General features: G+C 56.8%; 55 protein-coding genes, 3 tRNA genes and 1 pseudogene (2 of these 59 cut by a window edge). 26 read left to right on the top strand and 33 right to left on the bottom strand.

The genetic code is table 11. From position 1 onward, the window contains the following. The 4 genes from clpB to FHR87_RS03840 form a co-directional block, all read left to right on the top strand. Window positions 1–1,956, top strand: partial view of an ATP-dependent chaperone ClpB gene (gene clpB / locus FHR87_RS03855; RefSeq protein ID WP_183165393.1) — the 3' portion only. 609 nt of this gene lie to the left of the window's left edge; 1,956 of the gene's 2,565 nt are visible here — the last part of the coding sequence; its start codon lies beyond the left edge, outside the window; it ends in the stop codon at window positions 1,954–1,956. Window positions 1,957–2,142: 186 nt separating this feature from the next. Then, window positions 2,143–2,218 (top strand) — tRNA-Asn (locus tag FHR87_RS03850). Between the two features lie 10 nt (window positions 2,219–2,228). Then, window positions 2,229–2,305: transfer RNA gene (locus FHR87_RS03845), tRNA-Pro, on the top strand. 9 nt (window positions 2,306–2,314) lie between these two features. Beyond that, window positions 2,315–2,390: transfer RNA gene (locus FHR87_RS03840), tRNA-Lys, on the top strand. 100 nt (window positions 2,391–2,490) lie between these two features. Here the strand turns inward: FHR87_RS03840 and FHR87_RS03835 are convergent. Next, window positions 2,491–4,680: a DUF1631 domain-containing protein gene (locus FHR87_RS03835; RefSeq protein WP_183165392.1), complete on the bottom strand. Its 2,190-nt coding sequence runs from the start codon at window positions 4,678–4,680 to the stop codon at window positions 2,491–2,493. 340 nt (window positions 4,681–5,020) lie between these two features. On the opposite strand from FHR87_RS03835, the gene nadC reads away from it, so the two are divergent. Further along, window positions 5,021–5,869 carry a carboxylating nicotinate-nucleotide diphosphorylase gene (gene nadC, locus FHR87_RS03830; RefSeq protein ID WP_183165391.1) on the top strand — a complete coding sequence of 283 codons (849 nt, stop codon included), beginning with the start codon at window positions 5,021–5,023 and terminating at the stop codon, window positions 5,867–5,869. Window positions 5,870–5,911: 42 nt separating this feature from the next. Here the strand turns inward: nadC and FHR87_RS03825 are convergent, their stop codons facing one another. After that, window positions 5,912–6,265 (bottom strand): hypothetical protein, encoded by a 354-nt coding sequence (locus FHR87_RS03825; protein ID WP_183165390.1) that lies wholly within the window; start codon window positions 6,263–6,265, stop codon window positions 5,912–5,914. A 262-nt stretch (window positions 6,266–6,527) separates the two neighbouring features. Between FHR87_RS03825 and FHR87_RS03820 the strand changes: the two genes are divergently transcribed. From FHR87_RS03820 to ampE, 6 genes are all read left to right on the top strand, one after another. Continuing rightward, the gene (locus tag FHR87_RS03820) at window positions 6,528–7,187 is read left to right on the top strand and encodes an alpha/beta hydrolase (RefSeq protein ID WP_183165389.1); all 660 of its coding nucleotides are present in this window, start codon (window positions 6,528–6,530) and stop codon (window positions 7,185–7,187) included. Between the two features lie 56 nt (window positions 7,188–7,243). Then, window positions 7,244–8,599 (top strand): tryptophan--tRNA ligase, encoded by a 1,356-nt coding sequence (locus tag FHR87_RS03815; RefSeq protein ID WP_183165388.1) that lies wholly within the window; start codon window positions 7,244–7,246, stop codon window positions 8,597–8,599. Window positions 8,600–8,734: 135 nt separating this feature from the next. Beyond that, window positions 8,735–9,865, top strand: coding sequence for a cell division protein ZapE (gene zapE, locus FHR87_RS03810; protein WP_183165437.1), 1,131 nt, complete (start codon window positions 8,735–8,737; stop codon window positions 9,863–9,865). A gap of 40 nt (window positions 9,866–9,905) precedes the next feature. Further along, the gene (gene nfi / locus FHR87_RS03805) at window positions 9,906–10,571 is read left to right on the top strand and encodes a deoxyribonuclease V (protein ID WP_338021218.1); all 666 of its coding nucleotides are present in this window, start codon (window positions 9,906–9,908) and stop codon (window positions 10,569–10,571) included. Between the two features lie 99 nt (window positions 10,572–10,670). Continuing rightward, complete coding sequence (gene ampD / locus FHR87_RS03800; protein WP_183165386.1) at window positions 10,671–11,231, top strand: 1,6-anhydro-N-acetylmuramyl-L-alanine amidase AmpD; 561 nt, start codon at window positions 10,671–10,673, stop codon at window positions 11,229–11,231. Between the two features lie 11 nt (window positions 11,232–11,242). Next, entirely contained in the window at window positions 11,243–12,064 is an 822-nt protein-coding gene (ampE, locus tag FHR87_RS03795; protein WP_183165385.1) for a regulatory signaling modulator protein AmpE, read from the top strand. Window positions 12,065–12,075: 11 nt separating this feature from the next. Here ampE and FHR87_RS03790 read toward each other — a convergent pair whose 3' ends face one another. Beyond that, on the bottom strand, window positions 12,076–12,870 hold the full coding sequence (locus FHR87_RS03790; RefSeq protein WP_183165384.1) for a TatD family hydrolase: 795 nt from the start codon (window positions 12,868–12,870) through the stop codon (window positions 12,076–12,078). Between the two features lie 39 nt (window positions 12,871–12,909). Continuing rightward, window positions 12,910–13,446, bottom strand: a pseudogene (locus tag FHR87_RS03785) (methylated-DNA--[protein]-cysteine S-methyltransferase); the annotation flags it as partial. Between the two features lie 174 nt (window positions 13,447–13,620). Between FHR87_RS03785 and bfr the strand changes: the two are divergent. Beyond that, window positions 13,621–14,088 (top strand): bacterioferritin, encoded by a 468-nt coding sequence (gene bfr / locus FHR87_RS03780; RefSeq protein WP_183165382.1) that lies wholly within the window; start codon window positions 13,621–13,623, stop codon window positions 14,086–14,088. Between the two features lie 79 nt (window positions 14,089–14,167). Here the strand turns inward: bfr and FHR87_RS03775 are convergent, their stop codons facing one another. After that, the gene (locus FHR87_RS03775; protein WP_183165381.1) at window positions 14,168–16,573 is read right to left on the bottom strand and encodes a heavy metal translocating P-type ATPase; all 2,406 of its coding nucleotides are present in this window, start codon (window positions 16,571–16,573) and stop codon (window positions 14,168–14,170) included. A 180-nt stretch (window positions 16,574–16,753) separates the two neighbouring features. On the opposite strand from FHR87_RS03775, the gene FHR87_RS03770 reads away from it, so the two are divergent. Continuing rightward, window positions 16,754–16,945 carry a heavy-metal-associated domain-containing protein gene (locus FHR87_RS03770; protein WP_183165380.1) on the top strand — a complete coding sequence of 64 codons (192 nt, stop codon included), beginning with the start codon at window positions 16,754–16,756 and terminating at the stop codon, window positions 16,943–16,945. Window positions 16,946–16,967: 22 nt separating this feature from the next. Here the strand turns inward: FHR87_RS03770 and FHR87_RS03765 are convergent, their stop codons facing one another. Then, on the bottom strand, window positions 16,968–17,609 hold the full coding sequence (locus FHR87_RS03765; RefSeq protein WP_183165379.1) for a TetR family transcriptional regulator: 642 nt from the start codon (window positions 17,607–17,609) through the stop codon (window positions 16,968–16,970). Between the two features lie 193 nt (window positions 17,610–17,802). On the opposite strand from FHR87_RS03765, the gene FHR87_RS03760 reads away from it, so the two are divergent. After that, window positions 17,803–18,981, top strand: coding sequence for a multidrug effflux MFS transporter (locus FHR87_RS03760; RefSeq protein WP_183165378.1), 1,179 nt, complete (start codon window positions 17,803–17,805; stop codon window positions 18,979–18,981). On the opposite strand, the gene FHR87_RS03755 is transcribed toward FHR87_RS03760, so the two are convergent. The 7 genes from FHR87_RS03755 to FHR87_RS03725 form a co-directional block, all read right to left on the bottom strand. Next, complete coding sequence (locus tag FHR87_RS03755) at window positions 18,959–19,144, bottom strand: hypothetical protein (RefSeq protein WP_183165377.1); 186 nt, start codon at window positions 19,142–19,144, stop codon at window positions 18,959–18,961. The genes FHR87_RS03760 and FHR87_RS03755 overlap by 23 nt on opposite strands. Window positions 19,145–19,228: 84 nt before the next feature. After that, entirely contained in the window at window positions 19,229–20,179 is a 951-nt protein-coding gene (locus FHR87_RS03750; RefSeq protein WP_183165376.1) for an adenosine deaminase, read from the bottom strand. Window positions 20,180–20,560: 381 nt separating this feature from the next. Then, the gene (locus FHR87_RS03745; protein ID WP_183165436.1) at window positions 20,561–21,151 is read right to left on the bottom strand and encodes an IMPACT family protein; all 591 of its coding nucleotides are present in this window, start codon (window positions 21,149–21,151) and stop codon (window positions 20,561–20,563) included. A 171-nt stretch (window positions 21,152–21,322) separates the two neighbouring features. Further along, the gene (locus tag FHR87_RS03740) at window positions 21,323–21,820 is read right to left on the bottom strand and encodes an acyl-CoA thioesterase (protein WP_246335769.1); all 498 of its coding nucleotides are present in this window, start codon (window positions 21,818–21,820) and stop codon (window positions 21,323–21,325) included. 174 nt (window positions 21,821–21,994) lie between these two features. Then, the gene (locus tag FHR87_RS03735) at window positions 21,995–22,585 is read right to left on the bottom strand and encodes a malonic semialdehyde reductase (protein WP_183165375.1); all 591 of its coding nucleotides are present in this window, start codon (window positions 22,583–22,585) and stop codon (window positions 21,995–21,997) included. A 288-nt stretch (window positions 22,586–22,873) separates the two neighbouring features. After that, the gene (locus FHR87_RS03730) at window positions 22,874–26,521 is read right to left on the bottom strand and encodes an AAA family ATPase (protein ID WP_183165374.1); all 3,648 of its coding nucleotides are present in this window, start codon (window positions 26,519–26,521) and stop codon (window positions 22,874–22,876) included. After that, window positions 26,518–27,783 carry an exonuclease SbcCD subunit D C-terminal domain-containing protein gene (locus FHR87_RS03725; RefSeq protein WP_183165373.1) on the bottom strand — a complete coding sequence of 422 codons (1,266 nt, stop codon included), beginning with the start codon at window positions 27,781–27,783 and terminating at the stop codon, window positions 26,518–26,520. The genes FHR87_RS03730 and FHR87_RS03725 overlap by 4 nt, the downstream gene beginning before the upstream one ends. Window positions 27,784–28,040: 257 nt before the next feature. On the opposite strand from FHR87_RS03725, the gene FHR87_RS03720 reads away from it, so the two are divergent. After that, a complete protein-coding gene (locus FHR87_RS03720) occupies window positions 28,041–28,256 on the top strand; it encodes a hypothetical protein (protein WP_183165372.1) in 216 nt (71 codons plus the stop codon). A 136-nt stretch (window positions 28,257–28,392) separates the two neighbouring features. On the opposite strand, the gene FHR87_RS03715 is transcribed toward FHR87_RS03720, so the two are convergent. From FHR87_RS03715 to FHR87_RS03700, 4 genes are read right to left on the bottom strand one after another with little or no spacing between them, the layout of a single operon-like run. After that, entirely contained in the window at window positions 28,393–29,718 is a 1,326-nt protein-coding gene (locus FHR87_RS03715; protein WP_183165371.1) for an ATP-binding protein, read from the bottom strand. Beyond that, the gene (locus FHR87_RS03710; RefSeq protein WP_183165370.1) at window positions 29,715–30,383 is read right to left on the bottom strand and encodes a response regulator transcription factor; all 669 of its coding nucleotides are present in this window, start codon (window positions 30,381–30,383) and stop codon (window positions 29,715–29,717) included. The genes FHR87_RS03715 and FHR87_RS03710 overlap by 4 nt, the downstream gene beginning before the upstream one ends. Beyond that, entirely contained in the window at window positions 30,384–30,692 is a 309-nt protein-coding gene (locus FHR87_RS03705) for a PepSY domain-containing protein (RefSeq protein WP_183165369.1), read from the bottom strand. It lies immediately after the preceding gene. After that, entirely contained in the window at window positions 30,692–31,015 is a 324-nt protein-coding gene (locus FHR87_RS03700; protein WP_183165368.1) for a PepSY domain-containing protein, read from the bottom strand. Before FHR87_RS03700 ends, FHR87_RS03705 begins: the two co-directional genes overlap by 1 nt. A 190-nt stretch (window positions 31,016–31,205) precedes the next feature. Between FHR87_RS03700 and FHR87_RS03695 the strand changes: the two genes are divergently transcribed. The 3 genes from FHR87_RS03695 (at window position 31,206) to FHR87_RS03685 (ending at window position 33,939) form a co-directional block, all read left to right on the top strand. Then, window positions 31,206–32,096, top strand: coding sequence for a pseudouridine synthase (locus FHR87_RS03695; RefSeq protein ID WP_183165367.1), 891 nt, complete (start codon window positions 31,206–31,208; stop codon window positions 32,094–32,096). Window positions 32,097–32,197: 101 nt separating this feature from the next. Next, window positions 32,198–33,103 (top strand): ATP-binding protein, encoded by a 906-nt coding sequence (locus tag FHR87_RS03690; protein WP_183165366.1) that lies wholly within the window; start codon window positions 32,198–32,200, stop codon window positions 33,101–33,103. A gap of 410 nt (window positions 33,104–33,513) precedes the next feature. Further along, window positions 33,514–33,939 (top strand): DUF192 domain-containing protein, encoded by a 426-nt coding sequence (locus FHR87_RS03685; RefSeq protein ID WP_183165365.1) that lies wholly within the window; start codon window positions 33,514–33,516, stop codon window positions 33,937–33,939. Window positions 33,940–33,967: 28 nt separating this feature from the next. On the opposite strand, the gene FHR87_RS03680 is transcribed toward FHR87_RS03685, so the two are convergent. The 3 genes from FHR87_RS03680 to FHR87_RS03670 all read right to left on the bottom strand — a co-directional run bounded on the left by FHR87_RS03680 (window position 33,968) and on the right by FHR87_RS03670 (window position 35,714). After that, a complete protein-coding gene (locus tag FHR87_RS03680) occupies window positions 33,968–34,348 on the bottom strand; it encodes a VOC family protein (RefSeq protein WP_183165364.1) in 381 nt (126 codons plus the stop codon). A gap of 44 nt (window positions 34,349–34,392) precedes the next feature. Next, window positions 34,393–35,220, bottom strand: a complete 828-nt coding sequence (locus FHR87_RS03675; RefSeq protein ID WP_183165363.1) for an HpcH/HpaI aldolase/citrate lyase family protein — start codon at window positions 35,218–35,220, stop codon at window positions 34,393–34,395. Between the two features lie 173 nt (window positions 35,221–35,393). Next, the gene (locus FHR87_RS03670) at window positions 35,394–35,714 is read right to left on the bottom strand and encodes a c-type cytochrome (RefSeq protein WP_183165362.1); all 321 of its coding nucleotides are present in this window, start codon (window positions 35,712–35,714) and stop codon (window positions 35,394–35,396) included. A 249-nt stretch (window positions 35,715–35,963) separates the two neighbouring features. Between FHR87_RS03670 and FHR87_RS03665 the strand changes: the two genes are divergently transcribed. Then, the gene (locus FHR87_RS03665) at window positions 35,964–36,173 is read left to right on the top strand and encodes an immunoglobulin domain-containing protein (RefSeq protein ID WP_183165361.1); all 210 of its coding nucleotides are present in this window, start codon (window positions 35,964–35,966) and stop codon (window positions 36,171–36,173) included. 119 nt (window positions 36,174–36,292) lie between these two features. Further along, window positions 36,293–37,714, top strand: coding sequence for a multidrug transporter subunit MdtD (gene mdtD / locus FHR87_RS03660; RefSeq protein ID WP_183165360.1), 1,422 nt, complete (start codon window positions 36,293–36,295; stop codon window positions 37,712–37,714). A gap of 75 nt (window positions 37,715–37,789) precedes the next feature. Here the strand turns inward: mdtD and ssuB are convergent, their stop codons facing one another. The 10 genes from ssuB to FHR87_RS03610 form a co-directional block, all read right to left on the bottom strand. Next, window positions 37,790–38,662, bottom strand: coding sequence for an aliphatic sulfonates ABC transporter ATP-binding protein (gene ssuB, locus FHR87_RS03655; protein WP_183165434.1), 873 nt, complete (start codon window positions 38,660–38,662; stop codon window positions 37,790–37,792). Further along, entirely contained in the window at window positions 38,662–39,453 is a 792-nt protein-coding gene (ssuC, locus tag FHR87_RS03650) for an aliphatic sulfonate ABC transporter permease SsuC (RefSeq protein WP_183165359.1), read from the bottom strand. The genes ssuB and ssuC overlap by 1 nt, the downstream gene beginning before the upstream one ends. A 64-nt stretch (window positions 39,454–39,517) precedes the next feature. Beyond that, window positions 39,518–40,666, bottom strand: a complete 1,149-nt coding sequence (gene ssuD, locus FHR87_RS03645; protein ID WP_183165358.1) for an FMNH2-dependent alkanesulfonate monooxygenase — start codon at window positions 40,664–40,666, stop codon at window positions 39,518–39,520. A gap of 37 nt (window positions 40,667–40,703) precedes the next feature. Further along, complete coding sequence (locus FHR87_RS03640; protein WP_183165357.1) at window positions 40,704–41,678, bottom strand: sulfonate ABC transporter substrate-binding protein; 975 nt, start codon at window positions 41,676–41,678, stop codon at window positions 40,704–40,706. A 147-nt stretch (window positions 41,679–41,825) separates the two neighbouring features. Beyond that, complete coding sequence (gene ssuE / locus FHR87_RS03635) at window positions 41,826–42,368, bottom strand: NADPH-dependent FMN reductase (protein WP_183165356.1); 543 nt, start codon at window positions 42,366–42,368, stop codon at window positions 41,826–41,828. Window positions 42,369–42,379: 11 nt separating this feature from the next. After that, on the bottom strand, window positions 42,380–43,018 hold the full coding sequence (locus FHR87_RS03630) for a peroxiredoxin (protein WP_183165355.1): 639 nt from the start codon (window positions 43,016–43,018) through the stop codon (window positions 42,380–42,382). A gap of 205 nt (window positions 43,019–43,223) precedes the next feature. After that, window positions 43,224–44,045 carry an alpha/beta fold hydrolase gene (locus tag FHR87_RS03625; RefSeq protein WP_183165354.1) on the bottom strand — a complete coding sequence of 274 codons (822 nt, stop codon included), beginning with the start codon at window positions 44,043–44,045 and terminating at the stop codon, window positions 43,224–43,226. Window positions 44,046–44,111: 66 nt separating this feature from the next. Then, window positions 44,112–45,110, bottom strand: coding sequence for a lysylphosphatidylglycerol synthase domain-containing protein (locus tag FHR87_RS03620; RefSeq protein WP_246335768.1), 999 nt, complete (start codon window positions 45,108–45,110; stop codon window positions 44,112–44,114). Next, entirely contained in the window at window positions 45,107–46,351 is a 1,245-nt protein-coding gene (clsB, locus tag FHR87_RS03615) for a cardiolipin synthase ClsB (protein WP_183165353.1), read from the bottom strand. Before clsB ends, FHR87_RS03620 begins: the two co-directional genes overlap by 4 nt. Then, the gene (locus tag FHR87_RS03610) at window positions 46,348–47,151 is read right to left on the bottom strand and encodes an endonuclease/exonuclease/phosphatase family protein (protein WP_183165352.1); all 804 of its coding nucleotides are present in this window, start codon (window positions 47,149–47,151) and stop codon (window positions 46,348–46,350) included. Before FHR87_RS03610 ends, clsB begins: the two co-directional genes overlap by 4 nt. Before the next feature lie 512 nt (window positions 47,152–47,663). On the opposite strand from FHR87_RS03610, the gene FHR87_RS03605 reads away from it, so the two are divergent. The 3 genes from FHR87_RS03605 (at window position 47,664) to queF (ending at window position 50,281) form a co-directional block, all read left to right on the top strand. Then, complete coding sequence (locus FHR87_RS03605) at window positions 47,664–48,596, top strand: ABC transporter ATP-binding protein (RefSeq protein ID WP_183165351.1); 933 nt, start codon at window positions 47,664–47,666, stop codon at window positions 48,594–48,596. Beyond that, window positions 48,593–49,372: an ABC transporter permease gene (locus FHR87_RS03600; protein WP_183165350.1), complete on the top strand. Its 780-nt coding sequence runs from the start codon at window positions 48,593–48,595 to the stop codon at window positions 49,370–49,372. Before FHR87_RS03605 ends, FHR87_RS03600 begins: the two co-directional genes overlap by 4 nt. A gap of 78 nt (window positions 49,373–49,450) precedes the next feature. Next, window positions 49,451–50,281, top strand: coding sequence for an NADPH-dependent 7-cyano-7-deazaguanine reductase QueF (queF, locus tag FHR87_RS03595; protein ID WP_183165349.1), 831 nt, complete (start codon window positions 49,451–49,453; stop codon window positions 50,279–50,281). 22 nt (window positions 50,282–50,303) lie between these two features. Here the strand turns inward: queF and FHR87_RS03590 are convergent, their stop codons facing one another. After that, entirely contained in the window at window positions 50,304–50,570 is a 267-nt protein-coding gene (locus tag FHR87_RS03590; protein ID WP_183165348.1) for a DUF4404 family protein, read from the bottom strand. Window positions 50,571–50,796: 226 nt separating this feature from the next. Here FHR87_RS03590 and FHR87_RS03585 point away from each other — a divergent pair, with 226 nt between their 5' ends. From FHR87_RS03585 to rssC, 3 genes are all read left to right on the top strand, one after another. Next, the gene (locus tag FHR87_RS03585; RefSeq protein ID WP_183165347.1) at window positions 50,797–51,498 is read left to right on the top strand and encodes an MlaA family lipoprotein; all 702 of its coding nucleotides are present in this window, start codon (window positions 50,797–50,799) and stop codon (window positions 51,496–51,498) included. Between the two features lie 514 nt (window positions 51,499–52,012). Beyond that, the gene (gene rssB, locus FHR87_RS03580; protein ID WP_183165346.1) at window positions 52,013–53,197 is read left to right on the top strand and encodes a two-component system response regulator RssB; all 1,185 of its coding nucleotides are present in this window, start codon (window positions 52,013–52,015) and stop codon (window positions 53,195–53,197) included. Next, on the top strand, window positions 53,194–53,676 hold the full coding sequence (rssC, locus tag FHR87_RS03575) for an anti-sigma factor antagonist RssC (RefSeq protein WP_183165345.1): 483 nt from the start codon (window positions 53,194–53,196) through the stop codon (window positions 53,674–53,676). The genes rssB and rssC overlap by 4 nt, the downstream gene beginning before the upstream one ends. On the opposite strand, the gene tal is transcribed toward rssC, so the two are convergent. Then, window positions 53,677–54,603 (bottom strand): transaldolase, encoded by a 927-nt coding sequence (tal, locus tag FHR87_RS03570; protein WP_183165344.1) that lies wholly within the window; start codon window positions 54,601–54,603, stop codon window positions 53,677–53,679. A 130-nt stretch (window positions 54,604–54,733) separates the two neighbouring features. Continuing rightward, on the bottom strand, window positions 54,734–55,335 hold the 3' portion of the coding sequence (dusA, locus tag FHR87_RS03565; RefSeq protein WP_183165343.1) for a tRNA dihydrouridine(20/20a) synthase DusA. It continues 430 nt past the right edge of the window; the window shows 602 of its 1,032 coding nt (coding positions 431–1,032); its start codon lies off the right edge, out of view; the stop codon is at window positions 54,734–54,736.

Below are 55,335 nucleotides of genomic sequence, written 5' to 3'. Positions count from 1 at the left end.
CTGATCGGGGAACCGGGCGTAGGCAAGACCGCCATCGTCGAGGGGCTGGCTCAGCGTATCGTCAATGGTGAGGTGCCGGACGGGCTCAAGGATAAGCGTTTACTGTCCCTGGACATGGGGGCGCTGATTGCCGGGGCCAAATTCAGGGGCGAATTCGAGGAGCGCCTGAAGGCTGTACTGAGCGATCTGTCCAAGCAGGAAGGGCGCATTATTCTGTTCATCGACGAGCTGCACACCATGGTTGGTGCCGGTAAGGCCGAGGGCGCCATGGATGCCGGCAACATGCTCAAGCCGGCGCTGGCCCGCGGTGAGTTGCACTGCGTGGGTGCGACTACGTTGAACGAGTATCGTCAGTTCATCGAAAAGGATGCTGCACTGGAACGGCGCTTCCAGAAAGTCCTGGTGGATGAGCCGAGCGAAGAGGACACCATTGCTATCCTGCGTGGTTTGAAAGAGCGCTATGAGGTGCATCACAAGGTGACTATCACCGACGGTGCCATCATCGCGGCAGCCAAGCTATCGCACCGCTACATTACTGATCGCCAACTGCCGGACAAGGCGATCGACCTGATCGACGAGGCGGCCAGCCGCATCCGTATGGAGATCGACTCCAAGCCGGAAGAGCTGGATCGTCTGGAGCGACGTCTGATCCAGTTGAAAGTCGAGCGCGAGGCATTAAAGAAAGAAGACGACGAAGCGGCGCTCAAGCGACTGGAAAAACTCAAGGACGATATCAGCCGCCTGGAGCATGAATACGCCGACCTGGAAGAAATCTGGAAATCTGAGAAGGCTGAAGTGCAGGGCTCGGCACAGATCCAGCAGCAAATCGAGCAAGCCAAACTGGATCTGGAAAATGCTCGGCGCAAGGGCGATCTGAACCGAATGGCCGAATTGCAGTACGGGGTGATTCCCGATCTCGAACGCAGTCAGCAGATGGCCGAGCAGCATGGCAAGAGTGAGAACCAGCTATTGCGCAACAAGGTGACCGATGAAGAAATCGCCGAGGTGGTTTCCAAATGGACCGGTATTCCTGTTTCAAAGATGCTCGAAGGCGAGCGCGAAAAACTATTGCGTATGGAGGATGAGCTGCATCAACGCGTAATCGGGCAGCATGAAGCGGTTACAGCGGTAGCCAATGCGGTGCGACGTTCCCGTGCCGGTCTGGCCGATCCGAACCGGCCGAGCGGCTCTTTCCTATTCCTTGGTCCAACCGGGGTGGGCAAGACCGAATTGTGCAAGGCGCTGGCCGAGTTTCTCTTCGATACCGAAGAGGCGATGGTTCGCATCGATATGTCCGAATTCATGGAGAAACACTCCGTGGCTCGCCTGATTGGCGCACCTCCCGGCTATGTCGGTTATGAAGAGGGTGGCTACCTGACCGAAGCCGTACGGCGGCGGCCTTACTCGGTCGTGTTGCTGGACGAGGTGGAGAAGGCACACCCGGATGTCTTCAACGTGTTGCTGCAGGTACTGGAGGATGGTCGCCTGACCGATAGCCAGGGGCGGACCGTGGATTTCCGCAATACAGTTATCGTGATGACCTCCAACCTGGGCTCGTCGCAGATTCAGGAGTTGGTTGGAGATCCCGATGCACAGCGGGCAGCGGTCATGGATGCGGTAAGCGTTCATTTCCGGCCTGAGTTCATCAACCGTATCGATGAAGTGGTAGTGTTCGATCCGTTGGGCAAGGACCAGATTGCCGGCATCGCACAGATCCAGCTGGGTCGCTTGCGCCAGCGTTTGGCAGAGCACGATCTTTCATTGGATCTGTCCGCAGGCGCACTGGATAAGTTGATCGCCATCGGTTACGACCCGGTCTATGGGGCGCGTCCGCTCAAGCGTGCCATCCAGCGCTGGATCGAAAACCCACTGGCCCAGCAGATCCTGGCTGGCAAGTTCGAGCCAGGCAAGACCATCACGGCTCAGATCGAAGGCGACGATATCGTTTTTGCCTGATCGACCAGAGGCTCGACGCTGTGCTTCGGGCCTCGCTTCATTTCAAGGCAGCCTTCATCTGCGCTGCAAAAATAATTAATGATGTTCTTTGATACAGGCTTGACATGATTTTATGGGTCCGTAGAATAGCGCGCCTCTGATGCGGGATTGTAAAACATTGTCGCAACAGGGCTGGAGGTACGACGTTCCGCGATAGCTCAGTCGGTAGAGCAAATGACTGTTAATCATTGGGTCCCTGGTTCGAGTCCAGGTCGCGGAGCCAAACTTCCATACGGGGTATAGCGCAGTCCGGTAGCGCGCCTGCTTTGGGAGCAGGATGTCGGGAGTTCGAATCTCTCTACCCCGACCAGTTTCTCAAGGGTCGTTAGCTCAGTTGGTAGAGCAGTTGGCTTTTAACCAATTGGTCGTAGGTTCGAATCCTACACGACCCACCATTGATTCTTTTCTTCATATCCTTCCTGCATGACTCTCGGTTTTCTTCCAACTGAAGAAAAGAGTAGATAAATACTCAGTGAGTCCAGCCACCCAAGAACATCAATTGTGTTCAAGCGTGTTTTCAAAACGTTGCTTGAGCGACTTCACTGCGCGGTCGAACAGCGGCGAATCGTCCAACTGACGAACGGCTTTGTGATGAAAGTCCAGTGCCAGGCCTGTGCGGGTTTTTTCCAGTACCTTGATTCCGTTACGGTTGACGAATATGTACTTGGCGGCAGGCTTGATAATTGCTGCAAGCTTGCAGCGCAGCCGATGTTCCTGATCCCCGATAAATTCGACCCAGACGCCTGGATGCAGATTATCGATCTCGAGTATCGCTGCATGGCTGTTCGGTAGCTCTATCTCTTGTTTTTGATTGCAGGTGTCTCCTGGCATTGGCAAGAAGATACGCTCGGTCACTTCGAAAAGTGGGAATGGTTCGATGGCGGCTTCTTCCGAATCGAGTAGCTGTAGCGTTTGTTGAAGGGCATGCAATTGCAACTGCTCGAGCTGTGCAAAGAAATCGGTTGTGGCGAAGGCATCGAAGGCAATGCTGGCAAGCCCTTCGCGTAGATCCTTCAGCAATTGCGGAGCAAGTTCCAGCAGTTGCTGACGGGCTTCCGGAGATTTGTTTGGAGCGATGCTCCAGAGCAGGTCATCCATCGTGCGAAGGGCATCTTGCCACTGTATGGATTGACTACCGTATTTCAGGAATGCCAGTAGGAGGACCTTGCTCCATACTTCCTGCAATAGCTGGACAACGACTTCAGGTAGTATTTTGCCGAACAGGCGTTCATTGAGGATTCGTTCTACTTCCTGGCGAGCTATTTCCGCTTTGGCCCGCCCTTCTTCAGTATCACGCATGCGCTGTTCAAGCAAACTGCTGCGGCGACGCTCCTCGGTGGAGAACGCCTGAAGGTCTGTCAGCAGTTCCGTGAATATCGACAGGTCATTGGTAAAATTATCGGCAAGCTTGGCAAGTGCCTGATCGATTTTTTGGTAGACCGCATCGCGCTGAGCGGTTTTGAGATCATTCATACCCAGAGTTGCCGATGCTATTTCATTTATCAGGCGCCTGGTTGGATGGTTGGCGCGATTGAATAAAGTACGGTCCAGCAGGGTAGCTTTGAGCAAGGGAATCTGTAGGCGAGCCAGCAGGTGTCTGCCGAATTCCGATAGGTTGCGGTCTGCTTCCATGGATTCGAACAGCAGGCTGCAGAGAATGACGGTATCTCTTTCATTCCTGCCGAGTTGCCAGGCATTGCCGATCTTTTTGCCAAGCCGGCGGATCAACCTTTCAACACGCTCCTGCAAGCTGATCCGACGAAAAATCCTATGCTGTTGCTGGCGTGTAAGCAGTTGCAGCAGATCACCGGGCGGAATTGGCCGGTGATCTGGCTGGGTTGCCAATAATCGGTCGCTGCGAGAGAGCACCAGCAGAGTCTGAAGCTTTTCGAAAACATCCTCGGTATTTTCGGTGGCACTTCTGTTGCGTATGTAAAAGGCCTGATCAAGCGATGTCTTGTCCTCGGGGTGGGCAGGACGACGTTGCGACTGCAAAGCCTGCAGTTCAGGGAGAAGCCCATTACTGCTCAACAGCTTGTTGGCTTCTCCGTAAAGCTCGTCGATATTCGTCAGGACATGTCTTTCGAACAATTTGAGGATGGTTGGCTTGATCGCCGGATCTATACCTTGCTCTTGGCAGGTGTTCAGGAAATGCTGGATGAGCCAACGTGGGCCGATAGGGTTGCCGGTCCTGTTCTGCGCCTTGCCGAGCAGGATATTCAGGCGCATGTCCAGATGCTGCAGATTCAGCGGCGTGCGCTGCATGAATCGCTCGATCATTGCATCGATGTCGATCTGTTCTTGCTGTCGTTCCTTGTGGGTAAGCGAAGCTAGCTGGGTGGATTCGCTTATCGGCGAGGGGGCGGCTTCATCTTCGAGGCGGTAGAGGTTGCTGAAGGAATCGAAGACTTTTTGCAGGAAGCTTCGCTCGATTCCTCGACGTTTGGTGCGCAAGTCGCGCATAGCCTCGAAACAGGCATTTTGCTCGGTGTTGCAGCCAGCTCGATCGGCCATTTGGAACAGTGCATCGTCGGCTTTATCGAACAACGCTTGAAGCAGGTGGCGCAATTGCCGGGAAGATCTGTCGCGCAGATCGACAAGCGGGACCGGCAGTCTTTCCCGGTGGTTTTTTCCCCCGGATAAGGCTGTTTTCAATGGCACAATCTTTTGCGAGTCGGTGCGCATGTACGGCTCTCTCATTTGTAGTCGGGAAATTTAAGCGACTACAACACTCGAAACTGGATCTTAGCAGCTTGCTCCTGCCTTATATTTATATCGACAGAAAACGGCAATCTTTACTCTGTGCCGTTTGAGCGAAGTACTCGGGGTTTTTCCATCACTGACTGGGTAGCATCGCTACCAAGAAGCGCGGGCGATTCTAGATGCTGGCCGGCTGAGCTTCTTTTTGTCATGGGCAGTCAGAGCATGGAAGAACTGCCACCACCGGCAGGTATACGATCAATGGGTAAACCTGCGCTTAGGCCTCTGAGTCTTTATACTCGACGAAGTTCAAATGGAGTCCATCATGCCCAATCTCGTCCTTGCCGATCTTGTTGCCGATATCGATGCGGGTGTCCGTCGCGCTTTGGCGGAGGATGTCGGTTCTGGGGATATTACGGCTCAGCTTATTCCGGCCGAGCGCTTGGCTCATGCTGCGGTCATTACTCGCGAGGCGGCGGTGATCTGCGGAACGGCCTGGGTGGATATGGTGTTTCGCCAGATAGATCCTCGTGTTGCGGTCCACTGGCAGGTCGCCGATGGCCAGCGCGTCGAACCGGAGCAGGCATTGTTCGTCCTGGAGGGGCCGGCACGGGCTCTGCTCTCGGGCGAACGCACAGCACTCAACTTCCTGCAGACCTTGTCGGGCGTAGCGACGACCTGCCGACACTATGCGGATCTGGTTGAGGGTACCGGCGTGAAGCTGCTCGATACACGCAAGACCTTGCCCGGTTTGCGCATGGCACAGAAGTACGCAGTTACCTGTGGTGGTTGCCATAATCATCGGATCGGTCTGTATGACGCTTTTCTGATCAAGGAAAACCATATCGCTGCCTGCGGCGGGATCGGCGAAGCGATTGCCACCGCACGCCGGACGGCTCCCGGCAAGTCGGTGGAGGTTGAAGTCGAGAATCTGGATGAACTACGCCAGGCGCTGGATGCGGCAGCGGATATTGTCATGCTCGATGAGTTGAGTTTGCCAGACATGCGTACGGCCGTGGAGCTGACGGCTGGCCGGGCGAAGCTGGAGGCATCCGGCGGCGTGAACGAAGCGACGCTGCGGGTAATAGCCGAAACCGGGGTCGACTACATTTCCATCGGTGCCTTGACCAAGCATGTCCGCGCCGTGGATCTATCCATGCGCTTGCGGCAGTAGAAGCGTTGCGGGTGTGAATGTCACATCCCACTGGATTTCGTTTCAGTAGGCGCCGTCGAGCCCGAACTCTTCATAAGGGTCGCAAGCATCTGCATGCTTGGGTACGTAATCCTTGGGCGGCTCTAAGCTCTCCGCAGGTTTCGGCAAAAGTGTGTGATATGGCTGATATGACTGCTTTTCTTCACGTGGGATCATTTGCTGCGGCAGGCTGGCAGGGGCGTTGAAATGGTTGATCAAATCGCTTTGATCGGAATCGAGAATCTCTGCACCCGAGGCGCTATTATCAGCATGAATGCATAGGTTGGAGACTGTACTGCGTCCCTGGCGATAACCGATGACGGCGCCGGCCGCCAATCCGGCAGTCAAGACCAGCAAGATCGTGAATGTCTGTTCCATGTGCTGTTCCTCATATGTACCTGCATATCGTCTAGAGCACACGGGTTGACCTGGACCTGCCCAGGCAAGACCGCTGCCCTGATCGTCGAGAAGCATGACAAGAGCCTGGACGATAGTATTCCAGCGTTCTGTTACATTAAGGTCTCATTTGCGCTTCGCATGCCGTGGCAATTTCCTTGCTCGTTGGCAGGCGCTGTCGTTGCGATATCCATGGTGGTAGCAAAGCCTTTTTTGCCAGCCAAAGGTTTGGCCGCAGCCTCTAATGAACGGCCCGGATCAGGGCCATGGAGTCCTTGCCTTGCTGAAAGAACATCCTGTTTCCCTTGAAGGCCCATGTGGTGTCCTCGAAGGGCTGTATTACAACGATCCGGACGCGACTCGATTGGCACTTATCTGTCATCCGAATCCGGTAAAGGGCGGCACCATGCAGAACAAGGTGGCAGCCACCTTGCAGCGTACTGCTCGCGATGCCGGTTACTCCACCCTGCGCTTCAACTACCGCGGAGTGGGGGGGAGTGCCGGCGAGCATGATATGCGCACTGGTGAGGTGGATGATGCCGAGGCTGCTGTACGCTGGCTGATGGCACAGCATCCGCAGTTACCGCTCAGCATGCTGGGGTTTTCCTTCGGGGGCTTTGTGGCTGCAAGCCTTGCCTCCCGCCTGGAAGCCGAAGGCAAGGCGTTGGAGCATCTGTTCATGGTGGCTCCGGCTGTGATGCGTCTGGGTAACGAGAAAACGCCCGAGCGCTGCTCGCTGACCATCATCCAGCCGGAAAACGATGAGGTCATCGAACCTGAGCAAGTGTATGCGTTTTCCGCTGGGCTATCGCGCCCGCACGAGCTGTTGAAAGTGGCAGAATGCAGCCATTTTTTCCATGGCAAACTGGTGGAACTGAAAGAACTGGTGGCACAGCGCTTGTAGTTATGTGGCCCTCTTGTTCTCCCACTTGTGTCGACCGATAGAAATTTGGAAACACCATGACTACCCGCATTCTCACCGGTATCACCACGACTGGTACGCCGCATCTGGGCAATTACGCTGGCGCCATCCGGCCGGCCATCGTCGCCAGCCGGGCTCCCGATGTCGATTCGTTCTACTTTCTGGCCGATTACCATGCCCTTATCAAATGCGATGACGCCCAGCGTATTCAGCGTTCGCGCCTGGAAATCGCCGCAACCTGGCTGGCGTGTGGACTGGATGCCGAGCGGGTCACCTTTTACCGCCAATCCGATATCCCGGAAATCCCGGAGCTCACCTGGCTGCTGACCTGTGTCGCTGCCAAGGGATTGTTGAACCGGGCGCATGCCTATAAGGCATCGGTGGACAAGAATATCGAGATCGGCGAAGACCCGGATGCGGGTGTCAGCATGGGCTTGTACAGTTATCCGGTGCTTATGGCTGCGGATATCCTGATGTTCAATGCGCACAAGGTGCCGGTCGGGCGAGACCAGATCCAGCATGTGGAAATGGCTCGGGATATCGGCCAGCGCTTCAACTACCTGTTCGGGCAGGGCAAGGAGCTGTTCACCCTGCCCGAAGCGGTGGTCGAGGAAAACGTGGCGACCTTGCCTGGTCTGGATGGGCGCAAGATGTCCAAGAGCTACGACAACACCATTCCGTTGTTCGGTAGCGCCAAACAGCTCAAGGATGCCATTGCTCGGATCGTGACTGACTCACGGCTGCCCGGCGAGCCGAAAAATCCGGACAGCTCCCATCTGTTTACCCTGTATCGCGCCTTTGCCTCGGTCGAACAAGCCACCGCGTTTCGCGATGACTTACTGCAGGGCTTGGCCTGGGGCGAAGCCAAACAGCGTCTGTTCGCCATCCTGGATAGCGAATTGGCACCCGCTCGCGAGCAATACCAGACACTTGTGGCCAAGCCGGGTGAACTGGAAGACATTCTCCAGGCTGGAGCGGCCAAGGCTCGCCGTCTGGCTACGCCGTTTCTCGGCGAGTTGCGCGAAGCGGTAGGACTACGCAGCTTTCGGACCGAGCTCAAAGCCGGTTCGTCCAGGAAAAAAACTGGCAAGGCCGCACGATTTGCCAGCTTCCGCGAGCAGGATGGCAGTTTCCGCTTTCGTTTTTTCACGGCCGAGGGTGAAGAATTGCTATTGTCACGCTCGTTCCAGGATCCGAAAGCGGCAGGTACCGTTACTCGTCGTTTAGTCGATAACGGAGCGGCAAGCCTTGAGCTGCGTCCCGCCGAAGATGGTAGATTCACCCTATGGCTGGATGGCGAATGCATCGCCGACAGCCCTGGTTTCGCCGATGCTCATGCGCTGGATGCTGCCATGCAGCGGTTACGCGAAGCATTGGCGACCCTGGCTGAATGACCGAGTTGCCTGCCGGATGGCTCCCGGACTGGCTATGCACATCTATGGAGTTTAGAGATGAACGACCTGACTGAATTGTCGACGGCCCAAGGCACTGCCAAGATCGCCGACTCGCCTGAGCGTTCTGGCCGAGCCATGACGCCTCTGGAACGCTACCAGGCTGACTTGAAACGTCCTGATTTCTTTCACGATCAGGCTCAAGAAAATGCCGTGCGGCATCTCCAGCGTCTCTATGACGATCTCGTTGCAACCAGCTCCGGTGCAGGTGAGGGGGCTGACAGAAACGGTAGTGGTCTGCTTGCCAGGCTGTTCGGTGGAGCCGTTGCCCGCAAGAAACCGGAGCCGATCAGGGGCCTGTATTTCTGGGGAGGCGTTGGCCGCGGCAAAACCTATCTGGTCGATACCTTCTACGATGCGCTGCCTTTCGAACAGAAGATGCGTACGCACTTCCACCGCTTCATGAAGCGCGTACACGAGGAAATGAAAACCCTCAAAGGTGAAAAGAATCCACTGACCATCATTGCTCGTCGTTTCGCCGACGAGGCCCGGGTGATCTGTTTCGATGAATTCTTCGTTTCCGACATTACCGACGCCATGATTCTGGCAACCTTGATGCAAGAGCTGTTCGACAACGGTGTCAGTCTGGTTGCCACATCCAATATCGTGCCGGATGGTCTGTACAAGGATGGCCTGCAACGCGCCCGTTTCCTGCCGGCAATCGCGCTGATCAAGCAGCACACCGAAGTCGTCAACGTGGACAGCGGTATCGACTATCGCCTGCGCGCTCTGGAACAGGCCGAACTATTCCACTGGCCGTTGGATGCGGCGGCTGAGGAGAGTCTGGAGCAGAGTTTTCGCAGTCTTTTGCCGGAAAACAGCAAGTACCAGCTCAATGAAGCCTTGATGATCGAAAACCGGGCCATTCATGCGCGCAAGGTCTGCAACGATGTTGCCTGGTTCGAGTTTCGCGAGCTTTGCGACGGTCCGCGCAGCCAGAACGACTATATCGAGCTGGGCAAGATTTTTGCCGCGGTGCTGCTCTCCAACGTCGAGCAGATGGGGGTCTCCAAGGACGACATGGCACGCCGTTTCATCAATCTGGTCGACGAATTCTACGACCGTAACGTCAAATTGATCATTTCTGCCGAAGTCGAGCTCAAGGACTTGTACACGGGTGGGCGTCTGGAATTCGAGTTCCAGCGTACCCTGAGCCGCTTGCTGGAGATGCAATCGCATGAATTCTTGGCGCGGCCGCACAAGCCCTGATGGAAGAAATCAACCGCAGGAACCGATGACCGGAGCTTTGGTGCCCTACGATTTTGACGGTTGGGACGGTAGTCCGGCAACAGCCCGTGAAATACAGAAGCAACTGGCTACCCAGGTGCGTCTAGAGGACGATTTTCCCGAGCTGCGCCTGATTGCCGGTGTGGATGTCGGCTTTGAAGAGGGTGGCGACATCACGCGTGCCGCCGCTGTCCTGCTGGACGCCCGGACACTGGAGCTGGTCGCCGAATGTGTTGCCCGGATTCCTACGACAATGCCCTACATTCCTGGCCTGCTCTCTTTTCGCGAATTGCCTGCACTGCTGCAGGCATTTGCTTCGCTGCCGGAAACGCCCGATCTGGTTTTTGTCGATGGGCATGGTATCGCCCATCCGCGCCGATTGGGTGTCGCTGCGCACTTTGGTGTGGTCAGTGGTTTGCCGACCATCGGTGTAGCGAAGAAGATTCTTACCGGTACGCATGCTGAGCTGGGTCTCAGCCGTGGTTCCCGGGCCGATCTTCTGGATCGCCGGGGTGAGATCATCGGCACTGTGCTGCGTAGCAAAGAACGCTGTCTGCCGCTGATCGTCTCGCCTGGACACCGGGTCAGCTTGGTCAGCGCGCCCGATCTGGTACTGGCATACCTGACCCGTTACCGCTTGCCAGAGCCAACGCGGCTGGCCGACAAGTTGGCCTCACGACGAAAATAGATACGATTTGGTGTAGCCAACGCTTGAAGTTAAATGCAGCGTAGCACTGCCTTTTCGCTTTAAGCTTCCAGCCCCAAGCTTTCAGCTCTCTTTTGGATCATGCATCTGAATCCCGATACCGGCTGGGTCGATGGCATTACCCATTGCCCCTCGCCAAATTGCAATGAGCGGCCAGAGGATGAAATATCACTTCTGGTTATTCACAACATCAGCCTGCCACCCGGTTGCTTCGGTACGGGCAAGGTCCAGGCATTTTTCCAGAACCGGCTGCCTGCCGACGAGCATCCATTCTTTCAGGAAATTGCCGGGCTACGGGTTTCAGCACATTTTCTAATCGAGCGCGATGGTACGGTCACCCAGTTCGTTTCCTGTCGGGAGCGTGCCTGGCATGCCGGAGTATCCAGTTTTTCGGGACGACAAAATTGCAATGATTTTTCCGTAGGCATCGAGCTGGAAGGTACTGATCATAAGCCCTATGCAGAAGCGCAATACGCTGCGTTGATAACCCTGACGGAGCTGTTGCAACAGACTTATCCGCAGCTTGTTTCCGAAAGAATCTGTGGTCATAGCGATATCGCACCACAGCGCAAGAGTGATCCTGGCCCGGCTTTCGACTGGCCGCGTTTCCGGGTCGCCATCGCACACGCCAACAGACCCTAGAGGGTAAGTCCATGAATTTTCTATTGCTCTTGCTGGTTCTGCTGGCGGAGAGATTTTCCACCATCCGCCATACCATCCAGCAGGATGGCTGGTGGTTCGATTTACTCAGGCGTTGCGAACGACCGCAATCGCCCTGGGCGACTTTGGTCTGGACGGTGCTGGTACCGCTACTGATCGTGGGTTTGCTGCTGCGTCAGCTCGATTATCTGTTCGGTGGGCTGACCTTTTTCCTGGATTTGCTGATTGTGTTCTACAGTCTTGGCCGGGGTGATCCCAGGGCTGAGCTGGGAACCTTCTGTGAAGCCTGGTACCGGGGCGATGAAGAGGCTGCCAGCCATATAGCCAGGCGAGAGTTGGGAATTTCGGCCAACAACAGTGGCGAGCTGTTCGAGCAGGTGCAGATGCATCTGCTCTGGCAGGGCTATCAGGGATTCTTCGCAGTGATCTTCTGGTATGCCTTGCTCGGACCGCTGATCGCACTGGCCTATCGCCTGCTGGACCTTGTCGAGCGTCATGCTGAAACTTCGGTTGTGCGCGAGCTGGCTGGGCAGCTACGGCATGCCCTTGACTGGCTACCGGCTCGGGTTCTGGCTATTTCCTTTGCCTTGGTGGGTAATTTCGCTGCATTCGCGCGAGCCGTATTGCCTAATCTGCTGCATTGGCGAGTTTATGCTCCCTTCTTGCTGCTGCAGACCGGGATACTTTCGGTCGAGCCGCTTGGTAGTGTGCGCGGCGAGCAGGGTGTTGCCCGCATCGACAGCTTATGGTCCCTGTTGTTTCGCGCTGGCATGCTCTGGTATGTCGCCCTTGCAATCTGGACTGTCGTGCTTTGATGATAGTGGCTTCAGGCTTGGTAATCTTGTTTCCAGCCAAATACCTCGCAGCTATTGCGATAGCTGTGGGTTGCCAGTTCTTGCGGGTCGATTCTTTTGAGCTTCGCCAGTGCCTGGCAGATGTCTGGCAGGTATTCCGGGCTGTTGCGTTCACCAGGGTGGCTGGCTGGAGGCATGTCGGGTGCGTCGGTTTCCAGCACGATGCCTTCCAGGGGTAATTGCTGCAGAACCCGATGCATCCGCTGGGCCTGCGGCCAGGTTCCAGCCCCACCCAGCCCGAGTTTATAGCCCAGGCGCAGATATTCACGCGCTTCTTCCCAGCTGCCGCTGAAGGCATGGACGATCCCGCTTCTTGGAAGTTTCTGGCGTTTAAGCGTCGCGATCATGGCGGCGTGCGCACGGCGTACATGGAGTAGTACCGGCAGTTGGAATTCGCTTGCCAACTGTAGTTGTGTTTCCAGAAAAAATTGCTGGCGTTCGCGGTCGGGAGCTTCGATGTAGTAATCCAGCCCAATCTCGCCGATAGCGCAGAGTTTTTCTTCTCCATGCCGGTGTTCCAGCCACTCGCGCAGGCGTTGCAGATCATCGTCATGGTGTATATGGAGATAGGCCGGGTGCAGGCCGGGTGCCGCAAATACACTCGGTTCCCGTTGCGCCAGTTGCCACACACGCTGCCAGTTCGCTTCGAACACACCAAGCACAATCATTCGTTTGACGCCTAAAGCCAGACAGTGATCGATCACTTGCCGGCGGTCGCTATCGAATGGCTCGAAATCGAGATGGGTATGGGTGTCGATCAGGCGCATGGGCTGTCTTGCCAGGATTTGGTCATTCGACTGTCGCGGCTATTGAACATGAGGCAGTGGCGGAGACGTCAGGTTTGCGTGTTGAGCTCGCTCGAGTTCGAGTAATGCCGCCTTGCGCTGCAGGCCCCAGCGGTAGCCGGTGAGCCCTTTGCTGCCGACGACGCGATGGCAGGGAACCAGCAGGGCAATGGGGTTGCGTGCGCAGGCGTTGGCCACGGCGCGGGCATGGCTGCCCAACTCTTTCGCCAGTTCGCCGTATTGGCGAGTCTGGCCACATGGTATGCGGCGCAAGGCCTGCCATACCTGTTGCTGGAATACGGTACCGTGCGGGTCCAGCGGAGGTTCGCTGGCCTGCGCGGGATCGTTCAGCCAGTTCAATATCTGCTGGAGCCAGGTGTCGAGTTTTCTTGTCATATCCTGTTGCAATTTTGCATGAGGAAAGCGCCTGTTCAGTTCTGTGATCAGTTCCCTTTCGTTCTCTTGATCGCCAAGTAGCAGCGCGCAGACGCCTTTATCACTGGCGGCTAGCAAAAGTAGGCCCAGCGAGCATGGAGAAAGCGTGTAATAGAGGACTTCTTGAGGTACTCGAATGCTCATGTTCAGGGCTCTCAGGCGGTTAAATATGAAACGGATCAATTCTCAAATGCAGGAAGCGGGCCAATTTTTTCAAATGTGGCATCTTGTCGCTTGATTTCATTCTGATCGATGGCCATTCTTTTGTATTAGTCCAAAGGTGAGGAATAACAAACAATGCAAGGCCAAGCACAGGTTGTCGATTATCTGAAGGGATTGTTGCGTGGAGAACTGGCTGCCCGGGATCAGTACATGCTGCATTCTCGCATGTACGACGATTGGGGCTTCACCCGTCTCTACGAACGTCTCAATCACGAAATGCAGGAAGAAACCCAGCATGCCGATGCGCTGCTCAAGCGGATTCTTTTCCTCGAAGGCACGCCGGATATGACGCCGGATCCGATCAATCCTGGTAAAACGGTTCCCGAGATGCTGAAAAGCGACCTGGCGACCGAGTACAAGGTACGTGATGCCCTGGCCAAAGGCATTGCCTTGTGTGAGCAGTTGGGCGATTACCAGACCCGCGAAATCCTCGAACTGCAGTTGCAGGATACCGAGGAAGACCATGCCTATTGGCTGGAAAAACAGCTTGGCCTGATTGATCGCGTTGGGCTGCAGAACTATCTGCAGTCGCAGGCCCAGTAAGTTTCCCGCTGTAGAAAAGCCTCGCCTTGCGGTCTTCTATCACGGAGACCGTGCAAGCTGGTGAGGTGCGATTCCTCCATTATCGATCCTGCCGATCTGGATCTGCTTCCGGTTTCCAGGTTTTCAGCAGCAGTGCATTGCTCACAACGCTGACACTGGACATGGCCATTGCTGCACCTGCAACCACTGGGCTGAGCAAGCCACATGCGGCCAGCGGAATGCCAACAAGGTTGTAGACAAAGGCCCAGAACAGATTCTGGCGGATTTTCGCGTAGGTTCGGCGACTGATCGACAGAGCCGCCGGCACTAGGCGTGGATCACCGCGCATCAGGGTGATGCTGGCAGCGTGCATGGCGACATCGGTACCGCTGCCCATGGCGATACCAACGTCGGCGACTGCCAGTGCTGGCGCATCATTGATGCCGTCCCCGACCATCGCTACGGTCGCACCGTTGCGTTTCAGCTCGGCGACTGTGGCAGCTTTGTCTGCTGGCAACACCTCGGCGTGCACATCGTCGATCCGTAGTGCCTCGGCTACCACCTTGGCACTACCGCGGTTATCGCCGGTGAGCAGATGGGTGCGGATATGCCGGGCGTGCAGGGCCGCTACTGCCGCAGCAGCGCCTTCCTTGAGGCTGTCGCCAAAGGCGAACAGACCGAGGATGCGTGATTCGGGAGCTGTTTCCAGCAGCCAGGACACGGTTCTGCCTTCAGCTTCCCAGGCGTTTGCCAGCTCGGTTGAATTGCCGGTCGACAGGCCGTTTTCTTCTAGGAGTCGGCGATTACCCAAAGCCAACTGACGATCCTGCAAGCGCCCGGTTATACCGCGCCCGGCCAGCGCCTGGCTGTCCTGGATTTGCTCTGGTTGCACTTGTTGTTCCGCACAGCGTTCCAGCACAGCCTTGGCCAGGAGGTGTTCGCTGCTGCGTTGCAAGCTTCCAGCCAGGCGCAGCAAGCTGACTTCGTCGCCATCCAAGGCATGCAGGTAGACGACACGTGGCGAACCGGACGTGAGGGTGCCGGTCTTGTCAAATACGACGCTGTCGACCGCATGAGCGACTTCGAGGGCTTGCGCATCCTTGATCAGGATGCCATGGCGTGCCGCAACTCCCGTACCGGCCATGATTGCGGCCGGTGTCGCCAGGCCTAGCGAGCAAGGGCAGGCAATGACCAGTACGGCGACCGCATTGATCAGCGCCGTTTCCAGCGAAGCCCCCAGCAAGAGCCAGGTAGTGAGCGTCAGCAGGGCGATCAGCAGAACGGCCGGGACAAAAACCTGGCTGACCCGGTCCACCAGTTTCTGGATGGGTGCCTTGGCGGCCTGGGCGTCTTCCACCAGACGGATAATCCGGGCCAGCACGGTTTCCTTACCTACCGCTATGGTACGGACCAGTAATCGACCGTCGCCATTGATAGCGCCACCGGTGACCGGATAGCCAGGAGACTTGGGCACCGGTACGCTTTCGCCAGTAAGCAACGCTTCGTCAGCCTGGCTTTCGCCAGCGGTTACCTCTCCGTCTGCGGGAAAGCGCTCGCCTGGCCGTACTACCACGGTATCGCCAGGGCGCAGTGCTTCGATGGCGATTTCTTCTTCATGACCATTGAGCAGGCGCACGGTACGCTCTGGTCGCAAGGCTTGCAGTGCACGGATGGCCGTGCTGGTCTGGTGTTTGGCACGGCTTTCCAGGTATTTGCCAAGCAGTACCAGGGCGATTACCACGGCGGATGCCTCGAAATACAGATGTGGTATCTGCCCGGCAGGCACGGTTGCCCACAGATACAGGCTGAGCCCGTAACTGGCGCTGGTACCGAGAGCGACCAGTAGATCCATGTTGCCCGCACGTGCCCTTACTGCCTTGTAGCCAGCCACATAGAAGCGTGCGCCAAGAATGAATTGGACTGGCGTGGCCAGCAGGAATTGAATCCAGGGTGGAAGCATCCAGTGTCGGTCGAACAGTCCCCCGAGCATAGGGACGACCAGAGGTGTTGCCAGCAACAAGGCGATACCCAGCATCCAGCGTTCATGGCTCAGGTGAGTCCGAGCCACCTCCTGGGTAGCTGTCATGCCTGGTCTATCAATTACAGCCTGGTAGCCAGCAGCTTCTATCGCCTGGATCAATGTCGTGGATTCCAAGCCGTCGAGCAGTTCTACGTGAGCGCGTTCGCTGGTCAGGTTGACCGTGGCACTGCGTACCCCGGGTACCTTGAGCAAGGCACGTTCGACCCGACCGGAGCAACTGGCGCAAGTCATGCCGGAAATAGACAGCTCCAGGGTTTGCGTGGGTACCTGGTAGCCGGCTTTTTCGATAGCCTCGACCATGGCCGACAGGCTGCTCTTTTCGGCTTCGGCCCGTACCTGCTCGCTGGCCAGATTGACGCTGGCTGCTGTCACTCCCGGTACGTTCAGCAACGCGCGCTCGACGCGGCCGGCACAGCTGGCGCAGGTCATGCCGGTGACCGGCAGGGTATAAATGGGGTTGGCCATGTGCGTTTCCTTCGATTCGGCGATGCAAGTCAAGCGTCGTCACGAGAGTGGTCTTGATCGAGAGCGCTGCTTGCGCGACAGAAGGGCTATCTCGATCTGGTTTTCGCCGCTGTGCTGTCGACTTGCCTGAATGGATGATCCAGAATCCAGCTGATTAAACAGCCAGGAGATCTTTTTGCCATGCAAACATTCAATGTCAAGGGTATGACTTGTGGGCATTGTGAGCGGGCCGTGATTCAGGCCATCCAGTCGCGCGACCCGAGTGCGGTGGTCAAGGTCGATCTGGGTACTGGAGTCGTCCAGGTCGATACTGCCCTGGACGACCAGGTAATACGTGAAGCGATTCAGGCAGAAGGCTATCAAGTGCAATAAGCTGCCAGGGGCGCGCCCTTTGTCAGGCAAGGCAATCAGGTAAGGGCGAGCTTCGCCAATCCCGGATCAACCCGTTGAACAGCGTATCCAGCAGCAGGGGAGGATCCCTGTCTGGATCGTAGAGGGAGGGGTTGCGGGTCCAGTCGGTGAAGAGACCCACGGCCATCCCATGCAGAGCAAGAGCTGCCAGGCGCGGCGTTACTCCAGGTTGGAGGCGGTCGGATACGCTGGCCAGCAGTTTTTCGCTGAGCTCGATAATCAACTCGATAAAGGCATTGTGCCGTTCTTCTGCTTCGCGTAGTTCATCGGTGAATTCGCAGCGATGCAGCAAAATAGTGAAGATCCGCAGTCGCTGTTCATTGTGCCCCAGAGAGGCGAGTGCCTCGACGAACAAATCATAAAGCTCCTGGAGCGGTTCGCGCTGATTGCAGATGCACAGGCGTTCGATCAGCTGTTCGGGAGGCAGGCGTACCTGATTAAGCATGTCATTGAACAGATGGGCTTTGTTCTGAAAATGCCAATAGATAGCGCCCCGCGTTACGCCGGCATCGCGGGCGATCTGATCGAGACTGGTATGGGCCACGCCCTTTTCAAGAAACAGGCGCTCGGCGGATGCCAGTATGGCTACACGGGTTTTTTCAGCTTCTTCTTTGGTACGGCGCATTCGAGTTTTCCAGCGGTCAGCCACTGTGTGCATCTATAGGTAGGTTGCTGCTTCAGTCCGTTTTCGTGCAGCAATCTGGCGACGAAAAATACGGATTATATTTACAATCGAGACTGTATGTAACAGCATCTGGTATTCCTGTAAACATCAATACAAGTCTGGCTGATTGCAAGCCCGGTTACGAGTGCCCGAGATGACTCTGCGAATTCTTTTGATCCTGGGGGCGCTGACTGCCTTCGGGCCCATGGCGATCGACCTTTACCTGCCAAGTTTTCCTACCTTGGCTGTCGTTTTTTCCACCGATATAGAACATGTGCAACTTTCCCTGGCAGCCTATTTCATCGGTCTGGCTCTGGGCCAGTTAATCTACGGCCCCGTGATCGACCGTTACGGCCGGCGCCTGCCGCTTCTGTTCGGTACGGTAATTTTCAGTCTGGCTTCGTTGGCCTGTGCGTTTTCGCCTTCGCTCGACTGGCTGATTGCCATGCGCTTCGTGCAAGCGTTCGGTGGTTGCGTAGGGATGGTCGCTTCGCGAACGGTGGTGCGTGATCTGTGCGATCCACCGACTACAGCCAAGGTATTTTCGCAACTGATGCTGGTTATGGGGATTGCGCCGATCCTGGCACCGCTGATAGGAGGATTGCTGCTGCAATGGTTTGGCTGGGCATCCATTTTCGTCGTGTTGATGGTCTTCGGTGGGCTCTGTGGACTGGCGGTATTGCTCTGGCTACCAGAAACCTATCCTGCCGGACTGCCGCCTGCGCCGATGTCCGGGGCCTTGCGGCAATACTGGCGTTTGCTGTCCGATCGAGCGTTTATGGGGCATGTCCTGACCGGCGGTTTCGCCATGTCTGGAATGTTCGCCTATATCGCTGGTTCGCCGCATGTCTTCATCGAGCTTTACGCAATCCCGGCGCAGCATTATGGCTGGCTGTTCGGCAGCAATGCGGCAGGATTCATTTTCATGTCGCAGGTCAATGCCCGCCTGCTACGCTTGCGCGGGCCATATTTCTGGCTGCCGCGCTGGATCTGTGTCTACTTCGTCAGCGGGCTGGCCTTGCTGGCGATAGCGCTTTCCAGGCCGGCCATGCTTTGGCCGCTACTGCTACCGCTGTTCTGCTGTATCGCCAGCCTGGGGTGCATCATTCCAAATGCGACAGCCTGTGCGATGGCTAAGCAAGCCGACAATGCAGGTAGCGCTTCAGCATTGATGGGGAGCCTGCAGTTCGCCAGTGCGGCTATCGCTGCCGCTTCCGTCGGGGCTTTCGGTTCTGCTTCCGCCATACCGTTGGCTGGTGTGATCTGCTCGTGCGGGCTGCTGGCGATCCTGGCTTCGGCATCTGCCAAGGCTAGCCTGCAGCCAGATTCCTGAGAGCTGTCTGCGGTAGTACATGCTCTGCCGACAAACGTTTTTCCAGTGCCGCGACGAATTCAGTGGCTTCCTTTTCATTACGGAAGGTGACTCGATGTCGGCCGATCAGAACCTGCCAGGACGTCTTATACGATGAAACCAACGGGCGAACGAGAATATCCACGGTTGAACTCCTCTCACGGAAAGGGGACTGCAATCTATTTCTTTTTAAGCGCTCATCGCTTGATACTTGTCAGGCGATGAGTCTTCAAAACGACAGCCTGGCTTCGAGGCTGTTCCGGGCCAGGCGCCTGGCTTGATCGTCGGTCATTCCCAGGCCGTCATGCAGGGCCTGGAAGTTTTCCATCACGTAGCCGCCGAAATAAGCGGGATCATCAGAGTTGACGGTGACTTTCACGCCTTTCTCCAGCAAGTCGAGAATGTTGTGCTGGTGGATGTCATCGAAAACACGGAGCTTGATATTGGAAAGCGGACAGACCGTCAGTGGAATCTGCTCGTCGATCAGTCTGTCGATCAATCGGGGATCTTCAATCGCCCGTACACCATGGTCGATGCGACAGACCTTGAGTAGGTCCAGCGCTTCCCAGATGTATTCCGGCGGGCCTTCTTCGCCAGCATGGGCAACCGCTTTCAGCCCTTCGGCGCGGGCCCGCTCGAATACGCGCTGGAACTTGCTGGGTGGGTGGCCGAGTTCAGAACTGTCCAGACCTACCGCCAGGAAGGTATCCCGATAGGGCAGTGCCTGCTCGAGCACCTTGAAAGCCTCCTCTTCGGACAAATGCCGCAGGAAGCTGAGGATCAAGCCACTGCTGATGCCGAGTTTCCCTCGGCCATCCTCCAATGCCGCACTGATACCGCCCAGTACCGCTTCGAAGGGAACACCGCGCATCGTATGGGTCTGCGGATCGAAGAACGGCTCGGTATGGATGACATTCTGTTCATCGCACTTGAGCAAGTAAGCCCAGGTCAGATCGTAGAAATCCTGTTCGTTACGCAGCACATCGGCACCACGGTAATAGAGATCGAGAAACTCCTGCAGATTATTGAAGGCATAGGCTTGGCGCAGGTTGTCCACATCGGGCCAGGGCAGGGCGATTTTGTTGCGTTCAGCCAGCCTGAACAGCATTTCCGGTTCCAGGGAACCTTCCAGGTGCAGGTGTAATTCGGCCTTGGGGATATCGATGAGCCAGTCGTACATGAAAATATTCTCGTGCGGATTCGTTGTGCCGATTTGTCTCATGACGAGCCCGGTAAGTCCATGGGGCTGTTCAAGCTCTGTACGAATCGCGCAAATGCAGATGCCGTCTGGCCTGGCAAAATTACTCCCAAGGTTATCCACAGTTTTTTCCAGGGTTGCTGGGTATAAATAAACGATTGACGAACAGGATCTTTTTTGCGTTTTGATTACGGTGGTTGAATTAAAAAACACTTGTAATCAATGGTTTATTCGTGGTTTATGTTTTTTTGATCAAAATTGGTTAAAAAATGTACGATTATGCCAAAGGCCCGTACCATCGGCATTCGCAGCATTCTTCCAAGGGTTATCCACAATTGCGTACACAGCAATTGTGGGTGGGCTTTATTCGTCGAGCAGATGCAGGTGGATGCGGCCTCGGCTGATATGGACGAGCATTTCCTGCAGGGCAGGTAGTTTTTCCATGGAGGTGGCCAGCTCTAGGGTAGCGCCCTCGGCATCGAAGTTTTCGCCTTCCAGCCGGACGTCATGGTCAGCCAGGCGCGCCTTGATCAAGGCCAGTTCAGCGAAGCGGCAATGGCAGCGACAGCGTACCAGTGCCACCAGTTCGATCCGTTCGCCAGCTTGCAGGCATTTGGCCGTGCAACCGCCATAGGCACGCGCCAGTCCACCGGTGCCGAGCTTGATACCGCCGAAGAAGCGCGTCACGACTACCACTACGTGGTCGCAATCCTGGCCTTCGATGGCAACCAGCATGGGGCGACCGGCGGTTCCGCCTGGTTCGCCGTCATCGCTGAAACGGTATTGCCCAGCGATCTTCCAGGCCCAGCAATTATGGGTAGCGCCAGGATCGCTGACGGCCTGGATAAAGGCTTGAGCTTCGGCTGGCGTGGATACCGGGGCGGCCTTGGTCAGGAAGCGGCTTTTCTGGATGATGTCCTGGTGTTCGCAGGGGGATATCAGTGTGAAAGGCATGCAGTGTTGGCCTTGAGCGACCCAGAGAAAAGTGTTGCAGGAATGGTGACGGTTGGAAGAGGCTGACGGCATCGAATTGCTCGATGCCGCCGGATACCTGGATGCAAGGCAGCGCCAGCCTGGTATTGCATTGGTTTTTTATGGCATGCGCTATTTTTCAGTGGCGTTGATTCAGAGTTGTTTTTTGAGTGCCTTGTAGCGAGCTTCCAGCTCACGGCGGATCTGCCGGCGTTCCTGACCCTGCTGGAAGCGACGCTTCTCTTCGGGAGTCTGGGGGTCCAGCGGTGGTACGGTCAGGGCTTTGCCATCGCTGCCGATCGCTACCATGGTGAAGAATGAGCTGTTGGTGTGGCGGCGAGTCTTGTCCCGGATGTTCTCGGTCATCACTTTGACGCCGATTTCCATCGATGTGTTGCCGGTGTAGTTGACCGAGGCAAGGAAGGTGACCAGTTCACCGACATGGACCGGCTGGCGAAAAATCACCTGGTCTACCGACAGGGTGACCACGTAGCTGCCGGCATAGCGGCTGGCGCATGCGTAAGCGACTTCGTCGAGATATTTGAGGATGGTGCCGCCATGCACGTTACCGGAAAAGTTGGCCTTGTCCGGCGTCATGAGGACCGTCATGGTGAGTTGGAAGGGTTTGTCGTGTTGGGTATCGGGCTGCATGGGGGATCAGCTCCCTCTGATTGATGAGGAGTTCATACTTTAGAACAATTCACCCGGCAAATGCATGGTGCTAAGTAAATTCGGCATGCGTAGTTCCAAAGTACGGGCAGTGTTTTCCGGCATTGTACCGGTCGTTCAGGAGGCATGGGTCTTGAGCTTCCTGGCTCGTGGCGTTCAGGCCAGGCGGCACGCCCGCTCGAAATCCAGGCGCGGCAGACGGTCGTGCAGCCGTCCTGGATCGCCATAGCCGATATTGACCAGCAGGTTGGATTTCCAGGTCGTGCCGGCGAAAAAGGCTGCGTCCAGCTTCGTTGCATCGAAGCCGGACATCGGCCCGGTGTCCAGCCCCATCGAGCGAGCCGCGAGAATCAGATAGGCGGCCTGTAGCGAACTGTTGCGCAGGGCCGTCTCGGTGATCAACTGGGGGTTGCCGGTGAACCAACTGCGGGCGTCGGTATGCGGAAACAGCTCCGGCAGCGCTTCGTAGAATTCGTTGTCATAGGCGACGATGGCCGTCACTGGGGCATTCATGGTTTTCTGCACGTTGCCTTCGGATAGGCACGGTTTAAGTTTTTCCTTACCTTCGGCGCTACGTACGAAGACGAAGCGGGCCGGACAACAGTTGGCGGAGGTCGGACCCATTTTCAGTAGGGAATAGAGCCGTTCGATTTGCGCATCAGAGATCGGCTTGTCTTGCCAGACGCTGAATGTGCGGGCTTCGGTAAACAGTTGGGCGAGACTGGTACTGTCGAGAGGCGTAGACATGGAGAAATCCTCGGGTGGGGTGGCATCGGCTCGGTAGCGGCTGGCAGGAATGATGAAGACCAAGTAAAAACTATATGCCGTTCAGCCTTTAGAGCCTGTTCACGATCTGCTGCGCGTCGGCCATACGGCGTTGAAAATGGCCTGGATCGCCAGCCCGGTCGGAATGCTCATTTACAACGCGTAAACTCGCACGCGAGCCCGGTCCGCTTGCTCAGCCATTTTCGCCTTGTCTGGCTCTAGCTCGCGAGATCGTGAACAGGCTCTCACAACGCTGGGGCGGCTTTTTCTTCACCCGCCTTTGATCGTGAGGCTGCTGCGTCCGTTCCCTAAGCGTTGTACCTGGATCTGCACCGGTATGCGTTCGTGCAGTTCCTGCACATGGGAGATGACTGCTACCTTGCGACCTTGGGCCTGTAGCGAATCCAGCGCATCCATGGCGATTTGTAGGGATTGGGGGTCGAGGCTACCGAAACCTTCGTCGATGAACAGCGATTCGATGCGTAGCTTGCTCGACGCCATCGAGGCCAGGCCCAGCGCCAGTGCCAGGGATACCAGAAAGGTTTCGCCGCCGGAGAGTGAATGTACCGAGCGTAGTTCGTCGCCCATTTCCGTATCCATGACCAGCAGCCCCAGCGGACTGCCGCCACGTATCAGGCGATAGCGGCGCGCCAGGTGGCGCAACTGGACATTGGCGTGCTGTACCAGCAAATCGAGGTTATGCGCCTGGGCGATCTTGCGAAAGGCCGCACCATCGGCCGAACCGATCAGTATGTTGATACGTTCCCGGCGTCGATATTCGGCCTGAGCCTGGTCAATACGTTGCAAAAGATCGTGGCTATGCTGACGACGGCGATCGTCGTCCAGCAGGGTGGCGCGTCGATCAGTGCATTGGTGCTCGATTTCTTCACAACGCAGCCGGTTCTCACCGATGGCCTGTTCCAGACCGGCGGGATCGATAAGCGGTTGTGGCTCGATACCGTGGGCCGCGAGCCGCTGGCGGCGCTCTTCCAGGGTTGTGCGGCATTGGGTGAGGGCATCGCGGTTGCGTGTGAGGGTTTCGCGCAGCGCAACGACCTGCTCTTCGGGTCGGTCGAGCAGCATATTCAGCGTGGCATCGTCCAGTTGCGGATGGCGGCTGCGCCATTGATCGAGTTCGGTGATTAGCGCGGTTTGTTCGTCGCGCAATTCATCCAGGCGTTTTTGCCGAGTCTGCAGTTCGTTGGCAACGACGGCGAGTTGTCGGTTGTTTTCGTGATGTTGATGTTCTGTTTGGGCAAGAGTATCGCGAGCGGCTTGCAGGTTGGCTTCCAACTGCTGTTGCCAGGCTCCGGTGTGGGGAAACTCGCCCAGTAATGCTTGCAGGCGCTGGCGACAATCGAGCAGGCGGCTTTGCTGTTCGTGCTGCTGGCGTTCGCAATCCTGCTGTCTGTTCAGGCGAGCAGTTTGTTCGTAGTGCTCGCGCTCCAGCGCTCTCTCGTATTCAAGCCGGGCCTGTTGCAGAGTGGCTTGACGCTCCAGTTGTTGACGGCGGGCGGTAACAGCTGTATCCAGCGGCGCGAATGCCAGGTTCGGTTGGTCGCGCCAGGCTTGCAGCGAGTCTGGCGGCAAGAGGGGCGCGAGGCTGTCCAATTCCTGTTCGAACTGCCGGTTGTCGTGCATGACCGCTTGCTTTTGCCGATCCCGCAGGTGAACCGCTTCGAGGCAGAGTTCATTGGCGTTCTGCAGGTCATGCTGCAGTTGTTCGCGGCGCTGTTGCAGATCGATCAGTTGCCGTTGGCGCTGTGCCGCCATCGCGATGCGCTCGGCCAGTTCGTTGACGGAGCGGGCCAGTGATTCGCTCCGTTCAGCGTCTGGTAATTCGAGTAGTGCGGCATAGGCAGGCATGGCGAGCAGGGCCTTTTCCAGGTGCTGCACTGCATGGCTGGTTTCTTCGTAGCGCTGCTGCAACTGCTTGATGTGTGTGTTCAGTTCGACATGGCGTTCGCGTAGCGCCTGCAGGCGCTGGTCGAGTTTGGTCAGCCGGCTTTTGGCCTGTTCGGCTTCCTGTTCGTCCTGCTTGTTCAGGGCGGCCAACAGAGTGTCCTGGATATGCCAGGGATGTTCCTGGCTGCCGCAAACCGGGCAGGGTTCGTCCGGCTGCAGGGCCGCGCGCAATTGCGTGACGCTTTGGCTGCGGGCCAGGCGCTGGCGCTCCAGCAGTTGCAGGATGACTTCCAGTGCCTGCCTGGCGGTATCGTGCTCGGTGCGTACCTGTCGGCCGGTTTCGCTCAGGGTTGCCAGCTCTGTCTGTCTGGCAGTCTGCTCGGTTTGCTGGTGTCGCAGACGTTGGCGCTGTGCCTGGTAATCCTGCCAGAGACGCTGCAGGGTTTCGCCATCCCGTTGGTGGCAGCGCCAGTCGTCCAGCTGCCGCTGCAAGGTCTCGAGCTGTTCGCCTGGCCTGCTGGTATCTCCCTGTTCGACCTGCAGGGTATTCAGCGCCTGGCGTGCGGTGACCTGACGTGCTTCGGCCTGTGCCACTGCCTGCTCCAATGCCGGTAGGTCGGCCTGGTTCTGCCGCAAACGCAGCGCTATTTGCTCCAGTTGCAGCAGGCGCGGGCGCTGGATCGTCCAATTCTCGCAAAGCGCTTGCAGCCTGCTGTCGTGTGTCAGCTCAGCAGCCAATCGGTCGAGTTGCCGGGTTGTTGCCTGTTGTTGGGCCTGCACGTTATCCAGGCGAGCTTTTCCTGCTGCTGTGGCGTCTTGTGCTGTTTCGGTGTTTTGCCGGATTTGTTCGAACTCTGCACTCAGGTGGGTTTGCAGTTGCTCTTCTTCGCGCGCCTGCTCCAACCGTGGAGTGGCTTGCTGGCGGGTCTGCTCGGCAGTGGCCAGGGCCGTCCTAGCCTGGTTGCAGCAGGTATCCAGGGCGAGCAGATGCTGCTGCAAGTCGCTCTGCTGTTGCTGTTGGCGAGCCATCAAGGCTGACTGCTCGGATAATCGCGGCTCCAGTTCGGCCAGTCGGGCGAAGCGATGCCGCTGCGGTGCCAGCTCTTCCAGCAGGGCGAGAGTCTGACGCGTTTCGGCCAGTGCCTGGTGCTCGGCTTCGGCTTGGGTGAGCTGGCCCATGGCCGTTTCTACATTCCTTTGCAGGCGAGACCGCTCTTGCAGCCAGTGCTGCCGTTTTTCCAGTGATTGTAACGTTTGTTGCCGGTTTTCCAGCTCATGGCGCAGTTGATGGTGCTGTGCTTCCAGTTCCTGGCGGGCGTCGGCTGCCAGTGGCTGGGTATTGCCGAACTGCCGCTCCAGCCCGGCAAGGTCTTCACGAGCCACTTTGGCCGCGGCGAACGCGGCTTGGCCCAGTCGACTGTAGAGACCAGTATCGGTGAGTTTTTCCAGCAGGGCACCGCGCTCGTTGTCGTCGGCCTTGAGGAAGGCACTGAATTCACTCTGGGCCAGCAGTACGGCGCGGGTGAATTGCGCGAGGTTCAGCCCGAGCCGTTCCTCCAGCAAGCTCTGGAATTCACGTTTCTTGCCGCTGGCCAACAATTGATTATGGTCCAGGTCGATGAGCGTCTGGCGGCTTTGTTGCAAGCGCCCGTCAGCACGTTCGCGGGCGCGGTTGGCTTCCCAGCGGGCACGATAGCGGTGTCCGTCGATGCCGATGAAATCCACCTCGGCATAAGCGCTGCCGCAACCACGGCGTAGCAGATTGCGTTCGTCACTGGTGGCGATTTCGTCCTTGCCGTCGGGGACCTTGCTCAAGCCGATGGGTTTGTCCAGGCGCGGCGTGCTGCCGAACAGCGCCAGGCAGAGTGCATCCAGCAACGTACTCTTGCCGGCACCAGTGGGGCCGGTTATAGCGAACAGGCCGGCGCTGGCCAGCGGTTCGGCAGTGAAGTCGATCTGCTGTTCGCCGGCCAGCGAGGCGAGATTTTTCAGGCGAATGGCCAGGATTTTCATCGAGCCTTTTCCCGGTCTGGCGCGACCCGGTCTGGCGTGACCCGGTCCAGTTCGACCTGTTGCAGCAGGCTGGCGAAGTCTTCCAGGGCCTGGGTATCAGGTGAGTTGCCGAATCGCTCTACCCAGGCGCGGCTGAACAAGTCTTGCGGGCTGATCTGCTCAAGCCCGCAGAGCGGCGTTTCGTTCTCGTCGTGGCTGCGGCCGGCATATTCGCTGGCAATGCGTACCAGGCGGCAGGATTTGCCCTGCAAGGCGTTTTCGATCTGCTGGCGCAGATCCGGCAGCGGTTCGTCGAGCCGGATCCGCACTTCCAGCCAGGGTTGCCGTTCGCGCGGCAAGTCTAGCGACGGCAAGGCTTCGAGTTGGTGGAGCACGTCAGCCAATGGTTCGGGACCGATACGGTGCATGTCCACCGCACGTGGCACCGGTAGGCTTTCGACACTGTGCAAGTGCTCGCCTGCGAGCGTTACCAGCAAGATCTGGTGCGTATAGTGCTCTTCGGCGAAAGACAACGGCAGTGGTGAGCCGCTGTAGCGAATGCGCTCCTGGCCACCCACCCGCTGTGGTTTGTGCAGATGGCCCAGGGCGACGTAGCCGATGGTTGCTGGAAACAGGCTGGCCGGTAGGGTTTCAGCGCTGCCGATAACGATATTGCGCTCGGAGTCGGCCGATACCGTGCCTCCGGTCATATGTGCATGGCTCATGGCGAGCAGTGCCTGGCCGGGCTGGCGCTGCGTCTGCGCCGCAGCGACCAGCGCGGCATGGACCTGCTGGATGCCGGTCAGGTAATCGTCGCCATTATTGTCGCGGCTGGTGACTTCGGCCGGGCGCAGAAAAGGCAAGGCCAGGCACCAGGCGGCGATTTCGCCCTGGGTATTGGTCAGGGGTAACAGCAGGCGGGAGTGCTCCAGATGGCCATCCGTGCTCCAGTGGATGCGACCGATAGCATGGGTATTCAGGCGCTTCATCAGGGGGGCGGGCAGTTCGATACGGGCACCGGAATCGTGGTTACCGGCAATCATCAGAATCTGCAGCCGGGGCAGGCGCTCATGGGCTGAAACGATGAAGTCGTAGAGGCGTTCCTGCGCTTTCAGGGGGGGATTGACCGTATCGAAAATATCGCCGGCGATCAGCAAGGCATCGGGGCGTTGTTCTTCCAGGCGTTCGAGGAGCCAGGCGAGAAAGCAGGCATGCTCGTAGTCGCGCTCCTGCCCGTGCAGGGTTTGGCCGAGATGCCAGTCCGAGGTGTGAATCAGGCGCATGGGGAGTCGTGGCAGTGGGAAAGGATGAATGGCGGGCACGCTACTCTGCGTCGATAGCAAGTTGCAATAACGTTTCAGTCATTCGATTTTCGTCGAAAACCGATAAGTGGGGTGAATCCATTGCAGGCTCCATGGTCTTTGAAAGTAATCTGGCGGTGTGTTTATAGTTGTTGATAGTATTTGCGCCGATTTGTCTAGACCTATAAGTGTGATCGTTGTCTCGAAAGTGAAATCAGACCTTGCTGCGTGAGATGCCTATGAAAACTCTTTCTCGATACCTTGCCGACAACTTTACTTCTCAGTACAAAACCTGCGTAGAACCTCAGGCTGATGGCTATCTGCTGGTGCGTGTCGGTTATCCCATCAACGGCACTGAAGCCACTCGCATGATCAATGGACAGTATGTGCGCAACGAGTTGTTGGTCGAGACGTTGCTGGAGGATATCCGCAACGAACTGGCTCGCTCGCACTGAGCTGGGCTGGGCTGCCAGCCAGCCCATTCTGTTTCCCGGCATACCCATACTCGCAGCTGTAGCTGTGCTGTTTTGCGAGTAGGGCGACCGGGGCTGGCAATGGATGGCTTTCTTTCTGATTCGAGCGGTATGCCGCTCAGTTCTCCAACTGCCTGAACGGTAATTCCAGCCGCACGCGCAGGCCGCCCAGCGGGCTTTTTTCCAGTATCCAGGTGCCATGCCAGGCATTGACGATATCGTTGACGATGTCCATGCCCAGCCCATGTCCGGCAGGGCGCTCGTCCAGGCGGGTACCGCGGTTCATGGCCTGTTCGCGCAGTTCGGGGGCGATGCCGGGCCCGTCGTCGTCGATCAGAATGCGACAGTTGTCCGATGTCTGGCTGATCTCCAGCATGACTTTACTTTTAGCCCATTTACAGGCGTTATCCAGGAGATTGCCGAGCAATTCCAGCATGTCTTCGCGATCCCGGGGCAGGTGGCAGCCGGTGTGCGCCTGCCAGCTCAGGTCCAGCGCCTGGCCATGGATCATCGATAACGTTTTGAATAGCGCAGGTAACTCCTCATCACATTCGAAATAGGTGCCGGGCAGCACTTCCGCTGCCAGGCGTGCGCGTCCCAGCTCCAGCGATACACGTTTCTCGATGTGCGTCAGCTGTTCACGCAGATTTGCCTGCAGATCGGGATGCCGGGCTATTTCATCGTGCAGGATCAGGTTATTCAGTACCGCCAGTGGCGTCTTCAGTGCGTGACCGAGATTGCCGAGTGCGTGGCGGGAGCGCTTGAGCGTCGCCTCGGTATGCGTCAGCAAATGGTTGATCTGCTTGACCAGGGGTTGCAGTTCTTCCGGCGTTTCATCGTCGAGCAGGCGGCGCTTGCCATGCTGCAACTGGGCAATTTGCCGGCGTGCCTGTTCCAGCGGGCGTAACGCGGATTTCATGGCATAGCCTTGCAGGAACAGGAGAATGAGCAGCGCGGCCGCGACCAGACCGAGACTGCCCAGGCGAACCTGATTGAAGCTGTCGAGAATGGGCGTGTAGTTCTGTGCCACATCGATATTCACCAGCAGGTTACCGCGCCGGTATTCGCCGCGATAAGTGATCAGGCGCTGGTGTTGCGGACCGTCCAGCAGATCGCTGCCAAGTCCTGGCTTTTCCGGCCAGTCTGGCAGGCTGTCCCAGAGCGAGCGTGAGCGCCAGGTACGGTCGGGCAGGGAGATACGGAAGTAGGAGCCGGAAAAGGCATGCTGGTAACGCGGATTGATCCGGCTGGCATCGAGCTGCACTCCGTTCGGACCCCTGACCATGGCGATCAGCAGGCCTTCGGCTTCCGCTTGCAGATAGCCGCGCAGGGTGTCCTTGAGACCCGCTTCGAACAGCCAGAGACTGGTCTGTAGCAGCCCGAAGCCAACGATCAGCAGACTGCCGACCAGGCTCAGGGTGACGCGCCGGCGGATGGATTTCACGACATTACGCCGGTGAAACGATAGCCCAGCCCGCGACGAGTCTCGATTACTTGGCGCCCGAATTTGCCACGCAGACGGTTGATGTGGACTTCGATCACATTGGAGTCGCGTTCGGTTTCGCCGTCATATAGATGTTCGGTCAGTTGCAGCTTCGACAATATCTGCCCCGGATGCAGCATGAAGTAGCGCAGCAGGCGGAACTCGCCGGCCGTCAGTACCACTTCTTTGCCTTTATAAAGGCAGATCTGCTGTGACTCGTCCAGAGCCAGGCCGCCAGCTTCGAGCAATGACCGGTTGGCCAGGCCATTGGCGCGACGCAGCAACGCCTGAACGCGCAGCAGCAGTTCTTCAGGGTGAAAGGGTTTGGTCAGGTAGTCATCAGCCCCGGCCTTGAGTCCTTCGATCCGCTCGGCCCAGGAGCTGCGCGCGGTAAGGATCAGCACCGGCGTGGTCAGGCCGTGCTCGCGCCAGCCGGTCAGTACTTCCAGGCCCGATTTGCCCGGCAGGCCGAGATCCAGCACGATCAGGTCATAGGGTTCGCACATACCCTGGTAATCGACATCGCGGCCGTCGGCCAGCCAATCCACCGCATAGCCATTGCGCTTGAGGTTGGCGACCAGTTCATCGGCCAGTTCTACTTGGTCTTCCGCCAGCAGCAGGCGCATTCAATCGTCCTCTTCGTCCTTGAGCAGTCGTCCGCTTTGAGCATCCAGTTCGAGCTCGCGAGCTTCACCCTTGTTGGTGAGCAGATCAATCTCGTAAACATAGATGTGGTGTTCTTCTTCCAGCTCGACTTCCAGAAGTTGGGCGTCAGGATAATATTTGCGGACTTCTTCCAGTACCTGTTCGAGCGGCATGATCCGCCCGGCACGCTTGAGTTTGAGCGCTTCATCCTGGTTTAAATCCCGACCCGACGCCGCTTGGGCGCCGAGCAGAAGCGAGAGCGCAAGGGCGAGAACGGTGGCTATACGCATTAGTTGTCCTGATGGTTACGCAGCAATTCACCGGAAGTGGCATCGAATTCCAGCTCCCATTGCACGCCTTTGGCATCACGCAGTTCAATCTGGTAGAGGTAGCGGCCGTATTCCTCTTCTAGATCGGTTTCGCTAATAGTCGCGCCTGGATGTTTGGCGAGAGCGGCTGCGTTGAGTTTTTCGAGCGGCTGGATGGTTTTGGCATCATGCAGCCTGATTATCTCATCTGGGCCCAGATCGCGGGCGTGGGCCATGTTCAGGCCGGAAGTCAGGACAATCAGAGCCAGAATAGCGATGGCGAAGGCAGTGCTTATGGCTTTCATGAATATCTCTCCTGTCATGTAGGTATCGATTCGATGCGTGCAGATTACGAGTGTCGACTTAATTCAAACTGAATAGCTCCATCTGGCTTGAATGTTCTGTGAAAATGATCGGTGCGACCAAATAACGTTCCTCTGCAAGTGGTTTCGCTAAAATGCTCGCCTTGTCAGATCGATACCCTGCCGATTCTTCATGTCTAACGATGCGTTTCTCTCTCGTCCAAGTATTCTTCACCTTCCCCTGGGACCCTGGACAACTGTCCTCGATTGCCTGTGTGCGCATTTCCCGGCAATCGGCCGGGATGTCTGGCTGGAGCGTATGGCGCGCGGGCGGGTACTCGATGGCGCTGGGCAGGCGTTGGCGGCGACGCATCCCTATCGGGTCGGGATGCGTGTGGAGTATTTCCGTGAGGTACCGAACGAAAAACCGATTCCCTTGCGCGAGGCAATCCTGCATGTCGACGAACACCTGCTGGTAGCCGACAAACCGCACTTTCTGCCGGTACAACCGGCTGGCGAATATGTCGAGCAAACGCTGCTGGCGCGCCTGTGCCGGCGTCTCGGTAATCCGCACCTGGTGCCGTTGCACCGGATCGACAGGCTGACTGCCGGGCTGGTGCTGTTTTCGACCAATCCTGCGAGTCGCGGGCGTTATCAGGCGCTGTTTCGCGAGCGGCAGATCGATAAATGCTACGAAGCCATCTGCCCGCCCTTGCCGGACCTGCAATTTCCGGCTTGGCGGCGTAGCTGCATTCTCGCGGGTGAGCCTTTCTTTCTCATGCGCGAAGGTGAGGGAGAACCGAACAGCGAAACTCGTATCGAGGTCCTGGAGCGCCGGGATGATCTCTGGCGCTATGCGTTATTCCCGATTACCGGTAGAAAACACCAGTTGCGTCTGCATATGGCCGCACTTGGCGCAGGTATCTGCAACGATCCGTTCTATCCCGTTCTGTGGGCGCGCGAGGCACGCGAGCGCGAAGATTATGGCCTGCCACTCAAGTTGTTGGCCCAAGGCTTGCGTTTTCGCGATCCGCTCGATGGCACGCTGAGGTGCTTTGCCAGCCTGCAGAAATTGAGCTGGTAGTGTAAACGCATATTTCTTGGCTGGTGATTGGGGTAAGTTTGGCGGTTGAGCGGGGCGCTCCCCGTCCCGGTTGTCTTTTGTCTTACTTGCCTGGAGTTATCATGTCTTCGTCAGAGTTCGATACGTCCCGCTTGGAAACGCTATTGCCCGGTGTGCTGCAACGGCTGGAGCGGATTGCCGTAGCGCTGGAAAGCGCGACCGGTATCCAGGCCGAGAGTGCTTTTCCTCAGGATGCACCGGCCTATCGCTGGGAGCGCCTGCACGGTCTGCTTGGCGGTGGTCACCTGGTGCCGGTACGCGAACCGGCACTGATCCGCTTCGAAGATTTGCGCAATGTGGAGCGGCAGAAAGAAGCCATCGAGCGTAATACCCGTCAGTTCGTCGAAGGCCGTCCGGCCAATAATGTGCTGCTTACCGGCGCACGTGGCACCGGCAAATCCTCGCTGATCAAGGCCTGCCTGCAAGCGTTTCAAGAGCGTGGCCTGCGCCTGATCGAAATCGACAAGGACGACCTGGCCGACCTGCGCCTGCTGGTGCAACTGATCCGCAATCGCCCGGAGCGCTTCATCCTGTTCTGCGACGATCTGTCCTTCGAAGAGGGCGAGGGTGGCTATAAGGCACTGAAGACGGCGCTAGACGGTTCGCTCACCGGTTCTGCTTCCAACTTACTGATCTACGCCACCTCCAACCGCCGCCATTTGCTACCGGAGAAAATGAGCGAGAACCTGGAGAGCCGGCTCGGTGAAAACGGCGAGATCCATCCGGGTGACACCACTGAGGAAAAGGTTTCCCTCTCCGAGCGTTTCGGCCTCTGGCTGAGCTTTTATCCGTTCAGCCAGGATGACTACCTGGCGGCGGTGGAGCAGTGGCTGCAGCATTTCGGCTTCGACGCGGCGCGAATCGAGGCGGCCCGCACGCCGGCCCTGCTTTGGTCACGTACCCGCGGCGCACGCTCCGGGCGCATCGCCTGGCAATTTGCCCGGGACTATGCGGGCCGGCAGCGTTAGGGAAACCACCCGCAGTCAGCTAAAGGCTGGCCTAAGTAGCCGTTTCGCCAAGTGTGAGACGCTGCCTGCCAGGCAGAAAGCAACGGTGGCCCAATCCGTTGCGCAGCCTGGGCGAGCGATCCGGCATGACCAATGATTCTGTTGCCAAGGTCTGGTCGGCCAATTTGGTCAAGCTGGCTGTCATGAATTGCTTTGGCCGCCGGTGATTGCACCTATAGGGAACAAGACGAGCATTTTCATTGATATGGATCGCTTTCCGTGCGCAATGTCCGTCCGAGGTTTTGACCTGACAGGGGTATGGCTGCGCTTGCCAGGGCTTATGCTTATCAACAGAACGCCATAGAAAGGCACTTGCATGAATGTGCAGGTACTTCTCTGGTACCTCATCTCATTGATCGGACGGAGAAATCATGCGTTTTCCGACATTGCTGTTGCTGGGCTTTCTGGTTGCCGGCTGTACTTGGGAGAAACCACCCAGTGAAACCCTGAGGTTCGGTCAGCATGCGTTGCCTGTGGAAGTGGCCGCATCGATGGCAGAGCGGCGACGCGGCCTGATGGGGCGTAGTGAACTGCCCGAGGGGCAAGGCATGCTGTTCATCTTCCCGACGGCCGGTAAGAAGTGCATGTGGATGAAGAATACCGAGATGCCGCTGTCTACTGCCTTTATCGATGCCCAGGGCTATATTCTCAACGTGGATCAGATGCAGGCCGAGAGCCAGGATATCCATTGCTCCGACGGCATCGCCAGCTATGCCGTGGAGGTAAACCAGGGTTGGTTCGAGAAGCGTGGTGTCCGCGCCGGCGACCAGGTTTCCGGTTTGCCGCCGGCTCCCTGATCCGCATGAGTGGTCTGACCGGTACCGATCAGGCCACTCGTTCGGATATTTCGATAAGGTTCAGGTCCGGATCGCGCAAATAGATCGAGCGGATCGGGCCGGTTGCGCCGGTACGCATGACTGGCCCCTCGATAATTGGCCAGGGCAGGTTCTGCAAATGCCGTATGACCTGATCGAGCGGCCGGTCAGCGATGAAGCACAGATCGAGCGAACCCGGCACTGGCAGATGCGCCTTGGGTTCGAATTCGTTGCCGCGCACGTGCAGATTGATCTTCTGGTTACCGAAACGAAATGCCAGGTGGCCGTTGCCAAAGCGCTCCAGATCCATACCCAGCACTTGGGTATAGAAATAAGTGGTCGCCTCTGCATCGGTGGCCGTCAGGACCAGGTGATCCAGATAATCGAGCATTGCTGTTCTCCTGGGAAAATAGCCTGTGATGCTGTCGATCTTGCTCAGCGCACGGTAAGGCCAGCGCGTTCCAGAAAGTGCCGGGCGCGGCCGATCACCGGTGGATCGACCATTTCGCCATCGACTACGAATACTCCGTTGCCGGCTGCGTTCGCAGCGATGATGTGCTGTGCCCAGGCCAGTTCTTGCGGTGTTGGCAGCATGGCCCGATGGACGACCTCGACCTGCTTCGGATGAATGCACAGCAAGCCGCCGAACCCCATATCGCGGGCGGTCTGTACGACCAGAGCGAGACCTTCCAGATCGTCGATGGCCGGGAAGACGCTTTCCAGTGGTGCGGCCAGGCCGGCTGCACGGCTATGTAGCAGCAGAGCATAGCGTGCCTGGTCAAGCATGCGTTCAGCGGCAGCGCTGCCACTGCTCAACCCCAGGTCGAGCCCGAGATCGAGCGCACCATAGGACAGGCGTTCGACCCCAGCGACCCGCGTCATTTCCGGCAGGGCCAGCAATCCCCTGGCGTTTTCGACGATCGGCCAGACGGGTTTGCCGCAGGCCGTTGCAACCTTTACCTGAGCAGCGCTTTCCGCCTTGGGCAAGAGTACGCCGGTCACGCCAGGATGGCGGCTGCACAACTGCAAATCTTCGGCCTGATTGGGATAGCTGGCGCCGTTGATCCGTACCAAGAGGCGGGCTTGCGGGTGGTCGGCAAGGAAAACGTCCAGGCCGGTCCGCGCTGCCTCTTTCTGGTCTTCTGCCACGGCGTCCTCCAGATCGACGATGGTGACATCGGCGCCGCTGGCCAGAGCCTTGGGGATACGGTCGGTACGAGTTGCCGGGACGAACAGGGCAGAGCGGATGAGATGTCCGGTCATGGTCTTTTCCAGGAGTTTTCCAGTGGGCACGCACCGGGTTCACGGTAGTCTTCAACCGGTCCGCCCATTGATATGACACGAAATTTCGGAGTGGTTGCAAGGCGCTGACCGGTACCACCTTCGGTGCGCTCGGGTGAAGTTGAGGGTTGTCGCCGGTGGGGACGAATTCGTTGTTATTTCTGCTGCAGTACCCACTCGGCGAGGATTCTGGCCTGCTCCTCGGTAACCGCGTTCGGTGGCATCGGAATCGGGCCCCAGTCGCCCATGACGCCATTTTTGATTTTGCCGGCCAGAATTTCCACTGCACCGTCCTGGCCGGCATATTTGGCAGCGACATCCTTGTAGGAAGGACCGACCAGTTTGCTGTCGATTTTGTGGCAGGCCACGCAGGATTTGCTTTTGAACAGGGCTTCCGCATCCTGGGCCTGGGCGAAGGCCGGTAGCAGGATCGGCAGGCCGGCCAGAATCAGGGTTGAAACCAGTGCGTTCTTCATGATGGTTTTTTCCTCAAGGCTATGGCGGGACTTGATTGCCCGCTCGGTGCAGCCTGGCAGGCTGCAACCGAACGCACAGCACGTCAAGCTTGCCATTTGCCGTTATGGATCGGCATGTTTCCATTACCGTTTCGGCTTTTTCATGGATTGCGCGAAGCGGTGCTCATGCTAGGGTCTGTTGACGATGTTGTGGAATGCTCGCCGGCAGCCATGGTCATAATTGCGATGACACTGCTGAGGAGAACGATCATGAAGCTGGATCTCGAGGCGTTCGAAAGCCTGTTGAAACACGCTCAGACTCAAGCCGACCGGGCTGCTCTGGAAAATCAGCCACAGCTTTACCGCGATGCCTTCGAAACGACCTTGCAAGCGATGCGCCTGCTGGCCGAGGAATCCGGAACCTGGCGCCATATGGTCGTCAGGGCCACGGAGGAATATCAGGGCGACGAAGGCATATAAGCGACCAGGGAAGCCTGTTTACGCTCCGCAAACCTGGCGGGAGTTTCCAATCGGGCAAGCGAAGGTTGCATGGATTAACAATCCTCTAGAATGTCCGCTCGCTCCTGTCAGGATGAGTCATGCAACAACAGCCGTCGGTCATGATTGATTCCCGTACTGCCCGTGTTTTGCCCTGGTTGGTAGCTGTCGCTTTTTTCATGCAGACCCTGGACAGTACCATCCTTAATACAGCCCTGCCGGGCATGGCACGCGATCTGGCGGAAAACCCGCTGCGCATGCAAAGCATCGTGATCGCCTATCTGCTTACCGTGGCGTTTGTAATTCCCATCTCCGGTTGGCTTGCTGATCGCTTCGGCAGTCGCCGCGTATTTTTGTCTGCCATCGTCCTGTTCACCCTGGGTTCACTGTTCTGTGCACTGTCGTCCACCCTTAACCAGTTGATCGTTAGCCGGGTGATCCAAGGGTTGGGCGGTGCGTTGATGGTGCCGGTCGGGCGGTTGACGGTGTTGCGGGTCTATCCACGCAGCGAGTTCGTGCGGGTGATGACACTCGTTGCGCTGCCCGGGATGCTTGGGCCATTGATCGGGCCGACACTGGGGGGCTGGCTGGTGGAATATGCGTCCTGGCACTGGATTTTCCTGATCAATCTGCCGGTGGGGTTGTTGGGTTACATTACTGCGCAGCACTTCATGCCAATCCTGAAGGGTGCGCGGACACACTTCGATACCTTTGGTTTTCTCGCTTTCGGTTCCAGCATGGTGCTGATCACCATTGCTCTGGAAGGGCTGGGTGAGCTGCAAATGCCGCATGCGCGGGTCATGCTTCTGCTATTCAGTGGCCTGGCCTGTATGGCGGCTTACTGGCTGCATGCCGGTCGGGTCGAATCTCCGTTGTTCAGCTTGCAGCTGTTCCAGACGCGCAATTTTGCCGTAGGTATTCTCGGCAACCTGTTTGCCCGGCTCGGAACCGGGGCGCTGCCGTTTCTGATTCCGTTGCTGCTGCAAGTAGCGCTCGATTATTCACCAGCCCGAGCCGGCATGAGCATGATTCCTCTGGCGCTTGGTGCCATGGCCATCAAGCCCCTGGCCAATGGCCTGATCAACCGTTTTGGCTATCGTCTGATCCTGACCGTCAATACCTTGCTGGTCGGTGCCTTGATCGCCAGTTTGGCGATGGTCGATCGGGACACTTCCCTGGTTTTTCTATCGCTCCATCTAGGTGCTATCGGTGCGGTCAACTCACTGCAGTTCACTGCGATGAATACGGTGACCCTGGTCGGTTTGCGTGACGAGCAGGCCAGTAGTGGCAATAGTCTGCTATCGGTGGTCGTACAACTGTCCATGAGTCTGGGCGTGGCCTCGGCCGGAGCACTGCTTGGCGGATTTACCCGGCCGGAAGCGGATAGCGATGTACTGCAGGCTTTCCGCCTGACTTTTCTCTGCGTAGGCGGGTTGGCCATGCTGGCGGCTGCCTTGTTCCTGCAACTGGATGGGAAGGATAGGCGTGATACGACGCCGATTGCCGACAAGATCGCGGAATAGCCGGAGTTCCGGCTATCGCGTCAGGCACAAGGCCGGAAGAAAGCTGTTCGTGTTCCTCTCTTTCGTGCATCGGCGTCAGAGGCTTTGCTGACGGCGCGGTTCAACGATAGGTAAAGAGGCTTCGGGCTGCGCAGGCTCTTCCAGTTGGGGCGGTTGCTCTGGCAGACCGAGCACGCGATCAAGCACCTGAGCTTCCAGGGCTGCCAGATTTGCCGAGCCGCGGTGGCGTGGGCGAGCCAGATTCACTATCAGGTCGAGGCCGATACGACCTTCTTCGATCAGGATCACGCGATCGGCCACTGCTACCGCCTCGCTGACATCGTGGGTAACGAGCAGTACCGTGAAGCCATGCTGTTGCCAGAGTCGCTCGATCAGTTGTTGCATCTCGATACGAGTCAAGGCATCTAGTGCGCCGAGCGGTTCGTCGAGCAGCAGCAGGCGTGGCTGGTGGATCAACGCTCGCGCCAGTGCCACGCGTTGTTTCTGGCCACCGGAAAGCGCTGCCGGCCATTCCTGGGCGCGGTCGGCCAGCCCAACGGCTTCCAGCGCTTGAGCAGCCCGGGGGCGCCAGTTGCCGGAAAGCCCGAGACCGACGTTGTCGATCACGCGTTTCCACGGCAGCAGCCGAGAGTCCTGGAACATCAGGCGGGTGTCTTCGCGCACCTTTGCCAGAGGTGTCTTGCCGGCCAGCAGTCGACCGCTGCTGGGGGTATCCAGTCCGGCCAGCAGGCGTAGCAGGGTGCTCTTGCCGCAACCGCTGCGACCCACGATCGCGACGAATTGACCGGCTGGAATATGCAGATCGATATCGGTGAGTACCTGGCGGGTACCGAACGCCTTGCCGATCTTCTCGATGTTCAAGGCCGTCCCGCTTGCGGGGGTGCCGGTGCCGCCCAATGGATTGCTGCCCAAAGGGCTGGCGCGCTTGATGTCATGCAAGGTATTCATCATTGCTCTCCCTTGAGCTGATAGGCCGGATTCCAGCGCAGCCACTGGCGCTCCAGTGTGCGTGCAGCAACGTCGGCCAGCTTGCCGAGTACGGCATAAAGCAGAATTGCCAGGACTACTACGTCGGTTTGCAGGAATTCGCGCGCGTTCATGGCGAGATAACCGATGCCGGAACTGGCGGAAATGGTCTCGGCGACGATCAACGTCAGCCACATGAAACCCAGGGCGAAGCGTACGCCGACCAGAATCGATGGCAGCGCACCTGGCAGAATCACCTGGCGGAACAGGCTGAAGCCGGATAGGCCATAGCTACGTGCCATTTCCACCAGCCCGGGATCGACGTTGCGGATGCCGTGATAGGTATTGAGGTAGAGAGGGAACAGGGTACCGAGGGCGACCAGGAAGATTTTCGCGCTCTCGTCGATCCCGAACCATAGAATCACCAACGGAATCAGCGCCAGGTGCGGCACGTTGCGAATCATCTGTACCGAACTGTCAAGCAGGCGCTCGCCCCATTTCGACAGCCCGGTAATGAAGCCCAACAGTAGCCCCAGTCCGCCACCAATACCGAAGCCGATGGCGGCGCGCTGGCCGCTGATAGCCAGGTGCTGCCAGATTTCACCGCTTTTGACCAGGCTCCAGCCGGCTTCCAGTACGGCACTTGGCGATGGCAGGATGCGGGTGGACAACAGGCCTGTGCTTACGGAAATCTGCCAGACCGCCAGCAGTGTCACAGGCAGTGCCCATGGCGCCAGGCGTACAGCCAGATTGTTCAGAGAGGTTTTGCTCATATCGATTTACCGGTTGCTTGCGACAATGGCCGGCTAGATCTGGTCGGCCATTGTCAATGGTTGTTCAGCTCTGCGAAGCAGTCTTGGGCAGGATGTCATTGGCGACCACTTCGCCGAATGGGCTTACATAGCCGCGGCCTTCCGGGCGAACCGGACGAGCCAGATCCAGATGCGGGAATAGCAGTTCGGCGACCCGGTAGGATTCCTCCAGGTGTGGATAGCCTGAGAACACGAAGGTATCGATGCCGAGATCGGCATATTCCTTTATTCGTGCCGCTACCGTCGGGCCATCGCCGACCAGAGCGGTGCCAGCACCGCCACGGACCAGACCGACACCGGCCCAGAGATTCGGTGCGACTTCCAGTTTGTCGCGCTGGCCGCCGTGCAGGGCATTCATGCGCTGCTGGCCGACCGAATCGAAACGCGCCAGGGAAGCCTGGGCACGGGCGATGGTGTCATCGTCCAGGTGACTGATCAGTTGCTCGGCAGCGGCCCAGGCTTGTTCGGTGGTTTCCCGCACGATCACATGCAGGCGGATGCCGAACTTTACTGTGCGTCCGTGTTTGGCGGCGCGGGCACGGACATCGGCAATCTTTTCCTGCACCGCCTCTGGCGGTTCACCCCAGGTCAGGTAGAGATCGACCTGCTCGGCAGCCAGTTCATGAGCCGCCTCGGAAGAGCCGCCGAAATACAGCGGTGGATGGGGGCGCTGAATAGGGGGGAAAAGCAGCTTGGCGCCTTTGACCTGAATGTGCTTGCCGTCCAGGTCGACGGTTTCACCAGACAATACGCCACGCCAGATACGAGTGAATTCGGTTGCGGCTTCGTAGCGCTCGGCATGGGAAAGGTGCAGTCCTTCGCCCGCCAGTTCTTCAGGATCACCACCGGTTACCAGGTTGAATAGTGCGCGCCCACCGGACAGGCGATCCAGCGTGGCTGCCTGGCGTGCTGCCACGGTCGGCGAGATGATGCCCGGGCGCAGGGCGACCAGGAACTTCAGGCGCTGAGTGACCGGGATCAGCGAGGCGGCGACCAGCCAGGAGTCTTCGCAGGAGCGGCCAGTGGGGATCAAGACACCACCAAAACCCAGATGATCGGCGGCCTGAGCAATCTGCTGCAGATAGGCATGATCGACGGCCCGAGCGCCTTCGGTCGTACCCAGGTAATGGCCATCGCCGTGGGTGGGGAGAAACCAGAATACATTAAGGCTCATTGGTATTGTCTCCTGCCGCTCGAGGTGGGCATGGTGGTCATTGATGGGCAAGTTTGGCTGAGGATTTTTCTTTTGAAGGGGTCCAGACCACTTCACGAATGCTCAATTGCTTGGGAATCAGCTTGAGTTCGCTGAAGGTGTCAGCAATCTTCTGCTGCGCTGTAGTGACTTCAGGGGTGAGAAACTGGGCACCATTGCTTTGGCGCTCGATTGCAATACGGGTAATGGATACGGGCAGGCCAAGCAATGGCGCAACCTGCTTAGTGGCTTCGTCTGGGTTGTGGGTGATCCACTCACCGGTGGCACGAAGTTCCTCGACCAGCGCACTGATGACTTCGGGATGTTTTTCGGCATAGGGTTTGGCGGCCAGGTAAAACTGATGGTTGGCCACCAGGCCCTGGCCGTCGCGCAGGGTACGGGCTTGCAGCTGGCTTTCGGCAGCCGCCTGGAACGGATCCCAGATCGCCCATGCGTCTACCTGGCCACTTTCAAAGGCAGCTCGGGCATCAGCTGGCGGCAGGTAGACCGGCGTGATGTCCTTGACCGTCAGGCCTGCATCTTCCAGCGCACGGACCAGCAGGAAATGCACGTTCGAGCCTTTGTTCAGAGCGACTTTCTTGCCCTTGAGCTCGGCGACCGATTTTATCGGCGAATCCTTGGGAGTGAGGATTGCCTCACCGCTCGGGGACGGGGGTTCATGGGCGACGTAGAGCAGGTCTGCACCGGCAGCCTGGGCGAAGATCGGTGGAGCTTCGCCGGTGGAGCCGAAGTCAATGGCACCCACGTTCAAGCCTTCGAGTAGCTGTGGGCCACCTGGGAATTCGGTCCATTGCACCTGAATACCTTGATCGGCCAGGCGTTTTTCCAGGGTTCCTCTGGCTTTGAGCAGCACCAGTGTGCCGTATTTCTGATAACCGATCCGCAAGGGGTCGGCATGAATCTGGGTAGCGCCGAAGGACAGGGTCGCGGCGAGCAGGGCGACCAGGCCTTGGCGCAAAGTGATGGTGCGCATGGCAACGTCCTTTACATTGGCTTTGGGCAACCTGCTCGCCCGTTGGCGGGCCAGTAAGGTAGATTTTCGGGGTGACCAGAAGGGCTGGCTTTTTTAATGAAACGGCGAAACGACTCGCAGCAGGTTTTCCTGGCGGTCGTTTCCGGGTTACTGGGTTTTGGTCGAGCGTCGTGCCAAAGCCTGGTGAAATTGTTCCAGTGCTTCTTCCAGGCGTTGTTCCAGGGCCGGAGATAGTCTTATTGCTTGATCGACTTGTTCGATCTGGCTGTCCTCGGCGAATACGCCGCTGAATATTTCCTGTGCCTTGAGTGCCGACAGCACGGGTTTGAGCGAGTAATCCAGCGCCAGCATGTGCGTACTACTGCCGGCCGTGGCGATCGGCAGTACCACCTTGTGTTCCAGTGCCCGCTCGGGCAGCAGATCCAGCACGGTCTTCAGGGCACCGGAATATGCTGCCTTGTAGACCGGTGTAGCGATCAGCAGGCCGTCCGCTCGGGTGATCTGTTCATGCAGGTTCTGGATCTGCGGGCTGTCGAAGCGGGCCAGCAGCAGGTCTTCGGCATTGAAATCACGAATCCGATACCTGGCTACTTCGACGCCACGTTGCTGCAACCAACGGTGGCCATGTTCGAGCACGGTATCGGAGCGCGATACCAGGCTCGGGCTTCCACCCAGGGAGACGACCAGCATGCTTGCTCTCCTTATTTATTCGGCTGTGGAGTCAGACGCAAGTACGGCTTCACGGCGCGATAGCCTTTCGGAAAGCGTCTTTTGATTTCTTCCTCATCCTTCAGCGAAGGCACGATCACTACCTCTTCGCCATCCTGCCAGTTGGCTGGTGTGGCAACCTTGTAGTTGTCGGTCAGCTGCAGCGAGTCGATGACGCGCAGGATTTCGTTGAAGTTGCGACCGGTGCTGGCGGGGTAGGTAATGGTCAGCCGTACTTTTTTCTGCGGGTCGATGACGAACAACGAGCGCACGGTGAGGGTATCGCTGGCATTGGGGTGGATCAGATCGTACAAGCTGGACACCTTGCGATCGGCATCGGCGATGATCGGGAAGTTGACTTCGGTATCCTGGGTTTCGTTGATATCGCCGATCCATTGGCGATGCGAGTCCACTGGGTCTACCGAAAGCGCAATGACCTTGACGTTACGCTTGGCAAATTCACTCTTCAACTTGGCCGTGAACCCCAGTTCCGTGGTGCATACGGGAGTGAAGTCGGCGGGATGGGAGAACAGGACGGCCCAGCTGTCACCAATCCATTCATGGAAACGGATAGGGCCGTCGCTGGATTCCTGTGTGAAATCGGGGGCAATATCGCCGAGGCGGATGCTCATGATGTCGTTTCTCCTGAATACAGGGATGGTCGTTTGTCGGTCGACTATGCTTAGGAACTCGGAAAAATAAAAAGAATAAATAAAAATTTATTTATTCTTTTATTGAATATGCGTGACTTCGATGCGGCTGAATGGCCGAGAACTGCTGCTTCGGCGTCACCAGCGCCCCGGTACTCCTGGAGAATTGGCAGCCGTCGAAAAGTACTCAGCTTTCGATGAATGCCAGCAGATCGGCGTTGAAGCGATCCGGGTCCACCTGCGCCAGACCATGCGAGCCACCCGAATAAACTTTCAACGTGGCATTGGGTATGAGCTCCGCGGAGCGCCTGGCCGAGTTATCGATCGGCACGATCTGATCGTCATCGCCATGCACAATCAGCGTCGGTACGTCGATCTTCTGCAAATCCGCAGTGAAGTCGGTTTCGGAGAACTGTTCGATGCAGTCGTAAACTGGCTTGATGGCGGCAGTCATGCCTTGCAGCCAGAATGCATCGCGCAGTCCTTCGGAAAACTTCGCTCCGTCACGGTTGAAACCATAGAAGGTCGTCGGTAATTCCTTGAAGAATTGCGAGCGATTTTGCAGGACATTTTCGCGAATACCGTCGAAAACATCCTTTGGTACTCCGCCAGGATTGGCAGTGGTTTTCAGCATGAGGGGCGGCACAGCGCCCAGCAATACCAGCTTGGCCACGCGAGCGCTGCCGTGGCGACCCAGGTAGCGGGTTACTTCGCCACCACCGGTGGAATGCCCGACCAGAACGGCGTTTTGCAGATCCAGGGTATCCAGCAGTTGCGCCAGGTCATCAGCATACTGATCCATGGTGTTGCCATCCCAGGTCTGTCCAGAGCGTCCATGGCCACGTCGGTCATGGGCGATAACGCGATAACCGCGTTGGCCAAGGAACATCACCTGCGCATCCCAGGCATCCGCGCACAAAGGCCAGCCATGGGCAAAGACTACCGGTTGGCCCGTCCCCCCATCCTTGTAGAAGAGAGTGGTACCGTCTTCGAGTTTCAACGTGGCCATAGGGTGTTTCCTCTTTGAATAGTGTTGCGGCCGGTCATGGCTCGGTTAACCCGAGCGTTTTGGTTTCTATCCCGATTCGAATTTCATGTCTTTGGGCTTGCTTGCCTTTTCCTTGCGCAGTTTGCGCGCCTGGGCTTCCAGCACCACATACACCAGCGTGGCGAGCAGCAGCGGGATGAGGAAGTAGATGACCCGGTAGCCGATCAGCCCGGCGATGACACCGCTGCGGCTCATCTGGCCAGCGAGCAGGGTCACGAATACCGCTTCGATCACACCGAGGCCTGCCGGAATATGAGTGATGACGCCGGCAATACTGCTGATCAGCAGAATACCCAGGACTTCCAGGTAGGGTATTTTCTGCAGGAGCATGTAATAGATCACCAGTGCCATCAGTGACCAGTTGGCAGCGCCGAGCACCAATTGCAACGCCGCCATGCGCAGGCTGGGCAGCCGGATTTCGTGACCATGGATGGTCCAGGCGCGGCGTTTGGAGAAGTGACAGAACGCCAGATGGGCGAAACCCACCAGAACCAATCCAATACCGAGTAGCTGCAGAACAGTGTTGCCAATTTCCCAGTTCGCCGGGGGACGGATCCAGCCACTGGTGAAGCTGATTCCCGCCAGGCACATATAGCCCAGCCAGTTAGTCATCAGGCTCAGGGTGAAAATCCGGGCAATCAACGCCGGGCGTATGCCCAAGCGGCCATAAAGCCGGTAGCGCAGGGCGATACCGCCGACCCAGGCACTCAGGTTCAGATTGAAGGCATAGCAGACGAAGGTTATCGGCAGGACCTGGCGTACCGGCAGAGCGTGCCGGACATAGTGTTTACCCAGCACATCGAAGAAACAGTAGACCAGATAGCTACCAAGCGCCGCGGTACCGGCCATCCACAGCGTCCGGGCCTGGTAGGTGCCCAGTGTGGCCATGATTTCCTGCCAGTTCAGCTTGCGTGCCAAGCCGACGAGCAGGCCGGCTATCAGGATGAGAAAGGCGTAGGAAAGGATTTTTCTGGTCATGGGCCAGGCGCGTTGCCAGCGCCCCGAACGGCTGGAGGGATGCCTCATGGGTGCTCTCGTTGTAAGGGCGAAGCGGTATTGGTTCGTGGTTGTTCCGGCTCTTCGCTCAGTATGGTTAGAGGATGGGATCTGGCTGGGATCATTCCCGTTATGGCGGGAAAATGGCGCAGAAAGTGGAAGATCATGAAAACCAACGGTGCCCGCCACCAGTAACCGCGCACGATGCGTTCGAGCGGAATGCTTTGGCAATCATTGCCGAGCAGATTTTCGAGATTGGCATGCAGTTTTTTGTTGAACGAGTAGTCACGGATGATGAGATTGGCTTCGAGATTCAGCGAAAGGCTCAACGGGTCCAGATTGCTGGAGCCTACGGTGGACCATTCGTAATCGGCCAGGGCTACCTTGGCATGCAGTGGGCGGCGGCAGTATTCGTAGATTTCCACGCCGTCGCGCAGCAGATAGTTGTACAGCATGCGCGCACCAAAGCGGGCTATCGGCATATCTGGCTGGCCTTGCAATATCAGGCGAACCCGCACGCCGCGTCGGGCTGCGTTGCGAATTTCGCGCAGTACCCGATAGCCGGGGAAAAAGTAGGCGTTGGCAATCAGCAGGCGCGAGCGTGCATTGCGTATTGCCTCAAGATAATGCTGCTCGATATCGGTGCGGTGATGATGGTTGTCCCGTGCTGCAAAAAGCGCTCGCGCTTCTCCGCGTATGGGCCCAGGCGAGCCTTCCGCAAGAGGGCGGGCGTGACGGCGCCACCAGCGAAGCCTGTACGTGAGCGGGGTAATAGTGTGCAGGGCGGAGCGGTGGATGTCGCGAACGACCGGGCCTTCGACCTGCAGAGCGTAATCCTGTTTCGCTTCAGGACCGTAGTCGTCCAGATGATCGGCCGAGTAGTTGATGCCACCAATAAAGGCGATAACGCCATCGATCACTACAATTTTGCGATGTAGGCGGCGAAACAGGTTGATGCGCCTGCCCAGCAGGCGCTTGCGCGGGTCGTAGACATGGATGCGAACACCTGCCCTGGTCAGTGACGCAACGAATCCGGGGCTCAGCTCCGGTGTGCCGTAGCCATCGACGGTCAAGTCTATACGCACACCGCGCCCGGCCGCTTCGAGCAGGACTTTGTACAAGGCGAGTCCGACCTTGTCTTCGAACAGAATGAAGGTCTCGATCAATATTTCGCTGCGCGCCTGTTCGATGGCCGAAAAGACGGCCGGGAAGAATTCTTCACCGTTTTCGAGCAATTGCAGCCTGTTGCCGTCTCGCCAGGAGAACTTCATAGCCGGAGCTCCACTGCTAGTGGCAAATGGTCCGACAGGTGGGTCCAGGGCTTGTGGCCGAGAATTTTCGCCCGTGTGACCTCGATATTGCGCGCATAAATACGATCCAGGCGCAGCAGCGGCCAGCGGGCCGGAAAGGTTCTGGCCAGCTCACCGTGACGTTTTGTGAAGACTTCGTAGAGGTTGGCATCCTGAAGCAGCTTGTCACAGGCCTTCATACGCCAGTCGTTGAAGTCACCGGCAACGATTACCGGTGCTTGCGAGGGCAGCGAGTTGACCAGCTCGCAAAGCAGTTGTAACTGCTGCTGGCGATGGGCTTCGCGCAGACCAAGGTGTACGCAGATAGCGTGTACTTTCGGGTGGCCAGGAATTTCCAGCACACTGTGCAGCAAGCCGCGACGCTCCGGTCCGGCAATGGATATGTCCAGGTTTTCATGACTCAGGATGGGAAATTTCGATAGCAGGGCATTGCCGTGATCGCCCGCCGGGTAGACGGCATTCTGGCCGTAGGCAAAGTCTGGCCAGATGCTGTCTGCCAGGAATTCGTATTGCGGAATCTGCGGCCAGTCATGGAAGCGCAGAGCGTGCTTCTCGTGCATGCCCAGAACTTCCTGCAGGAAAACCACATCGGCGGAAACGGCACGTACTGCTTCGCGTAATTCGGGCAGGATGAAGCGGCGATTCAGTGCTGTGAACCCCTTATGGGTGTTCACAGTAAGAATGCGGATGATATCCACCGGGCTAGCCATATGGATATCCAGTTGCGAGCTGTCCAGTGGCCTGTCTTTCATCAATGTCACGACATGGCTCCTAATGGCTCTTATCCAGCGAGCGCCCTTGCCGGTCGAATATTCTCCGATTCGCTCCGACTGCTTTGGGATGGCATGTAGCGGAAACGATCTTTTGTTGTGCAATCGGTGTCATACACGCATGCGCTATCCGCGCTGACGCTGACCGGAGCATGTATCAGGAGGGCGAGCTTCTCGCACTTACTTAATATTCGGACTTTGCGAGCCGGTAGCGGTTCACCGACTGCGCTGGAAGATGGCGAAGCCGCAGATTTCTATGGTCAGCAACCTCTTCGGGTTACCCTTAGAACCTGTTCACGATCTCGCGAGCTAGAGCCAGACAAGGCGAAAATAGCTGAGGAAGCGGACCGGGCTCGCGTGCGAGTTTACGAGTGGTAAATGAGCATTCCGACCGGGCTGGCGATCCAGGCCACTTTCAACGCCGTTTGGCCGACGCGCAGCAGATCGTGAACAGGTTCTTACAAGGAGTAGATAGTCATTTTTATTATCCAATGTGTGTATCCATGAGTTCGGCATTATCCATCCGGCAACTGACCAAGACTTACAGCAACGGCTTTCAGGCTCTCAAAGGCATCGATCTGGATGTGGCGGAAGGTGATTTTTTCGCCCTGCTTGGCCCCAATGGCGCTGGTAAGTCCACCACTATCGGCATCCTGTCCTCGCTGGTGAACAAAAGTGGCGGGACGGTCAGTGTTTTCGGTCACGATCTGGATCGCGATCCTGCCGGGCTCAAGCGTTGTCTGGGAGTGGTCCCGCAGGAGTTCAACTTCAATCAGTTCGAGAAAATCTTCGATATCCTGGTTACCCAGGCAGGTTACTACGGCATCTTGCCGAAGGTCGCCAGAGAGCGGGCCGAGTACTATCTGCATCAACTTGGGCTATGGGATAAGCGGGACGAAGCCTCGCGCATGCTGTCCGGTGGTATGAAGCGGCGCCTGATGATCGCTCGTGCGCTGATCCATCATCCGCGGCTGCTGATCCTCGATGAACCGACAGCTGGGGTCGATATCGAGTTGCGCCGCTCCATGTGGAATTTTCTGATCGAGCTGAACCGCCAGGGCATCACCATCATCCTGACCACCCATTACCTTGAAGAAGCCGAACAGCTGTGTCGCAACATCGGCATCATCGATCACGGTCGGATCGTCGAAAACACCAGCATGCGTGAACTACTCAAGCAGTTGCATGAAGAAGTCTTCCTGCTGGACCTGCAGCAGTCGCTTCGATCGCTGCCGGATCTTCGTGGCTATCGCACGCAACTACTGGACGATCACACCCTGGAAGTCCAGGTAGAGAAGAGCCGAGGAATGAACGAGCTGTTTCGTCAGTTGGCCGAACAGGGGATTGAAGTGCTCAGCTTGCGCAACAAGACCAACCGTCTGGAGGAGCTGTTCGTTTCCCTGGTGGAATCCAATCTGCACAAGGATCCGGAATGAACGTCGAATTGCGCGCCAATCTGGTCGCACTGGGAACCATTGTCCTGCGCGAAATCCGTCGCTTCGCTCGCATCTGGCCGCAGACGTTGCTGCCTCCGGGAATAACCATGGTGCTGTATTTCGCCATCTTCGGTCGGTTGATCGGTAACCGTATTGGCGAAATGGGTGGTTTCAGTTATATCGAGTACATCGTGCCAGGCCTGATCATGATGGCAGTGATCACCAATTCGTACAGCAATGTCGTATCCAGCTTCTTCAGTATCAAGTTTCAGCGCTCGATCGAGGAACTGCTGGTTTCCCCGGTTTCGCCCCATGTGATTCTCATCGGCTTTGCCCTGGGGGGAGTTTGTCGAGGGTTGGCGGTCGGGGTAATCGTGTCGGTGCTATCCATGTTCTTCATCAACCTGCAAGTACACCATCTTGGCGTGACGGTTCTGGTGGTGACGCTGACCGCTACGATCTTTTCCCTTGGCGGTTTCATCAATGCGATCTTTGCACGCAATTTCGACGATATTTCTATCGTTCCGACATTCGTCCTGACACCTTTGACCTATCTGGGGGGCGTGTTTTATTCGATCGATCTACTGCCGCCGTTCTGGCAATCGATATCGCTGGTCAATCCGATTTTGCACATGGTCAACGCCTTTCGCTATGGGATTCTCGGCGTTTCAGACATTCGCATCGGTGTGGCACTTGCTTTCATGTTGGTAGCCAGTGCGACCCTGTATGCGGTCAGTATCCGGCTGCTGCGAAGTGGCCGTGGCATGCGCCAATAACCTCCCAGCACTGAACGCTGGCAAAACATCCGGTAGCGGATAAACTGCCGGGGTTTTCCGTTCCGAGTCCTGTCTAGCATGCAGCATCCAGCCGAATCATCTCCGCTAGGTAAAGCCAGCGAATATGCCGATACCTATAGCCCGCAATTACTGTTTTCCATTCCGCGTGCACCGAAATGGACAGAGTTGGGGTTATCTGCCAAAACGCTGCCCTATTATGGTGTCGATGTATGGAACTGTTATGAGCTTTCCTGGCTATTGCCATCGGGCAAGCCGGTTGTTGCCATCGGCGAATTTTTCGTTCCTGCCGATTCGCCATGCATAATTGAGTCAAAATCTTTCAAGCTGTATCTGAACTCGTTGAATCAGATGGTCTTTCACGATTTCCAGTCATTGGTTGATGTGCTTGAAAAGGATTTATCAGCAGTGGCAGGCAAGCCGGTGAAGGCAAGGGTTCGAACGATTCAAGAGACGCAAGCCAGCGGCCTGGCTGCGTTGCCGGGGCAGTGTATCGATACTCTGGATGTCGCCATTTCCCGTTACGACTCACCGCGTGCCGAGTTATTACGCGGTAATCCCGGCGAGCGGGTCGATGCCTGTCTGCACAGTCATCTACTCAAATCCAATTGCCCGGTAACCGGCCAACCTGATTGGGGCAGTATTGTGGTGGATTACCGTGGTAATGCTCTCGATCCAGGCAGTTTGCTGGCTTATATCGTCAGTTTTCGCCAGCATGCCGACTTCCACGAGCAATGTGTGGAAAGGATCTTTCTCGACCTGCAGCAACTTCTACGCCCCGAGCGGCTGACCGTCTACGCTCGTTATGTGCGCCGCGGTGGGCTTGACATTAACCCTTATCGCAGTACGGAGGACTTCGAACCGGACAATCGACGAGTGATCAGACAATGACGTGCCGGTGCCCGTTTTCGACTCAAACCCCCATGCTGACCAGGCTTTGCATGATATTGCGCAAGGTTGACGCAGTGTTGGGATGGCTTGCCTCGAAGCGTTCGACGGCCAAATTGATGCCGTCGATCAAGGATTCGTTACCGGTACCGCTACGTTCGCTTTCCAAGCGAAGCTCGATGTCGTTGACGAGCGTTTCCAGCGAGGCCCGCTCTTCATCAGTCATTGGATGGCCTTGTTCCAGCTGGTTGCGTAGTTCCTGAAGCTGGGTCTGCAAATTACGTGCGGACATGTTTTTTTCCTCATGCTTTTTGATGGCAGGTTACGAAGAGTTGGACAAAAAACCTGGAAAGAGGTTAAACCTGTCATTGCAATTTATTGCTCTGTATAGATAAATATTTTTACTGGCGATACGCGTTACTTGTGTGCATGATTTTTGAATAAGCCTTGCATGGCTATATAATCACTCGTCAATTGGCGGCAAGGCCGTCCTTACTGGATTGTTACAGGAGTCTTTAATGCTCAAGCTAGGGATAAAATGGTTGGATGCTGTCAAGGCCATACCGCTCGCGGTAGCCATGATGGGATCGGGATCGCTGCTGGCAGCTGAAGGCGACGATCCATGGGAAGGCTTCAACCGTACAATGTTCAGGTTTAATGATGCCTTGGATCGCTGGGCACTCAAACCGGTTGCTGAAACCTACAAGGAATACACACCAGAGTTCATCCAGACGGGGGTTCACAACGCTTACCTCAACATGGGCGATGGCGTGAATCTGGTAAACAACTTACTGCAGGGAAAGGTCGAGGACGCAGGCTCCGATACCAGCAGGGTGTTGTTCAACAGTACTTTTGGTGTGTTGGGACTGGTTGATGTCGCGACGCCAATGGGGTTGCAACGACACGAAGAAGACTTTGGCCAGACACTGGCCGTATGGGGCCTCAACAGCGGGCCTTATCTTGTACTGCCTTTTTTTGGTCCAAGCACTGTGCGTGATGGTGTTGGCCAGATTCCCGACATATTCATGCAACCATACCCCTACATAGATAATACTGCTGTCAACGCCACGCTGTTTGTCGGTCAGGTGGTAGATACCCGTGCGAATCTGCTTTCCAAAGAAAAATTGATTACAGGCGATAGATACGTTTTCATTCGTAATGCCTATCTCCAGAATCGAGAGTTCCTCAGCAAAGACGGCCAGGTAGAAGACGATTTCTAAAGAAATGTGGAAACAGGGGAGGGGATAAGCTGCAAACGGTCGTTTGGCCTTCAGTGGATTGCGAGAATGTTCAATCCTAGACACTGCCTGCTATCGTCAAGCTGGATGATCCAAACTGCTTGCGCTGCGGCATCCAGCCCACTTAATTCCTGATGGGAGTAGGCAATCCGTATGTTTGCCTACTCGTCGGTTTGCAGGCCGCTGACGAAAAAATCAATACAGAGTGTCTGCATCTCTTGTCTATTGCGGGACGGCGGTTTTTCCCGTATTTCCACCTGTACCCGGATTGAAGCCACGTTTTTCGGTGTGGTTATGATCATTCAAGCTCTTTTCTTTTCCTTCCTCTTGTACTGGTTTATCTTCTCCCATAGGTTATGCAAGACGCTTCTGCGTGCCGGAAGCGTGCTTGAAACGTCTCACGTATGGGAGTACCGTCTGCGCCTTGTAACGAGTCGCCCGGCATTTTCCGGGACGATATCTGCCAATATCATGGCGCGTCTCGCCTGGTAGAAACATGTCCAAGCCACATGCCACGCTGTTGATCATAGACGACGATGATGTGGTCCGTGCCAGCCTTGCAGCTTATCTCGAAGATAGCGGTTTTCGAGTCCTGCAGGCTGGTAGTGGAGCTCGCGGCCTTGAATTGTATGAAAGCGAGCATCCCGATTTGATCATCTGCGATCTGCGTATGCCGCAGATGGATGGGTTGGAGTTGATCTGCCTGCTGAGTGAACGTCGTAGCGATATTCCAGTAATAGTTGTATCCGGTGCAGGCGTCATGACCGATGCCGTGGAGGCTTTGCGCTTGGGAGCGGCCGATTACTTGATCAAGCCGATTGAGGATCTGGCGGTTCTGGAGCATTCGGTACGCCGTGCTCTGGATCGCTGCCAGCTTCGTCTGGAAAACCGACGTTACCGCGAACAACTGGAAGCAGCCAATCGTGACTTGCAAGCCAGCCTGCATCTTCTTCAGGAAGATCAGGATGCCGGGCGGCAGATTCAGATGAACATGCTGCCGGAAACACCTTGGGTTACCGACGGCCTGCACTTCGCTCACCAGATCATCCCTTCTCTCTATTTATCTGGTGACTTTGTCGACTACTTTCGTATCGATGAGCGACGAATAGCTTTCTATCTTGCTGACGTTTCGGGGCATGGCGCTTCTTCTGCCTTCATCACGGTCTTGCTGAAATTCATGACGACTCGCTTGCTTTACGAGTCGCGGCGCAATGGCGTCCTTCCCGAATTCAAGCCTTCCGAAGTACTCGATCATATCAATCGGGGCCTGATCAATTGTAATCTGGGTAAGCACGTCACCATGCTGGGCGGAGTGATCGATCTGGAACAAAATTTGTTGCACTACAGTATCGGCGGACATCTGCCGATGCCTGTACTGTATGCCGATGGTGTCGCACATTATCTTGAAGGCCGTGGTTTGCCGGTTGGCTTGTTCAAGGAGGCCACCTATAGCGATCACCAACTGAACATGCCAGACTCCTTTAGCCTTACTTTGTTGTCCGATGGCATTTTGGATCTTTTACCTGGAGATACACTCAAAGATAAAGAGTCTGCGTTGCCTGGCCTGGTTGTCGGAGCAAACGGTACGCTTGATGGGTTGCGTCAGGTATTGGGTCTGGATGGTTTGAAGGATATGCCTGATGATATTGCCTTGCTGGTGTTGAGCAGGAACCTTGCATGAGTACTGGTAAAATCCAGTTTGCCGAGTGGAACGGTACTTTCGTACTGAAATTTATCGGCGAGATACGCCTGACTCTCTGTTCAGCACTGGATGCGACAATCGAAAAAATCTTTTCTGCCTTGAACTTCTCTTCCATCGTTATCGATTTAACCGAAACGCGTAGTATTGATAGCACGACCTTGGGGTTGCTGGCCAAGTTGTCGATTCTTTCCCGGCAGAAAGTCGGACTGCTACCTACGCTGGTAACTACACATCCTGACGTTACTCGTTTGCTCAATTCCATGGGATTCGATCAAGTGTTCAATATCGTTGATCAACCGCTTCCGCGGCCGGAAGCCCTGAGCGATCTGCCTACTCAGGATCAATCCGAAGAAGTGGTAAAGGCTAAGGTAATAGAAGCCCATCAGATATTGATGAGCCTCAACGAATCCAATCGTGAAGCTTTTCGTGATCTCGTCAGTGCACTGGAGCGTACCTGATCAGATACACCCTTTGAGCAGTATTTCGAGTTTTTCCTGATCATGGGCAAATTGGCGAATACCCTCAGCCAGTTTTTCGGTTGCCATGGCGTCCTCGTTCATCCTCCAGCGAAAAGTGCTTTCGTTCAGAGATACTCTTGGCTCACTCGGTTCGCCAGGAGATAAATTGCGTTGTAGTGCACCCTGTTCCGTATTCAGTTGGCTTAATAATTCCGGACTGATAGTCAAGCGATCACATCCGGCCAGGGCCTCGATCTGACCAAGATTGCGGAAGCTGGCACCCATTACGACCGTTCGGTAATCATGCGCCTTGTAATAATGATAGATACGAGCTACAGATTTGACTCCTGGATCTTCGGCTCCAGCATAATCTCGACCTTCGCTTTTCTTGTACCAGTCATAGATTCGGCCAACGAACGGGGAGATCAAATAGGCTCCGGCATCTGCGCAGGCAATTGCCTGAGAAAAGGAAAACAATAGCGTGAGATTGGTTTGAATCCCGGACTTTTCTAACTGTTCGGCAGCACGAATACCTTCCCAGGTCGAAGCGATCTTGATCAGAACCCGGTCGCGGCCAATTCCTGCCTGTTCATAGAAGCCGATCAATCGCTCGGCGCGCTGACGTGTTGCATTGGTATCGAAAGACAGGCGTGCGTCGACTTCGGTGGAAATTCGTCCAGGAATCAGCTTGAGAATTTCCTGTCCTACTGACACCGCAAAAAGATCGCAAGCCAGGTCGATATCGCCTTGCGCACGGCTCATGGCTTCCTTGAGGTAACTGGTATAACGGGGTAGGGTGGCGGCCTTGAGCAGCAAGGATGGATTGGTTGTGGCATCTACTGGTTTCAGGCGACCAATGGCATCCAGGTCACCGGTATCGGCAACGACAATGGTGTATTGCTTGAGTTGATCCAGCTTGGAAGTCATGGGAGTGCTGTGCCTTCTTTTAAGTGATCATAGCCTTGGCCGAGCACGGTTTACCTTTCAATAGGGTGGCCCGGTTGACCGAATTTCGATTGCGCAATGTTCTGGCTGTTCCTTTGTTGGCAAACCGATTTTAATGTCCTTCCAGTAATCCGATTGCCTGGTCGAATAAGGCTAGTGGCTCCTGTGTTTTGTATACATCTACGGAAAGCAATTGGCGAAAACGTCTGGCCCCAGGGAAGCCTTGGGCCAATCCTAATATATGCCGGGTTATATGGTGCAGGGCGCCACCCTCGGCAAGGTGCTTGGCAATGTAAGGACGCATTGCTTGCAAGGCACTGGCCCGACTGACGACTGGCTTTTCGGATCCGAAAAGTTGCTGGTCAACCTGCGCCAGCAGGTAAGAATTTTGATAGGCCTCGCGCCCAACCATTACCCCGTCGAATGTTTCCAGATGAATCAGGCACTCTTCCAGAGTTTTTATGCCGCCGTTCAGAATAATTTCCAGGCCAGGAAAATCCTGCTTCAAGCGAGCAGCCATGTCATATTGAAGTGGTGGAATTTCGCGGTTTTTCTTGGGCGATAAGCCTTCGAGAATTGCGATCCGGGCATGAACCGTGAAGCTGCGGCAGCCAGCTTCACTTATTTGTCCAACGAAATCACAAAGTTCGGCATAACTTTCCCGGCCATCGATACCGATGCGGTGTTTCACTGTTATCTCAATGGTCGCTGCAT

This window comes from Azomonas macrocytogenes (genome assembly GCF_014191985.1).
Lineage (GTDB): Bacteria > Pseudomonadota > Gammaproteobacteria > Pseudomonadales > Pseudomonadaceae > Azomonas > Azomonas macrocytogenes.
The sequence above is the reverse complement of the archived record's forward strand: the minus strand, read 5'-3'. Positions and strand labels throughout refer to the sequence as shown.

What these genes read in the sequence shown, in the direction of transcription:
- bfr (WP_183165382.1), top strand. Translation starts at nt 13,621, where the DNA reads ATGCAAGGCCAAGCACAGGTTGTCGATTATCTGAAGGGATTGTTGCGT.
- ssuD (WP_183165358.1), bottom strand. Translation starts at nt 40,666, where the DNA reads ATGAGCCTTAATGTATTCTGGTTTCTCCCCACCCACGGCGATGGCCAT.
- ssuE (WP_183165356.1), bottom strand. Translation starts at nt 42,368, where the DNA reads ATGCTGGTCGTCTCCCTGGGTGGAAGCCCGAGCCTGGTATCGCGCTCC.
- tal (WP_183165344.1), bottom strand. Translation starts at nt 54,603, where the DNA reads ATGACTTCCAAGCTGGATCAACTCAAGCAATACACCATTGTCGTTGCC.
- FHR87_RS03630 (WP_183165355.1), bottom strand. Translation starts at nt 43,018, where the DNA reads ATGAGCATCCGCCTCGGCGATATTGCCCCCGATTTCACACAGGAATCC.
- FHR87_RS03820 (WP_183165389.1), top strand. Translation starts at nt 6,528, where the DNA reads ATGAACGGCCCGGATCAGGGCCATGGAGTCCTTGCCTTGCTGAAAGAA.
- FHR87_RS03675 (WP_183165363.1), bottom strand. Translation starts at nt 35,220, where the DNA reads ATGACCGGACATCTCATCCGCTCTGCCCTGTTCGTCCCGGCAACTCGT.
- FHR87_RS03720 (WP_183165372.1), top strand. Translation starts at nt 28,041, where the DNA reads ATGAAAACTCTTTCTCGATACCTTGCCGACAACTTTACTTCTCAGTAC.
- mdtD (WP_183165360.1), top strand. Translation starts at nt 36,293, where the DNA reads ATGCAACAACAGCCGTCGGTCATGATTGATTCCCGTACTGCCCGTGTT.
- FHR87_RS03700 (WP_183165368.1), bottom strand. Translation starts at nt 31,015, where the DNA reads ATGAAAGCCATAAGCACTGCCTTCGCCATCGCTATTCTGGCTCTGATT.
- FHR87_RS03770 (WP_183165380.1), top strand. Translation starts at nt 16,754, where the DNA reads ATGCAAACATTCAATGTCAAGGGTATGACTTGTGGGCATTGTGAGCGG.
- rssC (WP_183165345.1), top strand. Translation starts at nt 53,194, where the DNA reads ATGAGTACTGGTAAAATCCAGTTTGCCGAGTGGAACGGTACTTTCGTA.
- FHR87_RS03775 (WP_183165381.1), bottom strand. Translation starts at nt 16,573, where the DNA reads ATGGCCAACCCCATTTATACCCTGCCGGTCACCGGCATGACCTGCGCC.
- FHR87_RS03710 (WP_183165370.1), bottom strand. Translation starts at nt 30,383, where the DNA reads ATGCGCCTGCTGCTGGCGGAAGACCAAGTAGAACTGGCCGATGAACTG.
- FHR87_RS03765 (WP_183165379.1), bottom strand. Translation starts at nt 17,609, where the DNA reads ATGCGCCGTACCAAAGAAGAAGCTGAAAAAACCCGTGTAGCCATACTG.
- FHR87_RS03685 (WP_183165365.1), top strand. Translation starts at nt 33,514, where the DNA reads ATGCGTTTTCCGACATTGCTGTTGCTGGGCTTTCTGGTTGCCGGCTGT.
- FHR87_RS03670 (WP_183165362.1), bottom strand. Translation starts at nt 35,714, where the DNA reads ATGAAGAACGCACTGGTTTCAACCCTGATTCTGGCCGGCCTGCCGATC.
- FHR87_RS03825 (WP_183165390.1), bottom strand. Translation starts at nt 6,265, where the DNA reads ATGGAACAGACATTCACGATCTTGCTGGTCTTGACTGCCGGATTGGCG.
- ampE (WP_183165385.1), top strand. Translation starts at nt 11,243, where the DNA reads ATGAATTTTCTATTGCTCTTGCTGGTTCTGCTGGCGGAGAGATTTTCC.
- FHR87_RS03730 (WP_183165374.1), bottom strand. Translation starts at nt 26,521, where the DNA reads ATGAAAATCCTGGCCATTCGCCTGAAAAATCTCGCCTCGCTGGCCGGC.
- FHR87_RS03605 (WP_183165351.1), top strand. Translation starts at nt 47,664, where the DNA reads ATGAGTTCGGCATTATCCATCCGGCAACTGACCAAGACTTACAGCAAC.
- FHR87_RS03665 (WP_183165361.1), top strand. Translation starts at nt 35,964, where the DNA reads ATGAAGCTGGATCTCGAGGCGTTCGAAAGCCTGTTGAAACACGCTCAG.
- zapE (WP_183165437.1), top strand. Translation starts at nt 8,735, where the DNA reads ATGACGCCTCTGGAACGCTACCAGGCTGACTTGAAACGTCCTGATTTC.
- ssuC (WP_183165359.1), bottom strand. Translation starts at nt 39,453, where the DNA reads ATGAGCAAAACCTCTCTGAACAATCTGGCTGTACGCCTGGCGCCATGG.
- FHR87_RS03835 (WP_183165392.1), bottom strand. Translation starts at nt 4,680, where the DNA reads ATGCGCACCGACTCGCAAAAGATTGTGCCATTGAAAACAGCCTTATCC.
- FHR87_RS03760 (WP_183165378.1), top strand. Translation starts at nt 17,803, where the DNA reads ATGACTCTGCGAATTCTTTTGATCCTGGGGGCGCTGACTGCCTTCGGG.
- FHR87_RS03695 (WP_183165367.1), top strand. Translation starts at nt 31,206, where the DNA reads ATGTCTAACGATGCGTTTCTCTCTCGTCCAAGTATTCTTCACCTTCCC.
- nadC (WP_183165391.1), top strand. Translation starts at nt 5,021, where the DNA reads ATGCCCAATCTCGTCCTTGCCGATCTTGTTGCCGATATCGATGCGGGT.
- queF (WP_183165349.1), top strand. Translation starts at nt 49,451, where the DNA reads ATGCAGCATCCAGCCGAATCATCTCCGCTAGGTAAAGCCAGCGAATAT.
- ssuB (WP_183165434.1), bottom strand. Translation starts at nt 38,662, where the DNA reads ATGAATACCTTGCATGACATCAAGCGCGCCAGCCCTTTGGGCAGCAAT.
- FHR87_RS03725 (WP_183165373.1), bottom strand. Translation starts at nt 27,783, where the DNA reads ATGCGCCTGATTCACACCTCGGACTGGCATCTCGGCCAAACCCTGCAC.
- FHR87_RS03625 (WP_183165354.1), bottom strand. Translation starts at nt 44,045, where the DNA reads ATGGCCACGTTGAAACTCGAAGACGGTACCACTCTCTTCTACAAGGAT.
- FHR87_RS03640 (WP_183165357.1), bottom strand. Translation starts at nt 41,678, where the DNA reads ATGCGCACCATCACTTTGCGCCAAGGCCTGGTCGCCCTGCTCGCCGCG.
- FHR87_RS03735 (WP_183165375.1), bottom strand. Translation starts at nt 22,585, where the DNA reads ATGTCTACGCCTCTCGACAGTACCAGTCTCGCCCAACTGTTTACCGAA.
- FHR87_RS03815 (WP_183165388.1), top strand. Translation starts at nt 7,244, where the DNA reads ATGACTACCCGCATTCTCACCGGTATCACCACGACTGGTACGCCGCAT.
- FHR87_RS03750 (WP_183165376.1), bottom strand. Translation starts at nt 20,179, where the DNA reads ATGTACGACTGGCTCATCGATATCCCCAAGGCCGAATTACACCTGCAC.
- clsB (WP_183165353.1), bottom strand. Translation starts at nt 46,351, where the DNA reads ATGAAGTTCTCCTGGCGAGACGGCAACAGGCTGCAATTGCTCGAAAAC.
- FHR87_RS03745 (WP_183165436.1), bottom strand. Translation starts at nt 21,151, where the DNA reads ATGCCTTTCACACTGATATCCCCCTGCGAACACCAGGACATCATCCAG.
- FHR87_RS03740 (WP_246335769.1), bottom strand. Translation starts at nt 21,820, where the DNA reads ATGCAGCCCGATACCCAACACGACAAACCCTTCCAACTCACCATGACG.
- FHR87_RS03705 (WP_183165369.1), bottom strand. Translation starts at nt 30,692, where the DNA reads ATGCGTATAGCCACCGTTCTCGCCCTTGCGCTCTCGCTTCTGCTCGGC.
- FHR87_RS03600 (WP_183165350.1), top strand. Translation starts at nt 48,593, where the DNA reads ATGAACGTCGAATTGCGCGCCAATCTGGTCGCACTGGGAACCATTGTC.
- FHR87_RS03690 (WP_183165366.1), top strand. Translation starts at nt 32,198, where the DNA reads ATGTCTTCGTCAGAGTTCGATACGTCCCGCTTGGAAACGCTATTGCCC.
- FHR87_RS03590 (WP_183165348.1), bottom strand. Translation starts at nt 50,570, where the DNA reads ATGTCCGCACGTAATTTGCAGACCCAGCTTCAGGAACTACGCAACCAG.
- FHR87_RS03620 (WP_246335768.1), bottom strand. Translation starts at nt 45,110, where the DNA reads ATGAGGCATCCCTCCAGCCGTTCGGGGCGCTGGCAACGCGCCTGGCCC.
- FHR87_RS03790 (WP_183165384.1), bottom strand. Translation starts at nt 12,870, where the DNA reads ATGCGCCTGATCGACACCCATACCCATCTCGATTTCGAGCCATTCGAT.
- FHR87_RS03680 (WP_183165364.1), bottom strand. Translation starts at nt 34,348, where the DNA reads ATGCTCGATTATCTGGATCACCTGGTCCTGACGGCCACCGATGCAGAG.
- ampD (WP_183165386.1), top strand. Translation starts at nt 10,671, where the DNA reads ATGCATCTGAATCCCGATACCGGCTGGGTCGATGGCATTACCCATTGC.
- rssB (WP_183165346.1), top strand. Translation starts at nt 52,013, where the DNA reads ATGTCCAAGCCACATGCCACGCTGTTGATCATAGACGACGATGATGTG.
- FHR87_RS03585 (WP_183165347.1), top strand. Translation starts at nt 50,797, where the DNA reads ATGCTCAAGCTAGGGATAAAATGGTTGGATGCTGTCAAGGCCATACCG.